The organism is Nocardioides sp. NPDC006303, from assembly GCF_040613175.1.
Lineage (GTDB): Bacteria > Actinomycetota > Actinomycetes > Propionibacteriales > Nocardioidaceae > Nocardioides.
In genome coordinates, this window is record NZ_JBEXRR010000039.1 from 1 (window position 1) to 56,337 (window position 56,337).

At 69.6% G+C, this 56,337-nt stretch carries 58 protein-coding genes; 43 read left to right on the forward strand and 15 right to left on the reverse strand.

The features are described from left to right. Positions 1-139 precede the first annotated feature (139 nt). The 9 genes from ABZY89_RS23290 (at position 140) to ABZY89_RS23330 (ending at position 11,534) form a co-directional block, all read left to right on the forward strand. A complete protein-coding gene (locus ABZY89_RS23290; RefSeq protein WP_355018007.1) occupies positions 140-1,087 on the forward strand; it encodes a bifunctional riboflavin kinase/FAD synthetase in 948 nt (315 codons plus the stop codon). Positions 1,088-1,135: 48 nt separating this feature from the next. Further along, on the forward strand, positions 1,136-2,032 hold the full coding sequence (locus ABZY89_RS23295; RefSeq protein WP_355231042.1) for a hypothetical protein: 897 nt from the start codon (positions 1,136-1,138) through the stop codon (positions 2,030-2,032). Between the two features lie 104 nt (positions 2,033-2,136). Then, entirely contained in the window at positions 2,137-2,463 is a 327-nt protein-coding gene (locus ABZY89_RS23300) for a PadR family transcriptional regulator (protein WP_045548854.1), read from the forward strand. Next, on the forward strand, positions 2,460-3,632 hold the full coding sequence (locus ABZY89_RS23305) for a hypothetical protein (RefSeq protein WP_355231043.1): 1,173 nt from the start codon (positions 2,460-2,462) through the stop codon (positions 3,630-3,632). Before ABZY89_RS23300 ends, ABZY89_RS23305 begins: the two co-directional genes overlap by 4 nt. Positions 3,633-3,939: 307 nt before the next feature. Beyond that, positions 3,940-4,215 carry a 30S ribosomal protein S15 gene (rpsO, locus tag ABZY89_RS23310; protein WP_008363208.1) on the forward strand — a complete coding sequence of 92 codons (276 nt, stop codon included), beginning with the start codon at positions 3,940-3,942 and terminating at the stop codon, positions 4,213-4,215. 128 nt (positions 4,216-4,343) lie between these two features. Then, the gene (locus ABZY89_RS23315) at positions 4,344-6,431 is read left to right on the forward strand and encodes an MMPL family transporter (RefSeq protein ID WP_355231045.1); all 2,088 of its coding nucleotides are present in this window, start codon (positions 4,344-4,346) and stop codon (positions 6,429-6,431) included. 23 nt (positions 6,432-6,454) lie between these two features. Then, entirely contained in the window at positions 6,455-7,639 is a 1,185-nt protein-coding gene (locus ABZY89_RS23320) for a molybdopterin-dependent oxidoreductase (protein WP_355231047.1), read from the forward strand. Positions 7,640-7,905: 266 nt separating this feature from the next. Next, complete coding sequence (locus ABZY89_RS23325; RefSeq protein ID WP_355231049.1) at positions 7,906-10,167, forward strand: polyribonucleotide nucleotidyltransferase; 2,262 nt, start codon at positions 7,906-7,908, stop codon at positions 10,165-10,167. 5 nt (positions 10,168-10,172) lie between these two features. Then, the gene (locus ABZY89_RS23330) at positions 10,173-11,534 is read left to right on the forward strand and encodes a pitrilysin family protein (RefSeq protein ID WP_355231051.1); all 1,362 of its coding nucleotides are present in this window, start codon (positions 10,173-10,175) and stop codon (positions 11,532-11,534) included. A gap of 101 nt (positions 11,535-11,635) precedes the next feature. On the opposite strand, the gene ABZY89_RS23335 is transcribed toward ABZY89_RS23330, so the two are convergent. Continuing rightward, complete coding sequence (locus ABZY89_RS23335; RefSeq protein ID WP_336738557.1) at positions 11,636-12,103, reverse strand: class I SAM-dependent methyltransferase; 468 nt, start codon at positions 12,101-12,103, stop codon at positions 11,636-11,638. A 179-nt stretch (positions 12,104-12,282) separates the two neighbouring features. On the opposite strand from ABZY89_RS23335, the gene dapB reads away from it, so the two are divergent. Continuing rightward, on the forward strand, positions 12,283-13,029 hold the full coding sequence (dapB, locus tag ABZY89_RS23340) for a 4-hydroxy-tetrahydrodipicolinate reductase (protein ID WP_355231053.1): 747 nt from the start codon (positions 12,283-12,285) through the stop codon (positions 13,027-13,029). Positions 13,030-13,045: 16 nt separating this feature from the next. On the opposite strand, the gene ABZY89_RS23345 is transcribed toward dapB, so the two are convergent. The 3 genes from ABZY89_RS23345 to ABZY89_RS23355 are packed head-to-tail and all read right to left on the reverse strand — an operon-like array spanning position 13,046 to position 15,815. Continuing rightward, a complete protein-coding gene (locus ABZY89_RS23345) occupies positions 13,046-13,696 on the reverse strand; it encodes a GerMN domain-containing protein (RefSeq protein ID WP_355231055.1) in 651 nt (216 codons plus the stop codon). After that, positions 13,693-15,084, reverse strand: coding sequence for a HAMP domain-containing sensor histidine kinase (locus ABZY89_RS23350; RefSeq protein WP_355231056.1), 1,392 nt, complete (start codon positions 15,082-15,084; stop codon positions 13,693-13,695). The genes ABZY89_RS23345 and ABZY89_RS23350 overlap by 4 nt, the downstream gene beginning before the upstream one ends. After that, positions 15,081-15,815, reverse strand: coding sequence for a response regulator transcription factor (locus ABZY89_RS23355; protein WP_355231058.1), 735 nt, complete (start codon positions 15,813-15,815; stop codon positions 15,081-15,083). The genes ABZY89_RS23350 and ABZY89_RS23355 overlap by 4 nt, the downstream gene beginning before the upstream one ends. A gap of 114 nt (positions 15,816-15,929) precedes the next feature. Here ABZY89_RS23355 and ABZY89_RS23360 point away from each other — a divergent pair, with 114 nt between their 5' ends. Further along, positions 15,930-16,274 (forward strand): STAS domain-containing protein, encoded by a 345-nt coding sequence (locus tag ABZY89_RS23360; protein ID WP_355231060.1) that lies wholly within the window; start codon positions 15,930-15,932, stop codon positions 16,272-16,274. Then, a complete protein-coding gene (locus ABZY89_RS23365; protein ID WP_355231062.1) occupies positions 16,274-16,666 on the forward strand; it encodes a hypothetical protein in 393 nt (130 codons plus the stop codon). Before ABZY89_RS23360 ends, ABZY89_RS23365 begins: the two co-directional genes overlap by 1 nt. Here the strand turns inward: ABZY89_RS23365 and ABZY89_RS23370 are convergent. Further along, entirely contained in the window at positions 16,657-17,241 is a 585-nt protein-coding gene (locus ABZY89_RS23370) for a DUF3043 domain-containing protein (protein ID WP_355017994.1), read from the reverse strand. The genes ABZY89_RS23365 and ABZY89_RS23370 overlap by 10 nt on opposite strands. 185 nt (positions 17,242-17,426) lie before the next feature. Here ABZY89_RS23370 and ABZY89_RS23375 point away from each other — a divergent pair, with 185 nt between their 5' ends. The 16 genes from ABZY89_RS23375 to ABZY89_RS23450 all read left to right on the forward strand — a co-directional run bounded on the left by ABZY89_RS23375 (position 17,427) and on the right by ABZY89_RS23450 (position 33,191). Beyond that, positions 17,427-18,209 (forward strand): PspA/IM30 family protein, encoded by a 783-nt coding sequence (locus tag ABZY89_RS23375; protein ID WP_355231064.1) that lies wholly within the window; start codon positions 17,427-17,429, stop codon positions 18,207-18,209. Beyond that, entirely contained in the window at positions 18,206-18,484 is a 279-nt protein-coding gene (locus ABZY89_RS23380; RefSeq protein WP_355231065.1) for a hypothetical protein, read from the forward strand. The genes ABZY89_RS23375 and ABZY89_RS23380 overlap by 4 nt, the downstream gene beginning before the upstream one ends. A gap of 6 nt (positions 18,485-18,490) precedes the next feature. Further along, on the forward strand, positions 18,491-19,399 hold the full coding sequence (htpX, locus tag ABZY89_RS23385; protein ID WP_355231067.1) for a zinc metalloprotease HtpX: 909 nt from the start codon (positions 18,491-18,493) through the stop codon (positions 19,397-19,399). 10 nt (positions 19,400-19,409) lie between these two features. Further along, positions 19,410-20,009 carry a hypothetical protein gene (locus ABZY89_RS23390; protein ID WP_355231068.1) on the forward strand — a complete coding sequence of 200 codons (600 nt, stop codon included), beginning with the start codon at positions 19,410-19,412 and terminating at the stop codon, positions 20,007-20,009. Positions 20,010-20,014: 5 nt separating this feature from the next. Continuing rightward, positions 20,015-20,794, forward strand: coding sequence for a class I SAM-dependent methyltransferase (locus ABZY89_RS23395; RefSeq protein WP_355231069.1), 780 nt, complete (start codon positions 20,015-20,017; stop codon positions 20,792-20,794). A 99-nt stretch (positions 20,795-20,893) separates the two neighbouring features. Then, entirely contained in the window at positions 20,894-22,171 is a 1,278-nt protein-coding gene (locus tag ABZY89_RS23400; protein ID WP_355231071.1) for an efflux RND transporter periplasmic adaptor subunit, read from the forward strand. Continuing rightward, entirely contained in the window at positions 22,168-22,881 is a 714-nt protein-coding gene (locus ABZY89_RS23405) for an ABC transporter ATP-binding protein (protein WP_355231073.1), read from the forward strand. The genes ABZY89_RS23400 and ABZY89_RS23405 overlap by 4 nt, the downstream gene beginning before the upstream one ends. Next, positions 22,878-24,107, forward strand: a complete 1,230-nt coding sequence (locus ABZY89_RS23410) for an ABC transporter permease (RefSeq protein WP_355231075.1) — start codon at positions 22,878-22,880, stop codon at positions 24,105-24,107. Before ABZY89_RS23405 ends, ABZY89_RS23410 begins: the two co-directional genes overlap by 4 nt. Before the next feature lie 31 nt (positions 24,108-24,138). After that, positions 24,139-24,999: a hypothetical protein gene (locus ABZY89_RS23415; protein WP_355231077.1), complete on the forward strand. Its 861-nt coding sequence runs from the start codon at positions 24,139-24,141 to the stop codon at positions 24,997-24,999. Next, positions 24,996-26,867 carry an efflux RND transporter periplasmic adaptor subunit gene (locus ABZY89_RS23420; RefSeq protein WP_355231079.1) on the forward strand — a complete coding sequence of 624 codons (1,872 nt, stop codon included), beginning with the start codon at positions 24,996-24,998 and terminating at the stop codon, positions 26,865-26,867. Before ABZY89_RS23415 ends, ABZY89_RS23420 begins: the two co-directional genes overlap by 4 nt. A 60-nt stretch (positions 26,868-26,927) precedes the next feature. Then, entirely contained in the window at positions 26,928-27,653 is a 726-nt protein-coding gene (locus tag ABZY89_RS23425; protein WP_355231081.1) for a response regulator transcription factor, read from the forward strand. Next, positions 27,650-29,077 (forward strand): ATP-binding protein, encoded by a 1,428-nt coding sequence (locus ABZY89_RS23430; RefSeq protein ID WP_355231083.1) that lies wholly within the window; start codon positions 27,650-27,652, stop codon positions 29,075-29,077. The genes ABZY89_RS23425 and ABZY89_RS23430 overlap by 4 nt, the downstream gene beginning before the upstream one ends. Positions 29,078-29,186: 109 nt before the next feature. Next, positions 29,187-29,954: an ABC transporter ATP-binding protein gene (locus ABZY89_RS23435; RefSeq protein ID WP_355231085.1), complete on the forward strand. Its 768-nt coding sequence runs from the start codon at positions 29,187-29,189 to the stop codon at positions 29,952-29,954. Further along, positions 29,954-31,303 carry an FtsX-like permease family protein gene (locus tag ABZY89_RS23440; RefSeq protein ID WP_355231087.1) on the forward strand — a complete coding sequence of 450 codons (1,350 nt, stop codon included), beginning with the start codon at positions 29,954-29,956 and terminating at the stop codon, positions 31,301-31,303. Before ABZY89_RS23435 ends, ABZY89_RS23440 begins: the two co-directional genes overlap by 1 nt. Before the next feature lie 17 nt (positions 31,304-31,320). Then, positions 31,321-32,553 (forward strand): histidine kinase, encoded by a 1,233-nt coding sequence (locus ABZY89_RS23445; RefSeq protein ID WP_355231089.1) that lies wholly within the window; start codon positions 31,321-31,323, stop codon positions 32,551-32,553. After that, a complete protein-coding gene (locus ABZY89_RS23450) occupies positions 32,550-33,191 on the forward strand; it encodes a response regulator transcription factor (protein WP_355231118.1) in 642 nt (213 codons plus the stop codon). The genes ABZY89_RS23445 and ABZY89_RS23450 overlap by 4 nt, the downstream gene beginning before the upstream one ends. A 44-nt stretch (positions 33,192-33,235) precedes the next feature. Here ABZY89_RS23450 and nadA read toward each other — a convergent pair whose 3' ends face one another. Both nadA and ABZY89_RS23460 read right to left on the reverse strand, forming a co-directional pair. Then, positions 33,236-34,408, reverse strand: coding sequence for a quinolinate synthase NadA (nadA, locus tag ABZY89_RS23455; RefSeq protein ID WP_355231091.1), 1,173 nt, complete (start codon positions 34,406-34,408; stop codon positions 33,236-33,238). A gap of 63 nt (positions 34,409-34,471) precedes the next feature. Beyond that, positions 34,472-35,521, reverse strand: coding sequence for a DUF695 domain-containing protein (locus ABZY89_RS23460; protein WP_355231092.1), 1,050 nt, complete (start codon positions 35,519-35,521; stop codon positions 34,472-34,474). A 94-nt stretch (positions 35,522-35,615) separates the two neighbouring features. Between ABZY89_RS23460 and ABZY89_RS23465 the strand changes: the two genes are divergently transcribed. After that, positions 35,616-36,701, forward strand: coding sequence for a glycerate kinase (locus ABZY89_RS23465; RefSeq protein ID WP_355231094.1), 1,086 nt, complete (start codon positions 35,616-35,618; stop codon positions 36,699-36,701). Between the two features lie 64 nt (positions 36,702-36,765). Further along, a complete protein-coding gene (erpA, locus tag ABZY89_RS23470) occupies positions 36,766-37,119 on the forward strand; it encodes an iron-sulfur cluster insertion protein ErpA (protein ID WP_350661565.1) in 354 nt (117 codons plus the stop codon). Between the two features lie 67 nt (positions 37,120-37,186). On the opposite strand, the gene ABZY89_RS23475 is transcribed toward erpA, so the two are convergent. Further along, a complete protein-coding gene (locus tag ABZY89_RS23475) occupies positions 37,187-37,402 on the reverse strand; it encodes a hypothetical protein (RefSeq protein ID WP_355231096.1) in 216 nt (71 codons plus the stop codon). A gap of 119 nt (positions 37,403-37,521) precedes the next feature. Between ABZY89_RS23475 and ABZY89_RS23480 the strand changes: the two genes are divergently transcribed. Then, positions 37,522-38,505, forward strand: a complete 984-nt coding sequence (locus ABZY89_RS23480) for a carbohydrate kinase family protein (protein ID WP_350843680.1) — start codon at positions 37,522-37,524, stop codon at positions 38,503-38,505. Between the two features lie 85 nt (positions 38,506-38,590). Here the strand turns inward: ABZY89_RS23480 and ABZY89_RS23485 are convergent, their stop codons facing one another. Together ABZY89_RS23485 and ABZY89_RS23490 are read right to left on the reverse strand one after the other, a co-directional pair. Beyond that, positions 38,591-38,827, reverse strand: coding sequence for a sulfurtransferase TusA family protein (locus ABZY89_RS23485; protein WP_350718914.1), 237 nt, complete (start codon positions 38,825-38,827; stop codon positions 38,591-38,593). Beyond that, positions 38,824-39,933, reverse strand: a complete 1,110-nt coding sequence (locus ABZY89_RS23490; protein WP_355231098.1) for an aminotransferase class V-fold PLP-dependent enzyme — start codon at positions 39,931-39,933, stop codon at positions 38,824-38,826. The genes ABZY89_RS23485 and ABZY89_RS23490 overlap by 4 nt, the downstream gene beginning before the upstream one ends. 175 nt (positions 39,934-40,108) lie before the next feature. Between ABZY89_RS23490 and ABZY89_RS23495 the strand changes: the two genes are divergently transcribed. The 10 genes from ABZY89_RS23495 (at position 40,109) to ABZY89_RS23540 (ending at position 49,732) form a co-directional block, all read left to right on the forward strand. Continuing rightward, complete coding sequence (locus ABZY89_RS23495) at positions 40,109-40,999, forward strand: cytochrome c oxidase subunit II (RefSeq protein WP_355231099.1); 891 nt, start codon at positions 40,109-40,111, stop codon at positions 40,997-40,999. Then, entirely contained in the window at positions 40,996-42,678 is a 1,683-nt protein-coding gene (gene ctaD, locus ABZY89_RS23500) for a cytochrome c oxidase subunit I (protein ID WP_355231101.1), read from the forward strand. The genes ABZY89_RS23495 and ctaD overlap by 4 nt, the downstream gene beginning before the upstream one ends. 5 nt (positions 42,679-42,683) lie before the next feature. Continuing rightward, entirely contained in the window at positions 42,684-43,100 is a 417-nt protein-coding gene (locus ABZY89_RS23505) for a cytochrome c oxidase subunit 4 (RefSeq protein WP_160024391.1), read from the forward strand. 150 nt (positions 43,101-43,250) lie between these two features. Further along, a complete protein-coding gene (locus ABZY89_RS23510; protein WP_355231102.1) occupies positions 43,251-44,459 on the forward strand; it encodes an Ig-like domain-containing protein in 1,209 nt (402 codons plus the stop codon). A gap of 149 nt (positions 44,460-44,608) precedes the next feature. Beyond that, positions 44,609-45,346 (forward strand): hypothetical protein, encoded by a 738-nt coding sequence (locus ABZY89_RS23515; RefSeq protein ID WP_355231103.1) that lies wholly within the window; start codon positions 44,609-44,611, stop codon positions 45,344-45,346. After that, positions 45,340-46,308 (forward strand): phosphate/phosphite/phosphonate ABC transporter substrate-binding protein, encoded by a 969-nt coding sequence (phnD, locus tag ABZY89_RS23520; protein WP_355231105.1) that lies wholly within the window; start codon positions 45,340-45,342, stop codon positions 46,306-46,308. The genes ABZY89_RS23515 and phnD overlap by 7 nt, the downstream gene beginning before the upstream one ends. Continuing rightward, positions 46,305-47,108: a phosphonate ABC transporter ATP-binding protein gene (phnC, locus tag ABZY89_RS23525; RefSeq protein ID WP_355231106.1), complete on the forward strand. Its 804-nt coding sequence runs from the start codon at positions 46,305-46,307 to the stop codon at positions 47,106-47,108. Before phnD ends, phnC begins: the two co-directional genes overlap by 4 nt. A 76-nt stretch (positions 47,109-47,184) precedes the next feature. Beyond that, positions 47,185-48,009, forward strand: coding sequence for a phosphonate ABC transporter, permease protein PhnE (gene phnE / locus ABZY89_RS23530; protein ID WP_355231107.1), 825 nt, complete (start codon positions 47,185-47,187; stop codon positions 48,007-48,009). Next, positions 48,006-48,884 carry a phosphonate ABC transporter, permease protein PhnE gene (gene phnE, locus ABZY89_RS23535; protein ID WP_355231109.1) on the forward strand — a complete coding sequence of 293 codons (879 nt, stop codon included), beginning with the start codon at positions 48,006-48,008 and terminating at the stop codon, positions 48,882-48,884. The genes phnE (ABZY89_RS23530) and phnE (ABZY89_RS23535) overlap by 4 nt, the downstream gene beginning before the upstream one ends. Further along, entirely contained in the window at positions 48,881-49,732 is an 852-nt protein-coding gene (locus tag ABZY89_RS23540; protein ID WP_091049949.1) for a MurR/RpiR family transcriptional regulator, read from the forward strand. Before phnE (ABZY89_RS23535) ends, ABZY89_RS23540 begins: the two co-directional genes overlap by 4 nt. On the opposite strand, the gene ABZY89_RS23545 is transcribed toward ABZY89_RS23540, so the two are convergent. The 5 genes from ABZY89_RS23545 to ABZY89_RS23565 all read right to left on the reverse strand — a co-directional run bounded on the left by ABZY89_RS23545 (position 49,729) and on the right by ABZY89_RS23565 (position 54,648). Continuing rightward, entirely contained in the window at positions 49,729-50,079 is a 351-nt protein-coding gene (locus ABZY89_RS23545; RefSeq protein WP_355231111.1) for a hypothetical protein, read from the reverse strand. The genes ABZY89_RS23540 and ABZY89_RS23545 overlap by 4 nt on opposite strands. Before the next feature lie 124 nt (positions 50,080-50,203). Next, positions 50,204-51,931, reverse strand: a complete 1,728-nt coding sequence (locus ABZY89_RS23550) for a ubiquinol-cytochrome c reductase cytochrome b subunit (RefSeq protein ID WP_355231113.1) — start codon at positions 51,929-51,931, stop codon at positions 50,204-50,206. Beyond that, complete coding sequence (locus tag ABZY89_RS23555; protein ID WP_355231114.1) at positions 51,928-53,091, reverse strand: Rieske 2Fe-2S domain-containing protein; 1,164 nt, start codon at positions 53,089-53,091, stop codon at positions 51,928-51,930. The genes ABZY89_RS23550 and ABZY89_RS23555 overlap by 4 nt, the downstream gene beginning before the upstream one ends. Further along, entirely contained in the window at positions 53,088-53,969 is an 882-nt protein-coding gene (locus ABZY89_RS23560; protein ID WP_355231115.1) for a cytochrome c, read from the reverse strand. The genes ABZY89_RS23555 and ABZY89_RS23560 overlap by 4 nt, the downstream gene beginning before the upstream one ends. A gap of 13 nt (positions 53,970-53,982) precedes the next feature. Then, positions 53,983-54,648 carry a heme-copper oxidase subunit III gene (locus ABZY89_RS23565; protein ID WP_350718892.1) on the reverse strand — a complete coding sequence of 222 codons (666 nt, stop codon included), beginning with the start codon at positions 54,646-54,648 and terminating at the stop codon, positions 53,983-53,985. 138 nt (positions 54,649-54,786) lie between these two features. On the opposite strand from ABZY89_RS23565, the gene ABZY89_RS23570 reads away from it, so the two are divergent. Together ABZY89_RS23570 and trpD are read left to right on the forward strand one after the other, a co-directional pair. Further along, positions 54,787-55,197: a hypothetical protein gene (locus tag ABZY89_RS23570; protein WP_141803871.1), complete on the forward strand. Its 411-nt coding sequence runs from the start codon at positions 54,787-54,789 to the stop codon at positions 55,195-55,197. Continuing rightward, positions 55,194-56,231, forward strand: a complete 1,038-nt coding sequence (trpD, locus tag ABZY89_RS23575) for an anthranilate phosphoribosyltransferase (protein ID WP_355231117.1) — start codon at positions 55,194-55,196, stop codon at positions 56,229-56,231. Before ABZY89_RS23570 ends, trpD begins: the two co-directional genes overlap by 4 nt. Positions 56,232-56,337: the final 106 nt, after the last annotated feature.

Genomic DNA, 56,337 nt, shown 5'->3' on the forward strand with positions numbered 1-56,337 from the left:
GGTCGAGTAGGCATAGCCGTGCCAACTCGACCGACCGGAGTGACGTCTCGGCCTGCGGGGGCGACGCCTCGGCGTGGTGGAACGCTTGCCAGGTGGCCCGGATCCCGAGAAGGGGAGCGAGGGTGGATATTCTGGCGGCGTGTTCTGGAGAAGTCTGAGCGAGGTGCCCGCCGACCTCGGCCGCACCTGTGTCGTGGTCGGCAACTTCGACGGCGTCCATCTCGGGCACCAGCATGTGCTGCGCCGGGGGCGAGAGGTGGCGGACGCCAAGGAGCTCACCTTGGTGGCGGTCACCTTCGACCCGCACCCGATGGCGGTGCTGCGGCCCGAGCACGCCCCCGGTGTGCTCACCAGGATGGAGGAGCGCGCCGAGCTCCTGCTCGCGGCCGGTGCCGATGCAGTGCTCGCGCTGCCGTTCGACATGGAGATGGCCAACTGGTCACCCGACGACTTCGCCCAGCGCGTGCTCGTCGACGCGCTGCACGCCGAGGCGTGCGTGGTCGGCGCCAACTTCCGCTACGGCTGCAAGGCCGCCGGCGACGTGGCCGACCTGGTCGCCTACGGCAAGATCCACGACTTCTCCGCCGAGGGGATCCCGCTCGACGGTGGGCCGCAGGTGTGGTCCTCGACCTATATCCGTACGTGTCTGGCGACCGGTGACGTCTCGGGCGCCGCCGAGGCGCTGGGCCGTCCCTACTCGGTGCGCGGCGTCGTCGTGAAGGGCGACCAGCGTGGCCGTGAGCTCGGCTTCCCGACGGCCAACGTGCCCACCGACTCGCTGACCGCGGTGCCGCCCGACGGCATCTACGCGGGCTGGCTGACGAGGCGCGACACCGGCGAGCGGTTCCCGGCCGCCATCTCGGTCGGCACGAACCCCACCTTCGAGGGCGTAGTCGGGCGCCGGGTCGAGTCCTACGTGCTCGACCGCGACGACCTGGAGCTCTACGGCGTCGAGGTCGAGGTCGCCTTCGTGGAGCGGCTGCGCGGCATGGTCGCCTTCGAGGGGATCGACGCACTCGTCGAGCAAATGCGCGCCGACGTGGTGCGGGCGCGACCCATCCTTCAGCAGGGTCTTACCGAGCCGTAGACCCCGCGGCCTGTTCAGCAGGGTCCAGGTGCGGTTGAATTGTTGGCTATGGATCCCCACCCAACCCCAACGTCCGCCTACGAGACCGAGGTCGAGGCCGAGCGCCCCCGCGGCGGCATCCCGGCCTTCCTCAACGCGGTCCTGGTCACCGGTGGCCTCTGGGTCCTGCAGTTCCTCTCCGGCTCCGCGCCGTTCTCGACCTGGATGGAGGAGAACGGCACCGACTCGGCCGGCTGGGTGGCCGCGCTGCTCGGCGACCGGCTCACCTACTTCGGCGACGGCTCCTTCAGCGGCCTCTTCTCCGGCGACGACCTGGTGAACTCCGCCGTCCTCACCGGCACCGTCTTCGTGCTCACCTGGCTGCTGACCTGGCTCGGCACCATCGGCATCTGGCCGCGGGCGTTCTGGCCGGTGTTCCTCGGCTGTTGGTTCGCCGCGATCGTCGCCACCGCCGCCGGACAGGTCGCCGGGAGCCTCTACTCCTACCTCGCCGGCAGCTCGGCGTCGTTCGTGGCCACGCTCGGCGAAGCGCTCGAGTCGGGTGCTGCGTACGGACTGACCTACGGGTGGGCGACCGGGTTCCTGATCGCCCTGATCTGGCTCGCGGTGCCGGGCAAGAGCGATGAGGTGGAGGAGTACACGCCGATGTCCTCGCTCATCTCCGGCGGGTCCGGCGGCCCTGGTGGTCCCGGTGGTGTCGCGGGTCCCGGTGGCCCTGGCGGCCCCGGTGGCCCTGGGGGAGCGCCGGGTGGCTACGGCCAGCAGCTGCGCGCCAGCGTCGCGGTGCCGACCGCCCAGACCCGCCTCGCGCCCGCGTCGCCGTCGGGGCGGCCCGTTCAGCCAGTCCAGGTGCGCACCTTCACCGGCCCCACCCGGGCCTCCGGGCCGGCCGGCGACACGGCCGCCTGGAAGGACTTCGTCCGCGACGTACGCGGCCGGTCCTAGCCGACCCGAATCCTGGGCCCGCTCCTCGACGCCGCTGTCTTCTTCGGCGGCGCGCGGTGCAATGTTCTGGCAAGTAGTGCGCACTGCGTAGTAGTGTGCCAAGCATGGATACCACCCAGCTGCTCAAAGGGGTGCTCGACCTGACCGTCCTGGCCGTCGTCGACGGCGAGGACGCGTACGGCTATGACATCGTCCGCAAGCTCCGCGACAGCGGGCTCACGGACGTCGGCGACGCGTCGGTCTACGGCACCCTGCGGCGGCTGTACGCCGCCGGCGCCCTGACCTCCTACGTCGTCCCGTCGGAGTCCGGTCCGCACCGCAAGTACTACGGCATCACACCTGCCGGGCAAGGCCAGCTCAAGCAGCAGAGCGAGGACTGGTCCCACTTCTCCACCACCGTCACCGAGATCCTCCGAGGGGCAAGCGCATGACGACCACAGATGCCGAGCCGAACGTCGCGCCGGAGGTGCGGCTCTTCCTGGCTCGCGTACGCCGCGAGCTCGACGACCTCGACCCGGAGGTGCTCAGCGACATCACCGACGGGCTCGAGGCCGACTTCACCGAGCTGGTCGAGGAGCGCGGTCCCGACGCGCTCGGCGACCCGGTCGAGTACGCCAAGGAGCTGCGGGCCGCCGCGGGCATCCCGGTAGGCGTGAAGCCGCCTCGGGGGTTCGCGGAGCGGGTCGACGGGTTCCTGGACGCCGGCCACGACCGCTTCGACGCGGCGGTCGCCAAGGGCGGTGAGCTGCTGCGTACGGACCTGGGGCCTGTGGTCGCCTGGCTGCGGCCGTTGTGGTGGATCGTGCGTGCCTGGGCCGCGGCCTGGCTGGTCTCGGCGATGTTCGGGTGGAGCATGTCGAGCGCCCCGGCCGTGCTGCTCCTCATCGTCGCGGTGGCGGTCAGCATGTTCATCGGCGCCGGTCGCATCTGGCCCGGAGGTGAGCGGGGGACCGCCGCACGGGTCGTGCTCCTGGGCCTGAACACGTTCGCCGCATTCGTGCTCTTCATGACCTGGGCGAGCGGGGGTGGCGGCAGCACCGCCTACGACCGTGGCTGGAGCGACGGCTTCAACGAGGCCGGCGCCGGCGGCGGGTACGCCGCGCCGATGGACGAGCAGGCCGGGATCTACTCCAACGGGAAGTGGGTCAGCAACATCTACCCGTACGACGCCTCGGGCAAGCCGCTGACCGGTGTCCAGCTCTTCGACCAGGAGGGCAAGCCGATCGATGTCGTCACCCAGCCCGACTGCACCTCGACATCCGCGGCCCCGCTCCCACCGGTCACCGGCGACGAGCTCGACATGGCCGAGGTCGTGTGCACCGACGAGATGACCGGTGAGCCGCTGCAGCCGCGGATCCTCTACCCGTGGTCCAACGGTGCGGCACAGCTCTACAATGTCTTCCCGCTGCCCAGCCGGGTCCAGCCGGACACCGCGCTCGACCCGAACGCGTTCGCTGAGGGGAACGAGGACGCACCGGCGATCCAGGAGCCGCCGCTGGCGACCGTACCGAAGGCCTCCCTTCCCGGGATCACGACCTCGCCGAGTGCGTCGCCGAGCGCATCCCCGAGCGTGTCTCCGGGTACCGCTGACAAGCCATGACCCGACCCATGCAACCGATCTCGGTTCCGCAGCGTCGTTCCATGTGGCGGAGAGACGAGGGCAAGGGTGATGAAGCGATGAAGTTCTGGTGGAGGTTGCGCCGACTGGTGGCGCGTCTCGTGCTCGTAGCGTGATCCGGCGGCGATTCGGGGCGTACGCCGGCTCGCTGTTAATCTTCTCGGGTTGTCGACCCATGGGGGTCGGCGGCTCAAGCCGTGAAATCGGCCGCGGACCAAGAGTGCCCCGGTGAACAGGCCCGGGCGCGCCGCGCAACGAGTAGGCCTACGGGCCGGAAGGGAGCCTTCGCATGGCAGTTGGAACTGACGCGGAGACCAAGAAGAAGATCATCGCCGAGTACGCCACGACCGAGGGTGACACCGGCTCGCCGGAGGTGCAGATCGCGCTGCTGTCGCACCGCATCTCCCACCTGACCGACCACCTCAAGGAGCACAAGCACGACCACCACAGCCGTCGTGGTCTGCTGCTGCTCGTCGGCCAGCGCCGCCGCCTTCTCAACTACCTTCAGAAGAAGGACATCGAGCGCTACCGCTCGATCATCGAGAAGCTCGGCCTTCGTCGTTGATCTCCTGATCTTCGCAGCAACGGGCCGCCCCCACATCGGGGGCGGCCCGTTCGCCTGTTTTAGGGAAGGTTGGGCCCGAGTGGGCATTCCTACCCGTTCTCGGCTGAATCAGGCGCAGTGTGGAGACCGTGCATCGACAGATTGCGGGCAAACTGACCGGGCCGAAGACCAAGTACGTCGTGGTGGTGTTCTGGCTGCTTGCCGTGGTCGCGCTCGGCGGGTTCGCCGGGAAGCTGACCGAGGTGCAGAACAACGAGGCCAGCTCGTGGCTGCCGGAGTCGGCGGAGTCGACCCGCGGGTTCGACAAGATGAGCCCCTTCCAGAACCCCAACGCGATCCCCACCACGCTCGTCTACACCTCGACCACCACCACCGGAGCCGACCTCGCTGCGGTCGCCTCGGGTGACATCGCCGAGCTCGGCGGTCTCGACGGGGTCGAGGGCGAGATCGAGCCGCCGCGGTTGTCCGAGGACGGCGAGGTCGCCCAGCTCACCGTGACCTTCGATCTCGGCTCCGACGGCTGGAACAAGATGCCCGACCTCGTCGACGAGGTCCGCGGGATCGCCGACCACGACGGCGTACGGCTGCACGTCACCGGCCAGGGTGGCTCTGCGGCCGACGCGGCGGAGGCGTTCGGCGGCATCGACACGACGCTCCTGCTGGCCGCGCTCGCGGTGGTCGTGGTCATCTTGCTGTTCGTCTATCGCAGCCCGGTGCTCTGGCTCTTCCCGATCGTCTCGGTGGTGGTCGGCCTGGGCGTGACGATGGGCCTGGTCTACTTCTTGGCGAAGGAGGCGGGGCTGACCGTCAACGGCCAGAGCCAGGCCATCTTGAGCATCCTGGCGATCGGTGCCGGCACCGACTACGCCCTGCTGCTGGTCTCCCGCTACCGCGAGGAGCTGCGCAACTTCGAGGACCGTCACGATGCGATGGCGCATGCCCTGCACCGTGCCGCGCCGGCGATCCTCGCCAGCGCGGTGACGGTCGCTCTGGCCATGCTCTGCCTGACCTTCGCGGAGATGAACTCGACCTCCGGGATGGGGCCGGTCGTGGCCGTCGGGATCGGCGTGACCTATCTGGTGATGGTCACCCTGCTGCCTGCCCTGCTGGTCATCTGCGGCCGCTGGGTCTTCTGGCCGAAGCGTCCGGCGTTCGGGTCGGAGGACCCGACCGACACCGGACTGTGGGCCAGAGTCGGCCGGATGGTGTCGGTCCGGCCGCGCAGGGTCTGGATGGTGACGACCGGCCTCCTGCTCCTCGCCTGTCTCGGCCTGTTCCGGCTCGACGCCAACGGACTGGCATCGGACGAGACCTACACCAAGGAGTTCGACTCGATCACCGGCCAGCAGGTGCTGGTCGACCACGAGATGGCAGACCAGTCCAACCAGATCCTCGTGGTCGCCGACGCCGCAGCGCAGGAGCAGGTGCAGCAGGCGCTCGACGGCGTCGACGGGCTGGTGCCCACCGAGACCCCGGCGGGGCAGATGGTGAGCTTCCCGCTCGGCCCGCCGCAGGACGGCGTCGTCGCGATCGCGGCGGTGGTGGACGCGGACGTGACCTCGCCCGAGGCGTACGACATCGTGGCCACCGCGCGCTCGGCGGTGCAGGACGTGGACGGCTCGGGCGCGCTGGTCACCGGGACCTCGGCGATGATGCTCGACACCCTCGATGCCAGTCAGCGCGACAATCTGGTGATCATCCCGATCGTCCTGCTGGTCGTGCTGCTGGTGCTGATGGTGCTCCTACGGGCGGTGCTCGCCCCGTTGATCCTGCTCGGCACGGTGATCCTGTCGTTCGGGGCGGCACTCGGCATCTCGGTGCTGATCTTCGAGTTCGTCTTCGGCTTCGCCGGCACGGACCCGGGGTTCCCGCTGTTCGCCTTCGTGTTCCTGGTCGCGCTGGGCATCGACTACAACATCTTCCTGATGACCAGGGTGCGTGAGGAGGCGGAGGTCCTCGGCACCCGGGCAGGGTCGCTCGTCGGCCTGACCTCGACCGGTGGCGTGATCACCTCGGCGGGCGTCGTGCTCGCCGCGACGTTCCTGGTGCTCGGCTCGCTGCCGATGGTCTTCCTGGCCGAGATCGGGGTGACCGTCGCGCTGGGGGTCATGCTCGACACGATGATCGTCCGGTCGATCCTGGTCACCGCCATCAACCTCGATGCCGGCGATCGGATCTGGTGGCCGAGCAGACTGGCGAAACTTAAACAAGAGTAAGTGGGTCATGTTAATATCCCGGCATGACGTCCCCAGGTCTGAACCGACGCACCTTCCTCACCACTGCGGCGCTCGGAGCGGCAGCGGTGGGCACCACCCAGGTCACTGACTCGGTGACGGCCGGCGCCGCCGCGGGTGCTCCGGCGATCCTCAAGCCGCTGCCCGTCGAGCGGTTCATCGACTACGGCACCAACGCCGAGACCCGCTGGGACTCGGTCGACCCGCGCCGCTACCTGACCCCGCAGGCCGACCTCTTCGTGCGCAACCACACCGCGACCCCGCAGATCGACCCGGAGACGTACGAGCTGGAGATCTTCGGTGACGGGCTGCGCGACCCCGCCGGCGTCCGGCTCACCCTCGACGATCTCAAGTCCTTCCGGCACGTCGAGACGACCTCGGTGCACGAGTGCACCGGCAACGGCCGCAGCTTCTTCACCACCCAGCAGGGCCAGGAGGTCAGTGGCACCAAGTGGACGCTCGGCGCAGTGGGTGCGGTCCGCTGGAAGGGCGTACGCCTGGCGGACGTCCTGACCGCTGCCGGCATCCGTCAGGACGCGGTCTCGGTGCAGGCGAGCGGGCTCGACGCCGGCTACGTGGACAAGGGGGTCGACTACGGCCGGGTGCGGCGCCCGTTCCCGGTCGAGAAGGCCTTCGACGACGCCCTGCTCGTCTGGGGCGCCAACGGTGAGGACCTGCTGCCCGATCACGGCTTCCCGCTACGGCTGCTGCTGCCCGGCTGGATCGGCATCGCGAGCATCAAGTGGCTCGGCTCGCTGGAGGTGTCCACGAGCGTGCTGACCTCGCCGTGGGACACGAAGTGGTACAACGTCGGCGGCCCGCTCACCGTCAACCCGGTCCGCTCCGCCCTCGAGCTCGAGTGGAACGCCGAGATCCCGGCCGGCGACCGCATCGTGCTGAGCGGCCGCTCGTGGTCGGGCGCCGCGCCGATCGCTCGCGTCGAGATCAGCACCGACGGGGGAGAGACCTGGGCGCGGGCGGTTCCGCACGCGCCGGGCCGCCCGACCGGCGGCCACGGCCTCGGCTGGGCGCAGTGGGACCACACCTGGCGCAACCCCGAGCCGGGGGCGTACGAGATCCTCGTCCGGGCCACCGACCGGGCCGGCCGCAGCCAGCCCGACGTCGCCGCCCACAATCCCGGCGGCTACCTCTTCGATGCCGTCGTACGTCACCCCGTCACCGTCGTGTGATGTCGTCGCGGAGGCACGCACGTGCCTCCGTTCCGCATTTCGGGCAGGGGACGGATAGGCTGAGCGATGAGTGCTAGCGCCAGCCGCGCGGGCACTCGAAAAATGGAACACATCACCAGGAGCGGCCCGCCCGTCCGGCTCGGTCCTCGGTAGTGATTCCCAGGTCCGTCGCGGACCTGAGGGTCTCGATCGAAGACCGGCCCCGTGCACAACGAGTGCACACGCCCGGCGCGGGGGCGCTCCGAGACCTAGACAAGGACGAATCCTTGACTGAACCAGTCATCACTGCCGTCGAGACGACCATCGACAACGGCAAGTTCGGCACCCGCACCGTCAAGTTCGAGACCGGGCTGCTCGCCCGGCAGGCCGCGGGTTCCGTGACCGCCTACCTCGACGACGAGACGATGCTTCTCTCGGCGACCACCGCCTCCAAGCAGCCGAAGGACCACTTCGACTTCTTCCCGCTCACCATCGACGTCGAGGAGCGGATGTACGCCGCGGGCAAGATCCCCGGCTCCTTCTTCCGTTCCGAGGGTCGCCCGGGCGAGGACGCGATCCTCACCTGCCGCCTGATCGACCGCCCGCTGCGCCCGACCTTCAAGAAGGGTCTGCGCAACGAGGTCCAGGTCGTCATCACCGTCATGGCGCTCGACCCCGACCAGCCCTACGACGTGCTCGCGATCAACGCCGCGTCGATGTCGACCCAGCTCTCCGGCCTGCCGTTCTCCGGCCCGGTCGGCGGCGTGCGCGTCGCCCTGATCGAGGGCCAGTGGGTCGCCTTCCCGACCCACAGCCAGCTCGAGAACGCCGTCTTCGACATGGTCGTCGCCGGCCGCGTCACCGACACCGGTGACGTCGCCATCATGATGGTCGAGGCCGAGTCCACCGAGCAGACCTGGGACCTGGTCCAGTCCGGTGCCCAGGCGCCGACCGAGCCGATCGTCGCCGGTGGTCTGGACGCCGCCAAGCCGTTCATCAAGCAACTGGTCGAGGCTCAGGCCGAGCTGGCCAAGCAGGCCGCCAAGCCGGTGCAGGACTACCCGGTCTTCCTGGACTTCCAGGACGACGTCTACGAGGCCGTCGAGGCCACCGTCGGCGCCGACGTCACCGACCTCTACAGCGTCAAGGGCTCGCGCGAGCGCGTCCTGACCAAGCTGGAGCGCGAGGAGGAGGGCGATCGGATCAAGCTCGCCCTGCTCGAGAAGATCGGCGCCCAGTTCGAGGGTCGCGAGGGCGAGATCGGTGCGGCGTACAAGGCCATCACCAAGAAGGCCATCCGCACCCAGGTCCTGCGTGACAAGGTCCGCATCGACGGTCGTGGCCTCGCCGACATCCGTCCGCTGCACTCCGAGGTCGGCGTGATCCCGCGGGTCCACGGCTCGGCGCTCTTCGAGCGCGGCGAGACCCAGATCCTGGGCGTCACCACCCTCGACATGCTCAAGATGGAGCAGCAGCTCGACACGCTCTCCCCGGAGAAGCACCGTCGCTACATGCACAAGTACATCTTCCCGCCGTTCTCCACCGGTGAGACCGGTCGCGTGGGCTCGCCCAAGCGTCGCGAGGTCGGACACGGTGCGCTCGCTCGTCGCGCGCTCCTGCCGGTGCTCCCGAGCCGCGAGGAGTTCCCCTACGCGATCCGCCAGCTCTCCGAGGCGATGGGCTCCAACGGCTCCACCTCGATGGGCTCGGTCTGCGCCTCGACGATGTCGCTGCTCAACGCCGGTGTCCCGCTGAAGGCTCCGGTCGCCGGCATCGCGATGGGCCTGATCTCCGGTGAGATCGACGGTGAGACGAAGTACGTCGCGCTGACCGACATCCTCGGTGCCGAGGACGCCTTCGGCGACATGGACTTCAAGGTCGCCGGCACCGCGGAGTTCGTGACCGCGCTGCAGCTCGACACCAAGCTCGACGGCATCCCGGCCGAGGTCCTCGCCCAGGCCCTCAACCAGGCCAAGGACGCGCGTACGACCATCCTGGACGTCATGCACGAGGCCATCGGCGGTGTCGAGGAGATGGCTCCGACCGCTCCGCGGATCATCACCGTGAAGGTCCCCGTCGACAAGATCGGCGAGCTGATCGGGCCCAAGGGCAAGGTCATCAACCAGATCCAGGACGACACCGGCGCCCAGATCTCCATCGAGGACGACGGCACGGTGCTCATCGGCGCGACCGACGGCGGTGCTGCCGAGGCCGCCCGTGCGGCGGTCAACGCGATCGCCAACCCGACCATGCCCGAGGTCGGCGAGCGCTACCTCGGCACGGTCGTGAAGACGACCAACTTCGGCGCGTTCGTCGCCCTGCTCCCGGGCAAGGACGGCCTGCTCCACATCACCAAGCTGCGCGCCCTCAACGGCGGCAAGCGGGTCGAGTCGGTGGAGGACGTCGTCGAGGTCGGCCAGAAGATCCAGGTCGAGATCGCCGAGATCGACGACCGCGGCAAGCTCTCGCTGGCCCCGGTGCTCGAGGAGGAGGCTTCTTCCGAGGAGACTCCTGCGGAGACCGCCACCGAGGCCGCAGACGAGGAGTGACCTTGGTGTCACGCACCACCCGGGGGACCGGTCGACACGCAGGTGTCGGCCGGTCCTCCGGCTATAACCAGGAGCCCGGCACCACCGTCACGCTCGAGCAGACCGAGGTCAACGGCGCGGTGACGTCGCTGGTACGCCGCACGGTCCATCCCTCGGGCCTGCGGATCGTGACCGAGCAGATGGCCGGGGTCCGCTCGGCCGCCATCGGCGTCTTCATCGGCGTCGGGTCCCGCGACGAGACCGCGCGTCAGCACGGCTGCTCCCACTTCCTCGAGCACCTGCTGTTCAAGGGCACCCCGTCGCGTACGGCCTTGGAGATCTCCTCCTCGTTGGACCGCGTCGGCGGGGAGTTCAATGCCTACACCGCCAAGGAGTACACGTGCTTCCACGCACGGGTGCTCGACGTCGACCTCCCGCTGGCGATCGACGTCGTGGGCGACATGCTGACCTCCTCGCTGATCACGGGGGAGGACGTGGAGGCCGAGCGTGACGTGATCCTCGACGAGATCGCGATGCACGACGACGACCCCGACGACGTGATCCACAACCTCGTCTCCGCGCAGGCGTGGGGTGTCGAGACACCGCTCGGGCGGGGCATCGCCGGCACGGAGGCCTCGATCGCCGCGCTGACCCGCGAGGAGATCAACGACTTCTACCGGGCCCACTACGTGGCGCCCAGGATGGTCGTCTCGGTCGCTGGCAACGTCGACCACGACGAGGTCGTGGCGATGGTGGAGAAGGCGTTCTCCGGCTCGGGCTTCCTGCGGGGATCGGCCGCGCCGGTGCCTCCGCGTGAGGGGTCGCCGCTCGAGGTCGCTCCCGGCGAGATCAGCGCCCAGCGGCCGCTGGAGCAGGTCAACGTCATCCTGGCCCGTGAGGGGCTGCAGCGCGGCGACGACCGCCGCTTCGCCTTCGAGGTGGTCAACACCGCCGTCGGCGGCGCCACCTCCTCACGGCTCTTCCAGGAGGTCCGCGAGCACCGGGGCCTGGCCTACTCGGTCTTCTCCTACGCCTACAGCCACGCCGAGACGGGTCTCTTCGGGGTCCAGGTCGGCTGTCTGCCGGCCAAGCTCGACGAGGTCCTCGAGGTCGTACGCTCCGAGCTGGCCGCCGTCGCCCGCGACGGCATCACCGCCGAGGAGCTCGAGCTCGGCAAGGGCCAGCTGCGTGGCGGCCTCGTGCTGGGCTTGGAGGACTCTGCATCGCGGATGTCCCGCATCGGCCGCGCCGAGCTGGTCCACCGCGAGCTCTACTCGATCGACGAGGTGCTGGCGCGGATCGACGCGGTCACTCTGGAGGAGTGCCGTGAGGTGGCCGCCGAGATCCTGTCCCGCCCCGAGATCTTGGCCGTGGTGGGCCCCGCCTGACCCAAGCCCGCCGAGACGTCGATTCTTGAGCCCGAGACGTCGACTTCTGACGCCGAATGGACCATTCGGCGTCAGAAAGTGACGTCTCGGCGGGCTTGGGGTCAGCGCTTGCCGATGATCCCGACGGCGGCGGGAACCTTGGAGTCGACGATGGAGACGCGGAACCCGGCGTCGGCCAGGGCCTTGCTCGACTTCTCGATGATCTCGGGGACCTGCTCGCGCTGGGTGGCCTCGTAGAAGAGGTTGACCGTGCCGCCGGGGAGCACGCGCTCGTGGAGCAGCGCTATCTCGGCGGATGCGTCACGCACCCAGAACAGGTTGACGTTGAACGCGAATACCTTCGTCAGCCGCTTGACCGGCACCCGCAGTGTCGCGAGGTCGATCTGGCGGACCGTGAGGCGTCCTGCCTCCAGGTACTTCGCGCAGCGTCGCTTCGTACGATCGACACCCGACTCCGAGCGGTCGATCGCAAACAGCTTTCCGGTCTCCAGCCGGCTACAGATCAGCTCGGCACCAGCCCCCGGGCCACAGCCGATCTCAAGGACATGATCGTTCGGTTGAATGTCCATGAAATCAACGGCCCAACGGATCCGAGCAGGGATCGTCTGCACCACCATGGGTCCAAGACTGCCAGATCCTCGTACCGTTCCGCGCACAGCCCCTTCGACAAGCTCTGAACAAGCCTCGCAATTTGTTCACCGGATGGTGGTCGATCGTTGCTGGAGCGTGATCTATAAGGTGTGGCCTCATGACTAAGGTGGCTGTTCTTGGTGCACGTGGAAAGCTCGGTTCGGCGGTCTGCGAGGCCGTCGAGTCCGCCGATGACCTGGAGCTCGTCGCCAGGATCGGTCGCGACGACGAGCTCTCGGCGATCACCGACGCCGGTGCCGAGGTGGCCGTCGACGTCACCACGCTCGAGGCGGTGATGGGCAACGCGGAGTTCTGCCTGTCCCACGGGGTGCACACGGTGATCGGCACCTCGGGCTTCGGGCCCGACCGGGTCGAGCAGCTCGAGTCCTGGCTGGCGAAGAACCCGGGGGTCGGCGCGATGGTGGTGCCCAACTTCTCGGTCGGCGCGGTGCTGATGATGCGGTTCGCCGAGCTCGCCGCCGCCCACTTCCCGTCGGTGGAGATCGTCGAGACCCACCACGAGCGGAAGGCCGACGCTCCTTCGGGCACGGCACGCAGGACCGCCGAGCTCGTCGCTGCGGCGCGCCGCGAGGCCGGGGTGGACCCGGCGCCCGACGCGACCACCTCGGCCCTCGACGGGGCCCGTGGGGCCGCTGTGGACGGCATCCCGGTCCACTCCCTGCGGATGTCCGGATCGGTTGCCCACCAGGAGGTCATCCTCGGCGGTGTCGGCGAGCTCCTGACGATCCGTCACGACTCGCTCTCGCACGCCTCCTTCGCCCACGGCGTACTCGCCGCGATCCGCGGCATCGGCTCGCGGCCGGGGCTCACGATCGGCCTGGAGGAAGTCCTCGGTCTCGCCTGAACCGGCGGGGGTCAGGTCAGCCCGGGCAGAGGTCGCCGGGTTCGAGCGACTCGTCCTTGGGCTGCTCGTCGGGGTCGGCGAGCAGGCTGCGGTAGTCGTCGTGCCGCAGCGGTCCGTCGGCGAGCTCACCGGAGGACCGCGGTACCTGCAGCGGCCCGGCGTCGTACTCCATCTCCACCTGGTCCACGCCGGGGATCGAGGTCAGCGACAGCACCGTCTGCGCCGTCGCGAGCACGACCCGGTTGGTGGCGATCGTGTCGTCGATGGAGACGCGGAGGTGGGCGGTGCGGTGGGTGATCGCCACGAGCTTCAGCCATCTGTCCGGCGGCAGGGCCGTGCCGAGGCCGGAGCCCAGATCGCGCGCCGAGGGCCCGTCGCCGAGCTGGTCGAGGATGTCCTTGGCGACCCCCCTCAGGGTCTTCGCGCAGAAGCTCGCCGCGGGCCGGCCGACGAGCCGGTCCTCGGCGTCGACCCAGTAGAGCCTGGGACCGGCGAGACCGCTCGCTGCGCCCGAGGGGACCTCCTCCACGTCCTCGAGCAGGTGGTACGGCACTTCCGAAGGGTCGACGGTGCGTACCTCGTCGTCGTCGGGAACTCCGCACGACGCCACCGCGAGCAGGAGCAGGCCGGCGGCGCCCGCCGCCCAGGACGTACGCAGCGCCCTCATGTCGCCTCTCGAGCCGAGGTGGTCCTCGCCGTGGGCGCCAGCGGGAAGGAGAGCACGAAGTCGGCGCCGCCGGAGTCGGCCTCGCGACACCAGACCGAGCCGTCGTGGAGCTGCGCGGTCTGCTCGACGATGCTCAGCCCCAGCCCGCTCCCGGTGGTCGCGCCGCGGGCGCCCATCCGGGCGAACCTGTCGAAGATGCGTTCTCGTTCGGCGGCGGGGACGCCGGGACCGGAGTCGGTGACATGGATCTCGGCGTAACCACGGCGTGCGATCGCGCGCACCTCGGTCAGGCCGCCGCCGTGGGTCTCCGCGTTGCGCACCAGGTTGGCCAGTGCCCGGTGCACCTGGAGCCGGTCGGCATAGATCGCGAGGTCCGCGGGTACGTCGACGGTGGCCCTGTCGCCGATCTCGGCGTCGGCGAGGGTCGCGGCGACCAGGTCCGCGACGCTCAGCACCTCCCACTCCGACTCGCGCACGCCCGCGTCGAGTCGTCCCAGGGTGATCAGGTCCTCGAGTGCACCGCGGAACCGGTCCAGCTCGCCGGCCATCAGCCCGACGGCGGTCGCCGAGCTCGGCGAGAGCGTGCTGTCGCCCTGCAGGACACCGAGACTGGTGGTGAGGGTGGCCACCGGCGTACGAAGCTCGTGGCTGACGTCGGCCGCGAAGCGGGCGTCGTGGTCGAGGCGCTCGACGACGGTGTCGACCATCGTGTTGAACGACCCGGTGAGGGTGGCCAGGTCGGGGTCGTCGGTCGCCTCGACCCGGGTGTCGAGCTCTCCGGCGGAGATCCGGGCGGCGGCCAGCGCGACCTGCCGCAGCGGCCGCAGCACCCGCCGGGCCGCGTACCACCCCAGGATTCCGCCGGCGAGGGTCGTGAGGGCCGCTGAGATCGCGAGCGAGTAACCCATCGTGTCGAGGGTCTCGCTGAGCTCCTTGGCGTGGGTGACCTCGTAGTAGTCGGCGTCGACCCCAGCGAGCGGGACGCCGACCACGATGTTGGGCCGGTCGCCGGTATCGGTCCAGGTCAACGCGACCTCTCCGGCCTCGACGCTGGTCGCGACGTTGCTGGTGGCGTCGTGGACCCGCGTGGTGAGATCGGAGGAGTACCACTGGCCGTCCTGGTGGACGAACACCGTGGTGCGCCTCGGCGGGGCGATCTCGGAGAGGACCTCGGCGACGTTCACGCCGTTCGTACGCAGCCGCTCCTTGACCAGGGCAGCGTCGATGTAGGCCTGCTGCAGTGCATTCCGCTCGCGCTGGACGATCAGGTAGTGCCGCGCGGAGAAGTAGGTGCTGAAGGCGAGGATCAGGCTGATCAGCAGGGCGCCGGCAGCGAACGCCGCCACGACGTTGGCGCGCAGCCCGCGCCTGGCCGGCCACCGGATCATCGCGGATCCAGCCGGTAGCCCAGCCCACGGACCGTCGATATGACGCCACCGGCCGCGGGGTCGCTGTCCACCTTGTTGCGCAACCGGCTGACGTGCACGTCGACGACCCGGACGTCGCCGTGGTGGCCCTCGGGCCACATCTGGCTGACCAGGTTCTCGCGGGTCATCACCCGGCCGGGGCTGGCTGTCAGCGCGAGCAGGAGCTTGAACTCCGTGCTGGTCAGGTGCAGGTCCTCGGCGCCGCGGCGCAGGGTGGCGGCGGCCGGGTCGAAGACCAGCGGTCCGTCGGTCGAGTCGAGCACGATGCCCCCGACCGGCGTGTAGCCACTCGAGGACGACACGAGCGGGTAGTCCGGGCGCCGCAGCGCGGCCTTGATCCGGGCCCTGACCTCGGCCACGTCGAACGGTTTGCGTACGTAGTCGTCCGCTCCTGCCTCGAGCGCCGTGACCACGTCCTTGGACCCGTCGCGGGCGCTGATCACGATGATCGGAGCGGTCGTCCGCGGGCGAACGCTGCGGATGAAGGTGAATCCGTCGATGCCGCCGAGCATCAGGTCGACGAGCATCACGTCGAACGGCTCGACGGCGTCCAGATCGAGGGCGATCTCGGCATCGTCGGCCTCACCGACCACGTATCCCTCCTGCTCGAGGAAGAGCCGGAGAGAGGTACGCAGCCCGTAGTCGTCCTCCAGGATGAGCACTCGCTTGGCTGCCTCTTGCACGTCTCGCATCGTCTCATCCGAGCGGTCAGGAGGCCGACCCATGGGGCCTACCCGCCGCAAGTGACACGAAACTGACACGAAACTGCGAAGGGCCCTCCATACAGCGTCGGCAGTGTGGACGGCATGAGCGAAGGGGACTTCTACCCGATCGACGAGACCGTCGTCGTCCCGTTCTCCGACGCCACCTGCCTGCGGGCGATCCACAACCTGCGCTGGCGGCTGGCCGAGATGCTCGCGGGCGGTCCCGAGGCGGTCGTGGTCGACCTGGCAGGTCTGACCGGGTTCTCCTCGACGACCGTCGCGGCGCTGCTGTGGGCCAAGCGTCGCTGCGGGACGCGGGGTGTACCCCTTCGCCTCCGCAACGCGGATCCGGCGCTCGCCGGACGGCTCCGACGAGCGGGCCTCGACACCATCTGGGACATCCGGACGGCTCCGGCCGCACCAGCCCCCACCCGAAAGGTCAATTGATGAGCAACCACGTCGACGAGACGGACCGCGAGGATGCGACCGGTCTGCTGACGCCGGATCAGGCGATGAGCCAGGTACGGGCGTGGACCGACTCACGGGTCGTCGGCGACCGCGCCGCCAACCGGCTCGAGGTGCTCGCCGCCTTCGGCGTCCATGTGGCCATCTCGAACCTGCCCGGCGAGATCTTGGTCAAGCTGGCATGGCGTACGCCGACCCGTGTCGAGCTCTCCACGGTCTGGACGCTCACCTCGATGCCCGCGGCGGCACCGGAGGCCTTCATCGCCGACAAGCTCACCGATCTGACCAGCGCATGGAGCTTCCAGAACCGCATGGGCGGCGCCAGCCTGATCTGCGAGGTCGAGGACCCTCCCGGGTCCGAGACTCAGCGGTAGTCGTCGGGGAGCTGCGTGCCGATCTTGACCTGCGGCTTCGGCAGGCGCAGGGGGCGGATCTGGATCGAGCGCATGATCGCGTAGTAGGTGGTGCCCTTGAGGTCGTTGTCGGGGAAGCGGCGCTTGAGCTCTTTGCGGAGCAGGAAGCGCAGCGCGATCAGGTTGATGATCACGGTGGCCATCACGACGAGGGTGAAGAGCTGGGAGTACATCGCCAGCTCGAGGCTGATGTAGGGCACCACGAGCGCGATGATCAGCACCGGGAGCACGATCTCGGCGAAGGTGAACCGGGCGTCGATCCAGTCGCGGATGAAGCGCTTGACCGGGCCCTTGTCGCGCAGCGGAAGGTAGCGCTCGTCGCCGGTCTTCATCGCCTGGCGCATCTTGTCGCCCTGCTCGGAGCGCTGGGCACGGTTGGCAGCGTTGATCTCCTTGCGGGAGCGCGGCTGCTTGAGGCGCGCCTTGCGGGCCGCCTCCGCTTCCTTGCGCGAAGGAGTCGGACGACCCTTACCGGTCTCCTTGACCGGGTTCTCGGGCTCGACGACCTGCGGGGCGGGGGACTTGCGACCGAACAACGGGGTGACCTCTTACTGTTGGCTGGGACACATACAGGATATCCCGAAGGACCCTGACAGCGAGTTTTGTGGACCCGGCCTAAGGTGAGAGGCAACACTTGTCCTAGGACGACGAGAGTCCAGCGGCAAGCGACGACGCGGGGCGGCCGGCGGTCGGCCGCATATGAGAGGCGTAAAGGGAACCGATGAGTGTGATGAAGCGGCTGAGCCTGGTCTTCAAGGCGAAGGCAAACAAGGCGCTCGACAAGGCCGAGGACCCACGGGAGGTGCTCGACTACAGCTACCAGAAGCAGCTTCAGATGCTGCAGCAGGTGCGCCGCGGTGTCGCGGACGTCGCGACCAGCCGCAAGCGCGTCGAGCTGCAGATCAACGGGCTCAAGCAGCAGTCCGACAAGCTCACCCAGCAGGCCCAGAAGGCCATCGAGATGAACCGTGAGGATCTTGCCCGCGAGGCCCTCACGCGCAAGAGCGGTCTCACCCAGCAGATGAACGACCTCAACACCCAGCTCGCGACCCTCCAGGGCGAGGAGGAGAAGCTCACCCTCGCCCAGCAGCGCCTGCAGGCCAAGGTGGAGTCCTTCCGCACCAAGAAGGAGACCATCAAGGCGACCTACACCGCCGCCGAGGCGCAGACCCGGATCAACGAGGCGATCTCCGGCATCGGCGAGGAGATGGGCGACGTCGGCATGGCCATGCAGCGTGCCGAGGACAAGACCCTGGAGATGCAGGCTCGCGCCGGCGCCGTCGACGAGCTGCTCGCCTCCGGTGCCCTCGACGACCTCACCGCCGGTCCCTCCGACGACATCACCCGCCAGCTCGACGCGCTCAGCTCGACCAGCGACGTCGAGGCCGAGCTCGCCGCGCTCAAGGGCCTCAACGCCCCGCAGCAGACGCAGGCGCTGCCCGGTGCCGACGCCAACGCGCCGGTCATCGACGTGGAGTCGACCGAGAAGAAGGCCGAGCAGTGATCGTACGCATCCTGGGCGAGGGGCAGTACGACCTCGACGATGCCGCCGTCGACAAGCTCAACGAGCTGGATGCCGCGGTCGAGGCCGCATGCAAGGGCACCGACGAGGCCGTCTTCGACGCCGCCCTGGCGGCCCTGCTCGATGGCGTACGTTCGATGGGCACCGCCCACCCGGTCGACGCGATCGACTCCTCCGACCTGATCCTTCCCGGACCCGGCTCCACGCTCGCCGAGGTCTCCGAGATGCTCGGCGACGAGGGCCTCATCCCCGGCTGACCAGCAATGTCACGCTTCCAGGGTGATGCCGGGCTGACCGTCCGGATGACCACGGTGATGTTCCTGCTCGGCGCGCTGTTCGTCGGGCTCATCGTGGCGCTGATGTTCGTCATGCCCGCGCAGTGGGCGCCGATCATCGGCATCGTCGGGCTCGGCATCGCCTGGTGGCAGTGGTACGCCTCCGACACCCTCGCCATGCGCGCCATGGGCGCGCGCGAGGTGTCGCCCCAGGAGGCGCCCGAGCTGCACGCGATGATCGACCGGCTGTGCACCCTGGCCGACATGCCGAAGCCGCGGGTCGGGATCGCGCACACCGACATGCCCAACGCCTTCGCCACCGGCCGCTCGCCGAAGCGGTCCGCGGTCGTGGTGACCACCGGCATCATGCAGCGCCTGACCGCCGAGGAGCTGGAGGGCGTGCTCGCCCACGAGCTCTCCCATGTCGCCCACCGCGACGTGCTGGTGATGACGGTCGCCTCCTCGGCCGGCATCGTGGCCGGGATGCTGAGCCGCGGCTCCCAGTACGGTGCGTACGCAGGTGGCGGCCGCCGCGACAACAACAACGGTCTCCCGGTGTGGCTGGTGGTGCTGCTGGTCTCGCTGGCCGTCTACGCCGTCTCCTGGCTGCTGCTGCGGATGCTGTCGCGCTACCGCGAGCTGGCCGCCGACCGGGCCGGCGCGCAGCTGACCATGAAGCCGGGCGCGCTGGCCAGCGCGCTGCAGAAGATCACCGGTGAGATCTCCGCGATCCCGAGCCGCGACCTGCGGTCGTCGCAGGCGATGAACGCGTTCTTCATCGCCCCGGCGATCAGCGGCCAGTCGCTGCGTACGCTCACCTCGACGCACCCCTCGCTGGAGCAACGCCTGGAGCAGCTCGCCAGGATCGAGGCCGAGCTCGGCCGCCCGACGCAGTAGGGTCGGCGACGTGGGCTTCTGGGACGTCATCACGGGTCGTACGCGACCGAAGCAGGCCAACCTCGACGCACTGTTCGCGGTGCCGACCGCCGCACTCACCATGCAGACCTCGCTCGGGCTGGTCCCGACCGGCGACGGAGCGGTCTGCTACCGGGCCGCGGCCGGGGCCGGGTTCGCCGGCACGCAGAACGACATCGTGGAGCTGCTCGGCGCCTCCGAGGGCGCGCCGACGGTGACCACCAGCGTCGACGAGTTCGGCTTCACCTGGCTCAGCGTCGACCACGAGCCGCTGGATCCGGACAACCCCGACATCACCGGCCTGGTCACCGACCTCCACGCGGTCAACACCACCTTGGAGATGAACGGCTTCGGCCCGGGGCTGCTGTGCTCGCTGATCGCCTTTCACGACAACAGCGCGGGCGCCGACGGGCGCAGCGTCGGCCTGATCTACCTCTACAAGCAGGGCACCTTCTACCCCTTCGTCCCGACCGGCCCGCAACAGCGCGACAACCTGCTCGAGATCAACGTCCGCAGCGCGATCGAGGGCGATCTACCGGTCGAGAAGGACCTCTCCCGCTGGCTCGCCGTCTGGGGCGCCCCCGGGCTCTGAGACCTATGGAACGTGCACGGAGCTTCGGAGCGGTCGCGGAGGACTACGAGCGTTTCCGTCCCGGCTACCCCGACGACCTGGTCGCGCTGGTGAGCGAGGTCGCCGACCGTCCGGTGCGACGGGCGATCGAGATCGGCGCCGGCACCGGGAAGGCGACGCGGACGTTCGCGGCCGCCGGGATCGAGGTGGTCGCCACCGACCCCGACGCCGACATGCTCGCCGTGCTCCGGCGCGAGTGCGCGGGCTTGCCGGTGACCACCGTGCACGCTGCTCTGGAGGAGCTCGACCCGGCGGCGTACGAGCCCTTCGACCTGCTCTACGCTGCCGCCGCCTGGCACTGGACGGCGCCGGCGACGCGGTGGGACCTCGCCACCGCCCTGGTCCGCGACGGGGGAGCGGTGGCCTTCTTCGGCGGCCCGTTCGTGCTGGCCGACGACGAGGTCGCGGCCATCGAGGACGAGATGATCGCGGCGTACGCCCCGGAGGGCCGCCACCTGCCGCCGCCGTCTGCGGCTGACGCGCCGATGCTGTTCCCCGGGGACGAGATGCTGGCCGACGACCGGCTGTGTGACGTACGCCAGCGGGAGGTGCCGCGCCGGTTCACCCTCGCTCGTGCGGACTACGTGCGCCACCTCGACACCATCTCCGCGATCCGGATCCTCTCGGCCGCCGACCGGTCCGCGCTCTTCGCCGACCTGGCCGCGGTCCTTCCCGAGCAGGTGGAGGTGCGCGCGGACCTGATGGTCCACACCGCCCACCGGGCCGTCGACGCGCCTGATTCATAGGCTCCACACAGCCGGAGCCGACCTCCCGCATAGCCACGCACACGACAGTCCTCTCGTCAGCCCGCCGGCGCCGCCGGGGCGTAGGAGAGAGGCAGTGTGGTGCGCAAGAGACTCACGGAGCGGTGGCGGAGGCTGGGGCGTACAGCCCGGATCCTGCTCGCCGCCGGGGTGGCGGCAGCGGTGGTCGGTGGTGGAGCGGGCGCGTGGGCGCTCACCCGCGAGGACACCGCCCAGGCGCAGGCGATGCAGGTCCAGGCGACGTCCGGGACCGTGAAGGAGACCGTGTCGGCCAGCGGCACCGTGGAGGCGGCCGAGACCGCCGAGCTGTCGTTCGAGGTCTCCGGCACGGTGACGAAGATCTACGCCGCCGAGGGCGACACCGTGAAGAAGGGCGACCCGCTGGCCCGGGTGGACGACACCACCCTGGTCGCCACCCGAACCGCCGCCGAGTCGGCCCGCACCGCCGCCCAGGAGCAGCTCGACACCGACGAGTCCGCGGGGGCCTCCGACGTACAGATCGCTTCGGACGAGGCCGCCGTCGCGGCCGCCGAGGCCGACCTCGACTCCGCCCGCCAGGCCGTTGACGATGCCGTGCTGCGCGCCACGATCGGCGGCACCGTGACCGCCTTCGACCTCGCCGTCGGCGACGTCGTGGGCTCATCGTCCGGCTCCTCGGGCTCGTCCTCCGGCGGATCCGGTGGATCTGACTCGCCGATGGGCGAGGACTCGGGCGGCGCGAGCTCTGGCAGCTCCACGGACTCGACGAGCACTGGCACCGTCTCGATCGTCTCGGCGGGAGACCACGTCGTCGAGGCGACGGTCAGCGCGGACGATGCGGACTCCCTGAAGAAGGGTCTGCAGGCGACTGTCACCGTCAACGGGGTCGACGAGGAGGTCTTCGGCACCGTCGCGACGGTCGGCAAGGTCGCCGAGACGAGCTCCTCGGGCGCCGCGGTCTTCCCGGTGAGCATCACGGTCACCGGCGAGCGCGACGACCTCTACCCGGGCACCTCGGCCACGGCCGAGATCACCGTGAAGCAGCGCGAGGACGTGCTCACCGTGACCAGCGCCGCGATCACGACCGACGGCGACCAGGCGTACGTCCAGAAGGTCGTCGACGGCAAGACGGTCAAGACGAAGGTGACGATCGGCGAGGTCTACGGCGCCACGACCGAGATCACCGACGGGCTCGCCGAGGGCGACACTGTCGAGATCGAGGCATTCACCCGTCCCGGCGGCTCGAGGTCCGGGAGCCAGGAAGGCGGCCCGGAGGGCGGCTTCGGTGGGTTCGGCGGTGACGGGCAGATGGGGGAGATGCCCGGCGGCGGTCAGTTCCCCGGTGGCGGGATGCCCGGCCAGATGGGTGGCGGTCGGTGAGCGCGAGCGCCCCGGTCGTCTCCGTGGACGGCGTGCGGAAGACGTACCGCTCCGGCTCGATCGAGTTCGAGGCGCTGCGCGGAGTCGACATGGAGATCGACGCGGGGGAGTACGTCGCCGTGATCGGACCCTCCGGCTCCGGCAAGTCGACCCTGATGAACATCCTCGGCTGCCTCGACGTGCCGACCGAGGGCAGCTACCACCTCGGCGGGGAGGACGTCTCGACAATGTCGGAGGCATCACTCGCCCACGTACGCAACCGGCGGATCGGCTTTGTCTTCCAGCAGTTCAACCTGCTGCCGAGCCTGCCGGCCTGGCGCAACGTCGAGCTCCCGCTGATGTACGCCGGTGTGCCCAGGTCTCAGCGGCGCGAGCGCGCTGCCCGGGCCCTGGAGCGGGTCGGGCTCGGAGACCGGCTCGAGAACCGTCCTGGTGAGCTCTCCGGCGGTCAGCAGCAGCGGGTCGCGGTGGCCCGGGCGCTGGTCACCGAGCCGGACATCATCCTGGCCGACGAGCCGACCGGGAACCTCGACTCCGGATCGACCGAGGCCGTGCTCGCGCTGCTCGACGAGCTGCACGCGAGCGGGCGGACCATCGTGCTGATCACCCACGAGCACGACGTCGCCGCGCGCGCCGGCCGCAGGCTGACCATCCGCGACGGCCTGATCACGGCTGACGAGCCGGTGCTCGCTTCGGAGGCGATCCGATGAGCTGGGCGGAGACGCTTGCAACCGCCTGGGACGCGGTCCGCTCGCACCGACTGCGGTCGCTGCTGACCATGCTCGGCATCGTCATCGGCATCGCCTCGGTGATCCTCACCGTCGGCCTCGGCCAGGGTGCGCAGGACCAGGTCAAGAGCCAGATCAGCGCGCTGGGGAGCAACCTGCTGATCGTCTCACCGGGCTCCTCCACCGACTCCTCGGGCGTACGCGGCGGCTTCGGGTCGGCCTCCACGCTGACCCTCTCCGACGCCGAGGCGCTCGATGACGACGCGGCCGCGCCGGACGTGAAGGCGGTCGCCCCGGTGACCACCTCGAACGCACAGCTCGACACCGCCTCGACCAACTGGACGACCTCGCTGGTCGGTGCCACGACCACGTGGCCGCAGGTGCGCAAGCGCGTCGTCGCCACCGGCCGGTTCTTCACCTCCGAGGAGGTCGCCTCGGGTGCGAAGGTCGTCGTGCTCGGCGCGGACACCGCCGCCGAGCTCTTCACCGGTCCGGCCAGCCCCGTCGGGGAGACGGTCTCGGTCGGCGGCACCGCGCTGACCGTGATCGGGGTGCTGGAGTCGACCGGGTCGAGCTCGTCGGGCTCCACCGAGGACGACACCGCGGTCACCCCGATGGGCACCGCGAAGTCGCTCACCGGCTCGACCAGCAGCTCGGTCTCGACGGTCTACGTCGAGGCGGTCTCCAACGAGGCTCTGCCGGCGGCCTATCAGGAGATCAACGCGCTGCTGCTCAACCTGCACGGCGTGAGCGCCGACGAGGCCGACTTCTCGATCTCCTCGCAGGACTCGCTGGTCGAGACCGCCAACGCCACCAACAAGACCCTGACGGTGCTGCTCGGCGGCATCGCGGCGATCTCGCTGCTCGTGGGCGGCATCGGCGTCATGAACATCATGCTCGTCTCCGTCACCGAGCGGGTCCGGGAGATCGGTCTGCGCAAGGCGCTCGGCGCGACCCCGTCGGTGATCCGGCGGCAGTTCCTGGCCGAGGCATCCCTGCTCGGCCTGGCCGGTGGTGTCGTCGGCATCGTGATCGCCGCCGTCGGCGCCTGGGGCCTTCCCGGCCTGATCGACCAGCCCGTCTCCCTGTCCCTCCTGGCCACTGCCGCCGCGCTGGTCACCTCCTTGGCGCTCGGCGTCGGCTTCGGGGTCTACCCCGCCAGCCGGGCCGCTCGCCTGACCCCGATCGACGCGCTCCGCAGCGAGTGACACCACCATCTCGACGTACGAAGGAATCCCGATGACCAACACATTCACACCCGGCGCGCACCGCGCCCGCACGCTGTCTCTCGTCGCCCTCGCCACGGTCGGGCTCGTCGCACTGGGCGGCTGTGGCGCCGATGGCGACGCGGCCGCGGATCAGCAGGGGCAGGGGTACGGCCAGGGTCAGCGGCAGGACCAGGGGATGGGCGGCATGCCGGGTGCCTCCGGCGAGATCGCCGCCATCGACGGCAGCACGCTGCAGGTCCAGAGCAGCGACGCCCAGACCGCGGTCACCTACACCGACGAGACGACGATCAGCCAGCAGGTCAGCGCGGCGCTGGCCGACGTCACGGTCGGCAGCTGCGTCATGGTCACGACCGCCGACGGCTCCGAGTCGAGCGAGACCGCCGTGACCGCGGGCACCGTCCGGATCACCGAGAAGACCGACGGGTCCTGCGCCGGCGGCTTCGGAGGTGGTCCGCGGCCCGAGGGGATGCCCACCGACATGCCCACCGATCTGCCCAGCGACATGCCTGAGGGCATGCCGTCGGGCGGTCCCGGGGGCATGGGCGGCGGCATGGGAACCTCGGGTGAGGTGACCGCGGTCAGCGACTCGGGCTTCACCGTGGCGGCGACCTCGCGCGATTCCGAGGAGACGACTTCGGTGAGCGTGACGGTCGGCTCCGAGACCACCTACACGACCACCGGGTCGGCGGCGAAGAGCGTTCTAGTCGTTGGCGCCTGCGTCACCGCCACCGGCGAGGCCGACGAGACCGGGGCGGTCACGGCCGAGCGGATCTCGGTCTCCGACCCGGTCGAGGGCGAGTGCACCACCGGCATCAGAGGCGGCGGCGGGATGCCGGGCGGCGCGCCGGGCCAGGACGGGGCGTCCTCGTGAGGCGCGTCTCGCGCACCTGGGTCAAGGCGGCCTCCGGCGCCGCGGCGTTGATCGTGGTCGCGGGCGGTGGCTACACGGCGTACGCAGCGACCGCCTCGTCCTCGGCCGGCTACCGCAGCGCGGCGGTCACCACCGGCGACGTCGAGCAGACCCTCTCGCTCGCCGGCACCGTCGCGCCCAACGGCCGCGCGGACCTCGCCTTCGCCACCGATGGGACCGTGGAGAGCGTCGTCACCGAGGGCGACACCGTGAAGAAGGGCCAGGTGGTGGCCCGGTTGGACCGTACGTCACTGAAGAAGTCGCTCACCTCAGCCAGGGCCAGGCTGGCCGCGGCCCGGGCGCAGCTGGAGAGCGACAAGGAGGCCCAGGTCTCCGGTGTCACCTCCTCGGCGTCCTCCTCCGGGACGACCGCTTCACCTAGCTCGGTGGCCGGCTCCTCGGGTGGGACCGTCGTCGCGGTCTGGACAGGGTCGACGTCGCAGGCTGTGCCCGCCGCCTCTACCGACGCGACCGCCGAGCTGGTCGCCAAGGTCAAGGAGCTGCAGGACGCGGTCGTCTCGGCCCAGAAGGCGCTCGACAAGGCCGACACCGAGCTCGGCGCCGCGCAGACCGATCTCGCCTCGGCCCTGGAGAAGCTGACCGCGCTGGTCGCCTCCGGCGGCACCCTCGACGAGGACGGCGAGCTCGCCGGTGCGCTGAAGTCGGCCCAGGAGTCGTGCGCCGACGACGCGTCCACCTCCTGCGACGAGGACCTTCAGACCGCGCTCGGCGCTCAGGGCTCGGCCGGCGGGACCGTCACCGAGGCGGCCGCGCTGCTCGGGTCGGCCCAGTCGGCTCTGAGCGACGCCAAGGCGGCGGTGAAGTCCGCGAAGGCCGACCTGGTGGACTACAGCGCGCAGCTGGACGAGACCCTGGCGACCGCCGGTTCGTCCGGCGCTCAGAACCCGGACCAGTCCGGCGGCGCCCAGCCCCAGCAGGGGGCCGAGCAGCCCTCCGGTGGTGCGGGCGGTGCCGGCGGGGAGTCCGGTGCCGGACGCGAGTCCGGCGAGATGCCCAGCACCGGTGGCTCCCAGGAGCAGAGCGGCAGGGAGGACCAGAGCGGGGCGAACGCCTCCGGCGCGGGCGAGAGCGTGACTGCCGCGACTCTGGCCAAGGACCAGGCCGAGATCGACCGGGCGAAGGCGGAGGTCGCCGAGGCCAAGGCGGCACTCACGGGCTCGGTGCTGAAGGCACCGGCAGCGGGCACGGTGGCCTCCGTCGCCGTGAAGAAGGGCGACAGCGCCTCGGCCGGCACCGAGGCGGTGACCCTCATCGCCGAGGGCCTGACCAGCGTCGAGCTGACCGTCAGCGCCACCCAGGTCGAGCAGCTCCAGGCCGGGCAGGTCGCCAACGTCACCCCGGCGGGCGCCGAGAAGCCTCTCCCGGGCAAGGTCACCCTGGTCGGCCAGGTGCCTGACACCTCCTCGGGGAGCAGCACGTTCCCGGTGACGGTCACCCTGGACGAGACGGGCCTCGACCTCCTCGCCGGCAACATGGCCACGGTCGAGGTCGTGGTCGGCTCCGTGGAGGATGTCGTAACCATCCCGGCCTCGGCACTCTCCAACGGCTCGGTGCTGGTCGTCGACGGCGACACGACCCAGCGCCAGCAGGTCACCACCGGCCTCGTCGGCTCCACCCGGATCGAGGTCACCGACGGCCTCGACGCCGGTCAGCAGGTCGTCCTGGCCGACCTCTCCCAGGACCTGCCCAGCGGTGACACCTCCGAGGAGCAGAGCTTCGGGCGTACGGGCGGTGGTGGTGGGGTTCAGATGCCCGCCGGTGGCCCTGGAGGGCAGGGTGGCGGCATGCCGGGCGGTGGTCAGCGATGACATCGACACGCCACAGTGATCTCACAGGCACCACACAGCAAACGGACGCATGATGGAGTCATGACTGCTGGAGGAAAGGACCTGACCCGCGCTGACGGCTCGCCCCTGCGGGTGCTGGTCGTGGACGACGAGGTGAACATCGCCGAGCTGATCGCGATGGCGCTGCGGTTCGAGGGCTGGGACATCACCATGGCCCACTCCGGCTCCAAGGCCGTCACGGCAGCGAAGGAGACCGCTCCCGACGCGATCGTGCTCGACTGGATGCTGCCCGACTTCGACGGGCTCGAGGTCCTGCGCCGGGTGCGGTCGACCAACCCGGCCGTACCCGTCCTCTTCCTCACCGCCAAGGACGCGGTCGAGGACCGGGTCGCCGGGCTCACCGCGGGTGGTGATGACTACGTGATCAAGCCGTTCTCGCTCGAGGAGCTCGTCGCCCGGCTGCGTGGGCTGATGCGGAGAGCCGGGGCGACCCGGGTCGAGGAGCACTCGGTGATCCGCGTCGGCGACCTGACGATGGACGAGGACTCGCGCGAGGTGCACCGTGACGGGGAGGAGATCACGCTCACCGCGACCGAGTTCGAGCTGCTCCGTTTCCTGATGCGCAACCCCCGCCGGGTGCTGTCCAAGGCCCAGATCCTCGACCGGGTCTGGTCCTACGACTTCGGCGGCCAGGCCAACGTCGTCGAGCTCTACATCTCCTACCTGCGCAAGAAGATCGACGCCGGCCGCGACCCGATGATCCACACAATGCGTGGCGCGGGCTATGTGCTGAAGGCCGCTGAGTGAGTATTCGGCTCAAGCGACTGGTCGCGCCGCTGAGCTCGCGCCTGGTCATCACCGCGGTCTCCCTGGTGCTGGTCGTCTCGCTCCTGATCGCCACCTTCGCCACGATCGCGCTGCGCGAGACGTTGATGGACCGCCTCGACCGGGACGTACACGACATGGCCCGCGGTGTGGCCGGCGGCCCCGGCTCGCGCGGCGACTTCAACATCGGACCGGACTCGGTCTTCGCGGCGTTCCCCGAGAACGGTGAGCCGCAGGGCAATCTCGGCGACTTCGACCCCAACCAGATGGAGTCGCTCAGCGCCGCTGACTTGGAGCTGATGGCGGACGTACGCGTCGACGCGCGCCCCCACGACGTCGAGCTGCCCGACCGTGGCACCTACCGAGTGATCGCCCAGTCCGTCTTCAACCCCGCCCTCGGTCAGATGGTCGTCGTCACCGGTCGTTCGACCGAGGAGGTCGACAACACGATCGAGAGCCTGATCTTCTGGGAGGCTCTGCTGACCCTGCTGGGTGTCCTGGCCGCTGCGGGCGTCGGCTATGTCGTCGTACGCCGCCAGCTCAGCCCGCTGCGCGAGGTCGCCGCCACCGCGCACACCGTCGCCGCGCTGCCGCTCTCCTCCGGCGAGGTCTCGGTGACCGAGCGGGTGCCCGAGCGGCTCACCGACGAGGACACCGAGGTCGGCCAGGTGGGCGCCGCGCTCAACTCGCTGCTCGACCATGTCGAGACCTCGCTGGCCGAGCGTCACCGCAGCGAGCAGCAGGTACGCCAGTTCGTCGCCGACGCCTCCCACGAGCTGCGCACCCCGCTGACCACCATCCGCGGCTACACCGAGCTGGCCCAGCAGCGGCCCGAAGCGGTCCCGACGGCGCTCGGCAAGGTCGAGGAGGAGTCGCTGCGGATGACCGCGTTGGTCGAGGACCTGCTCCTGCTCGCGCGCCTCGACCAGGGCCGGCCGCTCGCCCGCGACTCGGTCGACCTGACCCGGCTGCTCCTGGAGGCCGTCGACGACGCCCGCGTCGTCGACCCCTCGCACACCTGGCGGCTCGAGCTGCCGGACGCCGCCGACTCCGGTGACGCCGAGGTGATCGTCACCGGCGACGAGCAGCGACTCCACCAGGTGATCAGCAACCTGCTCACCAACGAGCGCCGGCACACGCCAGCCGGCACCACGGTCACCGTCCGCGTACGTCCTGACGGCTTCGAGGTCCACGACGACGGCCCCGGCTTCCCCCCGGCCCTGGTTCCGCACGCCTTCGAGCGCTTCACCCGTGCTGACGAGGCCCGTCAGCGCGACGGCGGCGCCGGCCTCGGCCTCGCACTCGTGCACGCCATCGTCACCGCCCACGGCGGCACCGTGTCCCTCGCCAGCGTGCCGGGCGACACCACGATCGCCGTACGCCTCCCGCGCTCGTCGCAGGGTTGAGGTGGGGTTTTCCCTACCCGGTTCGGCTCCTTGAGCCCATCGTGGGGAAGCGGCGGGTTCCTTAGCGTCGAAGGGTGACATCAGCCACCCGAAACCCAGGAGCCACCCCATGACCACACCCGCCCTCGAGGTCACCGGCCTCACCAGGACCTACGGCACCGGCGCGGCCGCCGTGACCGCGCTCAACGGGCTCGACCTGGCCTGCGCGCCGGGCACGTTCACCGCCGTGATGGGGCCCTCCGGCTCCGGCAAGTCCACCTTTCTGACCTGCGCCGGAGCGCTGGAGCAGCCGACGGGCGGCCGGGTCGTCATCGCCGGGCAGGACGTCACCGAGCTGACCGAGGCACGCCGGACCAGGCTGCGCCGCGAGCGGATCGGCTTCGTCTTCCAGGGCTTCCACCTGCTGCCCTACCTCACCGCCGAGCAGAACGTCGCGCTGCCGCTGCGGCTGGCCGGTGGCCGGATCGACGCGGCTGCCCGCCGCCGGATCCGCGAGCTGCTCGACCGCGTCGGCCTGGGCGATCGCACCGGCCACCTGCCGGCACAGCTCTCCGGCGGCCAGCAGCAGCGGGTCGCGATCGCCCGGGCGCTGGTGACCGGTCCCGACATCGTCCTCGCCGATGAGCCCACCGGAGCCCTCGACTCCCACACGGCGGCCTCGGTGCTCGCCCTGCTCCGGAGCCTCGTCCGCGAGCTCGGCGCGACCGTCGTGATGGTGACCCACGACCCCGTCGCGGCTGCGTACGCGGACAGCGTGGTCTTCCTCGTCGACGGCCGTGCCGTGGGGCGGATGGACAACCCCGCCGCCGAGGCCGTCGCCGGCCAGATGGCACATCTCGACGAGCTCACCGCCCGGGCCGAGCGGGAGATGGTGTGATGTTGACCCTGGCACTGCGCTCGCTGCGCCATCGCGCCACCGCCATGACCGCCACCTTCGTCGCGATCCTGCTGGGCACGGCGGTTATGGGTTCGTTCACGCCGTTGATCCAGGTCGCCCTCGAACCCGGTACGCCGAGCGCCGAGCGGGAGACCCTGCTCGTTCTCGGGGGAGTGGTCGGAGCCTGGGGCACCGTGATCGCGCTCTTCTCTATCGTCTCCACCGTCGGGATCACCGTCCGGCAGCGCGAGGTCGAGATCGGCCTGCTGCGCACCGTCGGCGCCGAGCCCCGTCAGGTACGCACCCTGGTGCGGGCGGAGACGCTCGTGGTCGCGCTCGTCGCCGCCGTCCTCGGCGCCGTGGTGGCGAGCCTGACCAGCCGAGCCCTCCTCGACCTGCTGCAGTCCGGTGGCGTCGTCAGCGAGCAGGTCGCCCACTCGGGCGGCTGGGTCGCGCTCGCCGCGACCGTCGTCCTGCTCCTGCTCGTGTCCCTGGCAGCCTCCGGCCTGGCCGGATCACGTGCCTCCCGCGGGCCGGCGACCGTCGCCCTCTCCGAGGCCAGGACGGGCACGGGACGCATCGCCTGGTGGCGCTGGCTGGTGGCCCTGGTCGCCGTCGGTCACGCCACGACCATGGTCGTGATGACCATGGCCACGGGCAAGGACGCCGCCGACCCGTACGACGCGATGGCGATGACCGGCTCCCTCGGGCTCCTGGTCGCGGTGGGTCTCGCCGCCCTGGCACCGCTGCTGCTGAGGGCCGGGAGCTGGGTGCTGCGGCCGCTGCTGGGCGGCACGAGCGGGCACCTGGCGGCGTACAACACCTCGCGGAGGTCCCACCTGCTCGCCGGTGTGCTCGCGCCGGTGATGGTGCTCTCCGCAGCCGCGGTCAGCATCCTGATGCTGGTCGGGATCGACGAGCGTACGCTGCCCACCGGTCTGCCCGCGGAGGTCACCGAGGGCTACGAGACGATCAACCTGCTCAACAACGTGGTCACCGCGATGATCTGCGCGTTCGCCGCGATCATGGTCGTCAACGCCTTCGCCGCCCTCCTCGCCGACCGGCGCCTGGAGCTGCACCGGCTGCGGTTGCTCGGCGCCACCCCCGGTCAGGTACGCGGCTCCATCCTCGCCGAGGCCGGCGTGGTCGCCGCGGTCGGCACCGTCATCGGCCTGCTCGCCGCCCAGGCGACGATCGTCCCGTTCGCCTACGTCCGGGGTGAGGGTCTGGTCCCCGACGCACAGCTCTGGCTGCCGCCTCTGCTGATCGCCGGTGCCGTGGCGCTCACGCTGGCCTCTGCGGCCGGTGCGACGAGCCGGGCATTACGCACGACGTCCGGCGCCCGCTGATGTCACACTCACTCCTGATGACCGAGTGGGATGCACCGATCCGGACCGTGCGGCCGGAGCCGTTCAGCGGGCAGGCGCTCGTCGAGCGGCTCCGGCTGACCGGACTGTCGCTGGGCTATGCGCTGATGATGGCGCCCGCCCTGGCGCTCGCGATCGTGACCGTGCTCTCGATCCCGCTCGGGCTGGTGTTCGGGGTCGGCATCGGGATCGCACTGGGCGCGGTGCCGGCCACCCAGGCCGTCGCCGGAGTGCATCGCCGGGTGAGCGGGATGCTCCTCGGGGAGACCATCCCGGAGACGTACGCGGACCTGAGTGCGCTGCCGGTCCTCACCCGGCCCTTCCGGTGGCTCCGGGAGAAGGCGCGCTGGCGCGACTTCGCCTTCTGCTGCTTCTCGGCGACCGGGGGCTTCGTGCTCTCCCTGCTGCCCACGGCGTTCCTGACCGTGCCGCTGACCTGGCTGATCCTGAGTTTCGCCGGCATCACCTGGGTGGTCTGGCTGCTGCTCCTGCTCACCGGCCCGCTGCTGCTGGTGTGGTGGGTGGCGACCCCGGGCCTGGTCCGGGCGCGGGCGCTGGCCGAGCGCGGAATCTTCGGTCAGGGGGAGGTCGCCGCGCTGGCTGCCAGGGTGGAGAAGGTCGAGTCGACCCGTGCCGAGACGCTCGACCACTCGGCGGCCGAGCTGCGTCGCATCGAGCGTGACCTCCACGACGGTGCCCAGGCCAGGATCGCCGCCGTCGGGATGAGCGTCGGGCTGGCCGAGAAGCTGATGGCGACCGACCCCGACGCGGCCGCCGCGCTGCTGCGCGAGGCCCGCGAGACCACGGTGTCCGCGCTCGAGGACCTACGTGGAGTCGTACGCGGCATCCTGCCGCCCGTGCTCGCCGACCGTGGCCTCGTGGGAGCGGTTCAGGCCCTCACCGCCGGGCTGCCGCTGCCGGTCACCGTCGCCATCGAGCTGCCCGGGCGGCTGCCCGACCCGGTCGAGTCGGCGGCCTACTTCGCGGTGGCCGAGTGCCTGGCCAACGCGGTGAAGCACTCCGGCGCCGACCGGGCGTTCGTACGCGGCAGCCACAACGGGCAGCGGCTGCGGATCGTCGTGGGCGACAGCGGCCGCGGCGGCGCCGATCCGACCGGACACGGTCTCGCCGGGGTCGCGACCAGGCTGGCCGCGTTCGACGGCACCGTCGAGGTCGCGAGCCCATCCGGCGGCCCGACCCTGATCACCCTGGAGGTGCCTTGCCGGATCTGAGGGTGGTCCTGGGCGAGGACCAGGCGCTGCTGCGCGTCGGCCTCACCCGGATCCTCGAAGCGGGCGGGATCGAGGTCGTCGAGGCCGTCGACAACGCGCCCGCCCTGGCTCGGGCCCTGGTCCGGCCGGACGTGGACGCGGCGGTGGTCGACGTACGTCTCCCGCCGTCCTTCACCACCGAGGGCATCACCGCCGCGATCGAGGTCAGACAGGCGCGGTCAGGGTTTCCGGTGCTGGTGCTGAGCCAGTACGTCGAGCCGCTCTACGCGCGCGACCTGCTCGCCGGGGGAGAGGGCGCGGTCGGCTACCTGCTCAAGGACCGCGTCGCCGATGTCGACGCCTTCCTCGGGGCGGTGCGCCAGGTCGCCGGCGGCGGGACCGTCCTCGACCCGGAGGTCGTCGCGGCCCTCCTCACCCGCCGGGAACGCCCGCTCGACCGGCTCACCGAGCGGGAGCGCGAGGTGATGACGCTGATCGCCGAGGGGCGCTCCAACGCCGCCATCGCCGCCCGGCTCTTCGTCACCGAGAAGGCGGTCGGCAAGCACATCAGCTCGATCTTCACCAAGCTCGACCTGCCCCAGGCCAGCGACGACAACCGTCGCGTGCTCGCCGTCCTGGCCTGGCTCAACGACACCTGACCCGACCCCTGACCCGGCGCCATCTCGGCGCCGGGCGGGCAGGGTCAGTCGTCCTGAGTCTTGCCGGGGAGGTCGAGCATGCGCTGCAGGGCGAGCTTGGCGTAGCGCTCGGTGTCGGGGTCGACCTCGATGCGGTTGACGACCTGGCCCTCGACGAGGGACTCGAGCGCCCAGACGAGGTGGGGGAGGTCGATGCGGTTCATCGTCGAGCAGTAGCAGACGGTGCGGTCGAGGAAGACGATCCGCTTGTCCGGGTGGGCGTTGGCGAGGCGCTTGACCAGGTTGAGCTCGGTGCCGATCGCCCAGGCCGACCCAGCAGGAGCGGCCTCGATGGTCGAGATGATGAACTCGGTCGAGCCGACCAGGTCGGCCTTGAGGACGACCTCGTGCTGGCACTCGGGGTGGACCAGGATCTGCACACCCGGGATCTCGGCGCGTAGGTCGTCGATGGTGTCGGGGGAGAAGCGGCCGTGGACCGAGCAGTGACCCTTCCACAGGATCACCTTCGCCGCCCGCAGCTCCTCGGCGCTGAGGCCGCCACCGGGCTTGAGCGGGTCCCAGACCACGCAGTCGCCCAGCGACATGCCGAGCTTGAGCACGGCGGTGTTGCGGCCGAGGTGCTGGTCGGGGAAGAAGAGGACCTTGGCGTCCTCCTTCTGGTCGAAGGCCCACTCCAGCACGGCCTGCGCGTTGGAGGAGGTGCACACGACGCCGTCGTGGCGCCCGCAGAACGCCTTGATGTCGGCGGAGGAGTTCATGTACGTCACCGGCACGACCTGGTCGGCCACACCGGCCTCGGAGAGCGCCTCCCAGGCCTTCTCGACCTGGCCCAGCCGCGCCATGTCGGCCATCGAGCATCCGGCCGCGAGGTCGGGGAGGATGACCGCCTGCGACGGCGAGGTGAGGATGTCGGCCGACTCGGCCATGAAGTGCACGCCGCAGAAGACGATGTACTCGGCGTCCGGCCGGGCGGCGGCGTCGCGCGCGAGCTTGAAGGAGTCCCCGGTCACGTCAGCGAACTGGATGACCTCGTCGCGCTGGTAGTGGTGTCCGAGGACGAACACCTTCTCGCCGAGCTTCTCCTTGGCGGCGAGCGCGCGCTTGACCAGGTCGGGGTCGGAGGCGGCCGGCAGATCGCCGGGACACTCGACGCCACGCTCGGAGTTCAGGTCGGTGCCACGCCCCAGGGGGAGCAGCGGGAGGTCGACAGTCGTCATGATGACGATAATACATGTCGAGGGCTCGGTGCCCTCGTGGCATGGGTCACATGGTGGTACGGATCAAGCCCGCAGGGGGCGTACGGCATCCCAGGCCGGGTCGGTGTCGACCCGGGTGACGACGTCACCGTGGACCCAGCCGTCGACCGTCTCCTCGAGCCGTTGCGGGGCCGAGGTGGTGGGGTCGACGTAGGCGTGGAGAAGGCGTACGCCGTTGGTGGTCTCGTGCGCCACGACGCGGCCGTCGGGGCCGAGGGTCGAGGCGAGCCGGTCCTCGAGCTGGCCGAGCTCGCGAAGGGCGTCGGCCGAGGGGAGACCCCGCTCGCCGAAGCCGACGTAGGGGACCATCACGCCGACGTGATGGGTCAGGTTCGGGGCGGTGACCGGGTGCAGGGGCACGACCGCGCTCGCGATCACCGGCCCCTGCGGGCTCTCCCCGTGGAGCAACACCCAGGCCGGGTTGCCGTCGGGGTCGACGTACTCCTTGCGGAGGTTGCGTACGGCGACGCGCAGGCCGTCGAGGCCGAAGCCGTCGCGGGGTCGGGCGGTGGTCGTGTCGACCTCGCCGATCCACAGCTCGGTGCTGGACTCGCCCAGCGTGGTGTCGAGGGCGTGGAAGGCGACCTGGAGACGGGCGTCGTCGGCGAGGTCGGGGAACGCCGGGTGGAAGAGGGTGACGTCGAAGTGAGCGCCGTTCTGCCGGGCGGCGACGAGCACGTCGGCCAGCCGGATCGCGGCGCCGCCAGGGGTGGTGAGCACGGCCTCGACCGGATCGTCGACGGGCGGGCGCTGGTCGCTGAACTCCCAGGGCGAGACGCCGTCGGGCTCAGGGGCGGCGAGCAGCCAGCGGCGTGCCAGCGCACGATGGTCCGGGTTGCCGCCCGCCGAGACGACCAGCAGCCGGCCGCCCAACGGCCCCGGGCCGACCTCCCAGCTCAGACCGGCCTCGATCGCGTCGATCCGTCTGGCCAGCAGCGCGACGAGAGCGTCCTGGTCGTCGGCGTCGAGCGCCGCACCGCAGGCCAGAGCTCCCTTCTGGGCCCACCAGGTCCAGAAGCCATTGATCCGCCTGGTCTCTGAGTCGCTGGCCCCGCGCCGCCCGAAGATCCGCACGAAACGACCTTAACGCGACGCATGCGGAATGGTTACGACACTCAAATCGTCAGGTGGAACACCTGGTGCTTCCGTGCGCGGGTAGGTTTCGGCCATGCGAGTGCTGATCGCCCCCGACAAGTACGCAGGCACGCTCACCGCCGCCCAGGCGGCCGCCGCGATCGCGGAGGGCTGGCGGCGTACGGCGCCCCGCGACGAGCTCTCGCTCGCGCCGATGGCGGACGGCGGACCGGGTTTCCTCGAGCTGCTGCGCGAGGTCCTCGGTGGCGACCTCCACGAGGTCGAGGTCAGGGGCCCGCACGGTGAGCCGGTGACCGCGCACGTGCTGGTCGACGGCGAGACCGCCTACGTCGAGTCGGCCCAGGCCGCCGGCCTGCACCTGACCGGCGGGAAGGGAGCCGAGCAGGCGAGCTCGTACGGAGTGGGCCAGCTGCTCCTCGCCGCCCGTGACGCCGGCGCGAGCACGGTCGTGGTCGGCCTCGGCGGATCGGGCACCAGCGACGGGGGAGCGGGGCTGCTCGCCGCGCTCGGCGCCACCGCGGACCGGCCGCTCGATGCTGGCGTCGCCGGGCTCGAGGGCATCTCCGAGGTCACGCTCCCCGAGCCGCTTGGCCTCGAGATCGTGATCGCCAGCGACGTGGACAACCCGCTGACCGGGCTCTTCGGCGCGATCAAGGTCTACGGCGAGCAGAAGGGGCTGGCCGAGGAGACCATGCCCCGCTGGGACGGTGTGCTCCAGGACCTGGCCGCCGCCACATCGCGTAAGACCGCGACCGAGAAGGGTGCGGGGGCTGCCGGCGGGATCGGGTTCGCGCTGCTGCTCCTCGGCGCCACCCGACGGCCGGGGTTCGACGTCGTCGCCGACCTGCTCGGGCTGCCCGAGCTGGCCGCCCGGACCGACCTGGTGATCACCGGCGAGGGCTCCTTCGACCCGCAGAGCGCGGCCGGGAAGGTGCCGGCCGGGGTCGCCAAACTGGCCGAGCAGGCGCTGCGGCCCTGCATCGTGCTGGCGGGCAAGGTCAGCATGAGCGGGCGGGAGATGCGTACGCTCGGCATCGACGCCGCCTATTCGCTCGTGGACATCGTCGGCGAGGAGCGGGCGCTCGGCCAGGCGTACGACTCCCTGGTCCAGGTCGCCGCCAGGGTGGCCCGGACGTGGTCCGCCGACCAGCGGGAATAACCGATGATGTGCGACGATTGAGCCTTAAGACACACCCGCACCCACGCACAGGGAGCCCAGCTACATGACCGAGCAGACGACCGAACGCCGCGAAGACTCCATCAACGTGAGCGACGTTGCCGCTTCGAAGGTGAAGAGCCTCCTGGAGCAGGAAGGCCGAGACGACCTCAGCCTGCGCATCTCGGTGCAGCCCGGTGGCTGCTCCGGCCTGCGCTACCAGCTCTTCTTCGACGAGCGCACCCTCGACGGTGACGTCGTCACCGACTTCGACGGGGTCTCCGTCGTCGTCGACCGGATGAGCGTTCCCTACCTCAACGGCGCCATGATCGACTTCGTGGACAGCATCGAGAAGCAGGGGTTCACCATCGACAACCCCAACGCCACGGGCTCCTGCGCCTGTGGTGACTCCTTCCACTGAGTCCAACCTGGTCCAGTACGTCAGCAGCCCCTGCCGAAAGGCAGGGGCTGCTGGTGTCTGGTGCCCCTCAGGTCAGGGCGAGGCCGTCGGCGACGTGTCCGCAGGCCTCGAGCATGGCAGTGTCGCCCGGCTCGCGGGCCTGCATCCGCATGGCGGGTGCTGGGCGGGCCGCTTCGCGCACCCGTGGCGCGGGCAGGCGCAGCGCGCTGTCGGCGGCGGCGCAGTCGGCGCAGAGCTGCGCGGGGCTGTCGAGGTCGTCGTACGGAACGCGCATGTCTGTCATGCAAACGACGGTAAGCACTACCAACGGGTAGCAGAAGGCGGACTCAGCGGTAATATTTCATCTGCTGTCTACGGTCGAGCCTTAACGTCGCCCGAGGTCTCGCCGGTAGGGTTCCGCGCATGTCCGGTTCACTCCTGATCGCAGGCTCCATCGCCACCGACCACCTGATGAGCTTCGGTGGAAAGTTCGCCGATTCGCTGGTCGCCGACCAGCTCGACAAGCTCTCGGTGAGCTTCCTGGTCAACGACCTCGAGATCCGCCGCGGCGGCGTCGGCGCCAACATCTCCTTCGGCCTGGCCAACCTCGGCCTGGCGCCGGTGCTCGTCGGCGCGGTCGGCGAGGACTTCGCCGACTACCGCTCCTGGCTCGAGCGTCACGGCGTCAACTGCGACCACCTGCACGTCTCCGAGACGCTGCACACTGCCCGGTTCGTGTGCACCACCGACACCGCGATGGCGCAGTTCGCCAGCTTCTACCCGGGCGCGATGGCCGAGGCGCGCGAGATCGAGCTCGGCCCGATCGCCGACAAGGTCGGCGAGCCGTCGTTCGTGCTGATCGCGCCCGACGACCCCGACGCGATGAAGCGCCACACCCAGGAGGCTCGCCAGCGCGGCTACACCTTCATCTCCGACCCGAGCCAGCAGCTCGCCTTCGGCGACGGTGAGCTCATCCGCGAGCTGGTCGACGGCGCCGCGTACCTGTTCACCAACGAGTACGAGTCGCACGTCCTCCAGCAGAAGACCGGCTGGTCCGCCGACGAGGTCCTGGCGCGCGTCGGCACCCAGGTCACCACGCTCGGCAAGGACGGCGTACGCATCCAGCGCAAGGGCGAGGACGCGATCGAGCTGCCCGCCGCGAAGAACGTCAACGCCGTCGAGCCCACCGGGGTCGGCGATGCCTTCCGGGCCGGCTTCCTGGCCGCTCTGGCCTGGGACTGCGAGCTCGAGCAGGCCGCCGAGGTCGGCTGCGTCCTGGCCGCCTACTGCGTCGAGACCGTCGGCCCGCAGGAGTACTCCTTCACCGCCGAGGAGTTCGTCGCCCGGGTCCGCGAGTCCTACGGCGACACCGCCGCGGACCAGATCGCCCCGCACATCAAGGCTTGAACTTCTCAGGTGTTTCCTGCACTTCTCTGGCAATGCAACGCCTGAGAAGTGCAGGAATACCCGGTTAACCGGGTATTCCTACCGCTCAGCTCAGCCGGCGTATCCGATAGACGGGTACGCCGTCTTCGGCTTCCACCTCACCGACGAACTCCTGGCCGCGCATGCGGGCCCAGGCGGGTACGTCGTGGTGGGCGGCCACGTCGTCGGCGGCGACGGCGATGACCTCGCCGACCTCGACGTCGCCGAGGTGGCGGCCGAGCTCGATGATCGGTCGCGGGCAGGCCTGGCCGCGGCAGTCGAGGGTGACGGTCGGCGCGCTCACAGCCCGGCCTCGGCGCGTAGGTCCTTGACGATCCCGGGCAGTGCGTCGAGCACGCGCTCCACATCCTCTCGCGTCGTGTCGCGGGTCAGCGATAGCCGAACGTTACCGTGTGTCAGCGCTCCCATGGCAGCAAGCACCCGAGAGGGTTCGCGGGTGTCGGAGGTGCAGGCCGAGCCGCTGGCGACACCGGCGCCGATCCGGTCCAGCGCGGTCACCAGCGCCTCGCCGTCGACGTACAGCGCCGAGAAGGTCACCAGGTGGGGGAGTCGCCCCTCGGCCGGGCCGGCGACGTCCACGTCGTGGATCTCCGTCCTGACCCGTTCCCTGACCAGCGCGACCAGGTCGTGCTGGCGGGCGTTGACCTCCTCGCGCTCGGCGACGACCGCTTGGAGCGCCGCCGCGGCCGCCAGCGCCCCGGGGATGTTCGTGAACCCCTGATCCGTACGCGACCACTCATCGCCCGGGAACGGCCAGCGCCACCGGGCGGACCGGCGCACGACCAGCACTCCCACACCACCGGGGCCACCCCACTTGCGCGCGGAGCCGGCGATCGCGTCTCCGACCGACGGCAGCGGCAGCCGGCCCATGGCGGCGCCGGCGTCGACGAAGAGGGACGCCGGGCCGGCGGCGGAGGCGACCTCGTCGAGGGGCTGGAGCGTGCCGACCTCGTGGTTGGCCTGCTGGACGGCGATCACATCGACGTCTCCGGTCTGCACCGCGTCCCGGACGGCGGCGACCCCGACCCGGGCCTCGCCGTCGACGGCCAGCTCGGTGACGGGGGAGCGCTGCGACCATCGCGCGGCATCGATGACGGCCTGGTGCTCGACGGCACTGTGACCTATGCCACGTGATCCGAGTCCCAGCAGGCCCGCGTGCACGGCGGCGGTCCCCGAGGATGTGAAAAGCACCTCATCTCGACGCACTCCCAGCGCCTCGGCGACGACCTCGCGGGCGTTCGCGAGCAGCAGCCCGGCGTTCCGGGCCGGCCGGTGGAGGCGGCGGGGGTCGGCGTACCCCTGATCCGCCGCGGCGAGCAGCACTTCCCGCGCGGCGGGATGAAGCGGTTCGGCCGATGCGGCGTCGAGGTAGGTGAAGCGGTCGGTCACAGAACCCAACGGTAGCCATATGCGACATGAGGAACCCCTGAAGATGAATCCGGAGGCGCTCGCGGTAGTCTGCCGACATCTGAGTGTTCGCATGAGAGAGAGGCTCGTAGTGGGTCTGCACTTGCCAGGGGCCGGATCGACTCCGTCCCACGCCCGCGCCCGACGTGGTGCGCTGGTGGCGACGCTGACGGCCGGCGCCCTCCTGCTGAGTGGCTGTTCGGACGAGGCGGCGCGTTTCGGCTTCCCCGAGCCACGTTCTGAGCAGGGGGAGCACAACCTCGCCCTGTGGCAGGGCGCATGGATCGCCGCGTTGATCACGGGTGTCCTGACCTGGGGGCTCATCTTCTGGGCGATCTGGCGCTACCGGCGCCGCAGCGACGCCGACGTCCCGGTCCAGACGCGTTACAACCTGCCGTTGGAGATCTTCTACACGATCGCCCCGGTCCTGATGGTGATCGTGTTCTTCGACCACACCGTCAAGGTTCAGAACGAGATGCTGGACGACGGCAACCCGACCAACGTGATCGAGGTGACCGGCCAGCAGTGGCAGTGGACCTTCAATCACGGCATCGGTGAGCCCGACCTGAGCGCGGACGAGAACCTCGTCGACGACGAGTTCGCCTACGACAGCTACGGCTACGTCGTGGGCACCGGCTCGCACATCCCGACGCTGGTCCTCCCGGAGAAGACCACGACGCGGTTCAACCTGCGCTCGGCCGACGTCATCCACAACTTCGGTGTCCCGGAGTTCGGCATGAAGATGGACGTCGTCCCGGGTCGGGTGAACCACTACTCGATCACCACGAAGGAGGCCACGGCCACCTTCGACCCGAGCGCGGAGGACCTCATCGAGGGCACCACCTTCCGCGGCGCCTGCTACGAGCTCTGCGGCGTCTACCACGCCCGGATGATCTTCAAGGTCGCGATCCTCTCCGAGAGCGACTACAAGTCCTACGTCGACACGCTGGCGCAGAACGGCTTCGAGGCCGAGCGCCCGCTGCTCGGTGGTGGCAAGTCCACCCGCCCCGCCGACGACATCCCCACTCACGAGGAGGAGGGCGAGTGACCGCCACCGCTGCGCGCCCGGTCACCGAGGGCCGCAAGCCGCTCGGAACGCAGATCTACCAGCTGCTGACCACCACCGATCACAAGCTGATCGGCAAGATGTACCTGGTCACGTCCTTCGTCTGGTTCCTGATCGGCGGCCTGATGGCGCTGCTGATGCGCTCGGAGCTGGCCTTCCCCGGACAGCAGGTCGTCAACGACGAGCTGTTCAACCAGCTGTTCACGATGCACGGCACGATCATGCTGCTGCTCTTCGCGACGCCGCTGTTCTTCGGCTTCTCCAACGTGATCATGCCGCTGCAGATCGGCGCGCCTGACGTCGCCTTCCCGCGGCTCAACATGTTCAGCTACTGGCTCTACCTCTTCGGTGGTCTGATCGCGGCCAGCGGTTTCTTCACCCCGACCGGCGCGGCCGACTTCGGCTGGTTCGCCTACACGCCGCTCTCCAGCGCGCAGTACTCGCCGGGTGTCGGTGGAGACCTGTGGATCATGGGCCTCTACATGGCCGGTCTGGGCACCATCCTCGGTGCGGTCAACTTCATCACCACGATCATCTGCATGCGGGCGCCGGGCATGACCATGTTCCGGATGCCGATCTTCACCTGGAACACCCTGATCACCGCGCTGCTCGTGCTGATCGCGTTCCCGATCCTCGCGGCCGCGCTGCTGATGCTCGAGTCCGACCGCCAGTTCGGCTCCCACGTCTTCGACGCCGCCCATGGCGGCCCGATCCTGTGGCAGCACCTGTTCTGGTTCTTCGGTCACCCCGAGGTCTACATCATCGCGCTGCCGTTCTTCGGGATCATCTCCGAGATCCTCCCGGTCTTCAGCCGCAAGCCGATCTTCGGCTACGTCGGTCTGGTCGCCGCGACCCTCGGCATCGCGATCCTCTCGGTGGCGGTGTGGGCGCACCATATGTTCGTCACCGGCGCGGTCAACCTGCCGTTCTTCTCCGGCATGACCTTCCTGATCGCGGTGCCCACAGGCGTGAAGTTCTTCAACTGGATCGGCACGATGTGGGGCGGATCGGTCAGCTTCGACACCCCGATGCTGTGGTCGATCGGCTTCCTGACGACCTTCCTCTTCGGTGGTCTGACCGGCATCATCCTGGCGAGCCCGCCGCTCGACTTCCAGGTCTCCGACTCCTACTTCGTGGTCGCGCACTTCCACTACGTGGTCTTCGGAACCGTCGTGTTCGCGATGTTCGCCGGCTTCTACTTCTGGTGGCCGAAGATGACCGGCCGGATGCTCGACGAGCGCCTCGGCAAGGTCCACTTCTGGCTGCTGTTCGTCGGCTTCCACGCGACCTTCCTGGTCCAGCACTGGCTCGGTGTCGAGGGCATGCAGCGACGTATCGCCGACTACCTGCCCAGCGACGGGTTCACCTTCCTGAACCAGTTCTCGACGGTGGGCGCGTTCCTGCTGAGCCTGTCGATGCTGCCCTTCTTCTACAACCTCTACGTCTCCCGCAACGCACCCAAGGTCGAGGTGGATGACCCCTGGGGTTGGGGTCGCTCGCTGGAGTGGGCCACCGCCTGCCCGGCGCCGCGCCACAACTTCACCTCCATCCCGAAGATCCGTTCGGAGTCCCCGGCCTTCGACCTCCACCACCCGGAGATCGCCGCGCTGGAGAACGATGAGGACGATCTCGCCTCCACCAGCTCCAACAAGGAAGGCTGAGCCCGATGAAGTCTGAAGCCTGGATCTTCGTGGTGTGCACCGTCTTCATGGTGCTGGTCACGCCGGCCTACTGGTTCGTCACCGCGGCCTCCGAGGAGGGCGGCGACTGGACCGGCACCTCGGCGCTGGTGATGTGCACGCTGCTGTTCGCGATGATCACCGTCTACCTCGGCTTCCACGCCATCAAGATGGACCCGCGTCCCGAGGACCGTGAGGACGGCGAGATCGCCGAGGGCGCTGGGGAGTACGGCTTCTTCCCGCCGTTCTCCTGGTGGCCGCTGTGGGCCGGCCTCACCTTCGGTCTGGTGGTCCTCGCCGTTGCGATGGCCGCCTGGTGGCTCCTCATCATCGCCGCCGTGCTCGGCCTGCTGGCCCTCGCCGGCTGGAATTTTGAGTACTACCGAGGCGAGTTCAAGCACTGAGCAGTTGAACGTACGCGGGGCCCGATCCGAGACGGATCGGGCCCCGCTTCCCTTCTTGGGAAGCTCTTGGTGATGCCCGGTAGGGTTATCGCGCCCACGTCCCGGTTCAGGGCGTCGGGGTAAATGAATCAGGTCTGGAGCAGTCTCACCGTGTCAACGCAGTCACCGTTTCGCCGCCCGTCCGTGTTCGCCCGCCGCCGGGTGCTGTTGACCACTGCAGCGGCGGCCCTCGCGCCGGTGCTCGCCGCGTGCGGGGCGGACCCGGCCTCGAAGGAGCCCAAGAAGCCCGCCGAGCCGACGGTGCAGATCACGCCCAACATCGAGAACAACGCCACCGGCGTCGCGGTCGACAAGGTCGTGAAGGTCGATGTGGGCAAGGGGCGTCTCGACGAGGTCATGCTGACCGGCGCCAAGGGCACCAAGGTGCGGGGCACGATCACCGAGGACGGGCTCAGCTGGAGCGCGGGTGAGGTGCTCGAGCCGACCGCCTCCTACATCCTCGCGGTCACCGCGACGGGCGACGACGGTCTGGAGCAGACGAGCGAGATCAAGTTCTCCACCGAGGACCTCGGCCTGGACCGCCAGACCTACCCGTCGATCGCGCCGCTCGACGGCGAGACGGTCGGCGTCGGGATGCCGATCATCGTGACGTACGACCTGCCGGTGAAGAACAAGGCCGCCTTCGAGAAGAAGATGATCGTCGAGTCGACCCCGAAGCAGGAGGGGTCGTGGTACTGGGTGAGCGACAAGGAAGCGCACTACCGCCCGCGCACCTACTGGCAGGCCAACTCCACGATCAACGTGAAGCTCAACATCAACTCGGTCCCCGCCGGTGGCGGCATCTTCGGCCAGAAGGACCGCGAGATCACGTTCAAGACCGGTGACGCGCACATCTACCGGGCCAACGCGCAGACCCACCAGATGGAAGTCTTCAAGAACGGGCAGAAGATCAAGACGATCCCGATCACGACCGGCAAGGAAGGGTTCATCACCCGCAGCGGCGTGAAGGTGATCATCGAGAAGTTCAAGCGCAAGACCATGAACTCCGAGACCATCGGGATCAACCAGGGCGACCGGGAGTACTACAACATGGAGGGCGTGAAGTGGGCCATGCGGCTGACGTTCTCCGGTGAGTTCATCCACGGCGCGCCGTGGTCGGTCGCGCAGCAGGGCAATGCCAACGTGTCCCACGGGTGCACCGGGATGAGCGACGAGAACGCCAAGTTCCTCTACGACATGACCCGCCGCGGTGACGTCGTCGAGACCGTCGGCACCAACCGCCAGATGACCTTCAGCAACGGCTGGGGCGACTGGAACACCTCCTACGGCGAATACCAGGCGGGGTCTGCACTCGCCTGAGTCGATATTGTGCATTGCAGCAATTAGCGTGCGACATCATGCAGTTGATGCTTGCGTCCGTCAGCGCCTTTACTTACTTTCCACCTAACACGTAATCGCGTTGCGCAGGGCTGACCCGACGGCCCGCGCCGCCTTGGAAGGTGGACTCGTTGCCTCGGCCTGTGCTGGTGCTCGACCTGGACGGCACGGTGTGTCTCGGAGACACACCGGCACTTCTCTACGCCGCCCGCGTGGCGGACCTCACCGACGCCCCTGAGGCGCTCCTGGAGACCGCAGCGGCCTTCCTCGGGCAGAGACTGCCAGAGGCTGCCCCGAAGACGCTGACGGGCGCTCAGGACGGCTATGAGGCGGTCAAGATCCTGGGCCTGGCGGCCGGTGTCTCCGAAGAGCAGCTCAGCGCTGCGTACGTCGCGAGCCGGGAGGCGATCAGCGAGCAGCCGGGTGACATCCGCACGCCCGACGGACTGGTCGACCTGCTCGGCGGGATCGACGCGCACCGGGTGATCCTGACCAACTCGCCCGGCGGCAGCGGGCTCGACGCGATCCTGGAGCACCTCGGCGTACGCGACGTGGTCGACCAGGTGTGCACCGACGCGCTCAAGCCGACCCGGATGAAGGGGCACCTGGACGCCTTCCTCGACCACGTCGGCGCGGCCGACACGCCGGAGTGGTTGATGTCGGTCGGCGACATCTGGCGCAATGACCTTGCCCCCGCCGTCGAGCGTGGTTGTGTTGCTGCATACGTTGACGCCTTCGACCGCCGGCAGGGGCCGGCCCATGTTCGTGCAGGATCGTTCGTGGAGCTGTACCCCGCAGTCTCGGACTGGTCGAGTGACCCGTCATCCTTCATAGCAGCTCACCCCCTCAAGGAGTCTGTCCAATGTTGAGAACCCCCCGGTTGCTGGCGGTCGGTGCCGCCGCATCGCTCGCCCTCTCGCTCGCCGCCTGCGGTGGGGAGGAGAGCACCGCGCCCGCGGAGGATCCCGAGGAGATCGTGCTGTCGTTGGTGCCCTCGGGCGACGTCGACTCGATCACCCAGAGCGCGAAGGGCCTGGAGTCGTTCCTCAGCGACAAGATCGGGATCCCCGTACGTGCCGAGGTGACCGAGAGCTATGCCGCCGCGATCGTGGCGATGAAGGCCGACCAGGCGCAGGTCGCGATGCTCGGTCCGATCGGCATGGTCCAGGCCGAGGACCAGGCGGGTGCGGTGCCGGTCCTGCAGTCGGTGCGCTTCGGCTCGGGGACCTACCACACCCAGTGGTTCACCAACGACCCCGAGACCTACTGCGCCGATGAGGTCAAGGTGGTCGAGGGCTTCAAGTACTGCAACGGCACCGACGCCGCCAAGACCGGTCCCGCCGGCGAGGAGGCGCTCGCCAAGATCAAGCCCGGCACCTCGATCGCCTTCGTCGACCAGGGCTCCGCGTCGGGCTACTACTACCCGGCCACCCAGTGGGGTCAGGTCACCGGCGGCGATGCCCTGGTCGACCTCGACGCGCAGTTCGCCGGCGACCACGACGCCGCGGTCCTGGCCGTGGCGCGCGGTGACTACCCGATCGGGGTGAGCTTCGACGACGCCCGCGAGGAGGTCGCGGCAGACGAGCCGAAGGTCGCCTCCGAGGTCGTGGTCTTCGCCTACTCCACCGAGATCCCCAACGACGGCATCGTCGTCGCCGCCGGTCTCTCCAAGGAGCTGCGTACGAAGGTGACCAACGCCTTCACCGCGATGGCCAAGGATCCCAAGGGGCTCAAGACGCTGGAGGCGGTCTACGAGATCGAGGGTCTGGAGAAGGTCGACACGGCCGCGCTGAAGAAGGCGAAGTCCGTGGAGGAGAACTTCGGCGAATGAGCGGCTCGGATCCCGGGGGTGCGACCCGTGGTGGGCACAGCATCGTCTTCGACGACGTCTCGGTGGTCTACCCGAACGGCACCCGCGGCCTGGACAAGGTCTCTCTGACCATCCCGGCGGGGGAGTTCGTCGTGGTCGTCGGGCTCTCCGGGGCCGGCAAGTCGACCCTCGTCCGCACGATCAACGGCCTGGTGCCGGTCACCTCGGGATCGCTGTCGGTGGGCGGGACCGAGGTGGCCACCGCGCGCGGGCGCCGGCTGGGGCGGCTGCGCGCCGAGATCGGGATGATCTTCCAGGGGTTCAACCTGGTGACCCGCCGCTCGGTGATGGGCAACGTGCTCACCGGGCGGCTGCACGCCCAGTCGTGGATGCGGTCGGCCCTCGGGCTGCACACCAGGGCCGACAAGGAGATCGCCTTCGAGGCGCTGGAGCGTGTCGGGATCGTCGAGAAGGCGTGGGTACGCGCCTCCCAGCTCTCCGGCGGGCAGCAGCAGCGGGTCGCGATCGCCCGCGCGCTGGCGCAGCAGCCGTCGGTGGTGCTCGCCGACGAGCCGGTCGCCTCCCTGGACCCGCCGACGGCCAACCTGGTGATGCGTGACCTGCAACGGATCAACCGCGATCTCGGTATCACCACTGTGGTCAACCTGCACTTCCTCGATCTCGCCCGGCGCTACGCCGACCGGATCATCGGCATGCGTGCGGGTGAAGTGGTCTTCGACGGCCCCGCGGCCGAGGCCGACGATGCCGTCTTCGAGAAGATCTACGGCCGCTCGCTGACCGCCGAGGACGTTCTGGCATGAGCGAGCGCAAGCGAGCGACCATAAGCCTCAGGCCGCCGGGTCCGTATTCTCCGCCCTTTCGCACGGAGGCGGCGGCATGAGTCAGGCCACCCTCGAGCGCCCGGGCGGCTCGCCGAAGCAGGTACGTCCGGCGCAGCCGCCGCCGAGCCCGTTGCTCATCGGGGGCATCCTCGGCGCTGTCGCCGTGACCGTGGTGGCGGGTTGGGCGATCGACTTCTCGCTCGCGCCGGTCATCGAGCAGTGGCCGATGCTGACAATGATCCTCGAGGAGGTCGTGCACCCCGAGTGGGCGGAGATCACCGACCCGTCCTCGCGCCTGTGGACCGCGCTGAAGGAGACCGCGGCGATCGCGATCATCGCGACCTTCGTGGGCTCCCTGATCGCCCTCGGCGTGGCTCTGCTGGGCTCCAAGGTGAGCGCGCCTCCCGCGGTCTACCGGGTCACCAAGCCGGTGATGTCGGTGATCCGGTCGCTGCCCGACATGGCCTACGCGCTGGTCTTCGTCGCCGTCGTCACCGGCCCGCTCCCGGGGATCCTGGCGCTGACCATCTTCAACATCGGCATCGTCGCCAAGCTGACCGCGGAGAGCATCGACGCCGTCGATCCCGGCCCGCTGGAGGCGCTCGACGCCGCCGGGGCGACCCGCTGGCAGCGGGCCCGCGTCGCGATCGTGCCTGCCGTGCTGCCCAACTACGCCTCGTACGTCCTCTATGTCTTCGAGCTCAACATCCGCGCCTCCGTGGTGCTGGGGGCGGTCGGGGCCGGCGGGATCGGGCAGCTGATCATGCTCTACTTCAACCGGGCCGACTATGCCCGGCTGGCAGCGGTCGTGATCGTGATCTTCGCGGTGGTCATCGCGATCGACCTGCTCTCCCAGCTCCTGCGCCGGAGGCTGGTATGACCTCGGCGACAGCGACGACGCGGCCGAAGCCGCCGCCGAAGTGGCCCTACACCGCGGTCGGCCTCGCGCTGATCGGCGTCGTGCTGGTGGCCGGATGGTCGCTGGACGACGCCAAGTGGGAGCGGCTGCCGCAGTTCCCCGGAGAGATCCTGCAGTACGCCGGCCAGATGCTCGACGGCGTGCTCACCTGGCCGGGAGCGCATCCCGAGGGCCAGGCCGACCCGGAGCTCACCTACGGGGACTGGTGGCTGCAGTCGCTGAAGCTGATGGGGGAGTCGGTGGCGCTCGCCTGGATCGGCACCTGCGTGGGGGCGCTGTTCTCGTTCCCGCTGGCCTTCCTGGCCGCCTCCACCACCGCGCCGCTGGTCGTACGCCTCCCGGTGCGGCTCTTCTTCAACGCCATCCGCGCCGTGCCGGAGATCCTGCTCGCGGTGATCGTGATGCTGCCGCTGTTCGGGCTCAACCCGATGGCCGGAGCGATGGCGATCGGCATCCACTCGATCGGCTCGCTCGGCAAGCTGACGCTGGAGAACATCGAGTCGGTCGACCCGCGCCCCGTCGAGGCGGTCACCGCGGCCGGAGCGACGTGGTGGCAGCGGATCCGCACGGCGGTCATCCCGCAGATGATGCCGGAGACCGTGGCGTTCTGGCTCTACCGCTTCGAGGTGAACATCAGGGCAAGCGCGATCCTCGGCGTCGTGAGCGCTGGTGGAATTGGTGCGTTATTAAACCGTGTCCTTCGGGGCCGTGAGTGGGAGTGGGGTGGAATCATGCTAGCTGTGATCATCATCGTGACGATCCTGGTCGACCAGCTGTCAGCAACGCTGCGTCACCGGATCCTGCACGGCGCCGAAGCCACCGCGGTGGCGGCATGACGAGTGCGCCGGTCCTTCCCGCCATCAGGGCCGCAATGCCGCGGCTCAACCCTTCCGAGCGCGCTGTCGCCGAGGTCGTGCTGACCCGTTCGGAGTGGGCCATCGAGGCGACCACCGCCGAGATCGCCGCCGAGGCTTCCGTCTCGACCGCGACCGTGGTCAGAGCCGCGCAGAGACTCGGGTTCCGCGGTTTCCCGCACCTCAAGGTGCTGCTGGCGCGCGACCTGGGCACGGCCAAGACCGAGACAACCGAGGGAGGCAGCCCGCTGACGGTGGTGCGCTCCTTCTTCGCCGACATCGCCGACTCCGCCTCCGACATGGTCGGGCTCCTTTCCGAGGAGCAGGTCACCCGGGCCGTGGAGCTGCTTGCTGAGGCGCGCTCGATCCTGGTCGCCGGCACGGGCGTCTCCTCGCCCGTCGCCCAGGACATCGCGATGAGACTCGGCTCCCAGGGGCTGAGCACCGTCGCGCCCAGCGACCACCTCGACCAGCTCATCCGGGCCCGTCTGCTCCAGCCGGGCGACGTCTGCGTCGTCGTCAGCGGCACCGGCGCCACCGCGCCCACCATCCAGGTCGCCCAGGCGGCCGTCGCCGGGGGAGCGGCCGTCATCGCGCTGACCTCCTTCACCGGCACCCAGCTGACCAAGCTCGCTGAGGTCGAGCTGGTCACCCCGCAGGGCGGACGCGCCGGGTTCCGCCAAGAGCTCGACTCGATCATCCGGATCCCGCAGCTCATCCTCGGCAACGCGCTCGTCGCCGCTGTGGCGGCCCGCGACCCCGAGGCTGCGGCCAACGTACGCGCCCGAGTGCTCGAGGTCGTCGGCGGCGAGCTCGACCCGCAGGGCTAGAGATACGCAGCGAGCAGCTCCGCCTCGGCGCGGAGCTGCTCTGCTTTTTCGCCCGCGCCGCGGGACTCCAGGTCCGTCGCTGCGCTCAGACGCTCGGTCTGCTCGTCGGAGATAATGCCTCGGACGTCGTCATCGGTGAGGTCGCGCCTGGCGGCCTCGGTGGCACCCACGCCGCTCGCGGCGCCGGCGATCGGGCCGTCGCCTGACAGTGCCGCCTCCGCCACCGGCAGCGCCTCGGCGTTGGCGATGGCGGACAGGGTCGAGCGGAGCACGGCTGTCGCCGCGGTGTCGCGAGCCTTGCGGGCGGTGAGGAGGTCGGCTCGGAGTCGAGCCTGGAGGCCGGTCATGTGCTGGACCCTAGGGTCCGCGTCCAGTCGTGGGCAACCGGGTTTCGGCCGGTAGAACGCTCAGAAACGCACGTGGCGCCGTCCCCCGGAGGGAACGGCGCCACGTGGCGTACGAGCGTCAGCCTCAGTGGCTGAGCGGCTCCTCGATCGCCGAGTGACGGTGATCGTCGAAGTCGTGACCATCGACCTGGTGACCCTCGTGGGCGGCCAGCTCGTGGGCCTCGTGCTCGGCGTGGTGGTGCGCCTCGCTGAGCTCCTCGGGGGTCGGCTTGTCCACGTCGTGGTCGTAGTAGAAGGCCCGGAGCTTCGCGCGGAGCGTCGGCTTGCCGTTCTTCTTCAGCTCCGGCTCCTCGCCCGCCCGGCCGCGGTCGCGGACGGTCATGGCGTAGGCCTCGCCCTCGGGAAGCGGGAGGTGCTTCTCGTGGTAAGCGCCCTCCGGCGTACGGATGACCGTGCCGGTCTCGTAGCCGTGCAGCAGCTTCTCGTTGTCGTGACGCTGCAGCGAGATGCACCAACGACGCGTGATGATGAACGCCGCGATCGGACCCAGGAACACGAACGCCCGCAGGAAGTAGGTGATCTGGTTGATCGAGAGGTCGAACTTGATCGCGATGATGTCGTTGCCGCCCGCGGCCCAGAAGCCCGCGTAGAACGTCATCAGGGCGACGAACGTGGCGGTGCGGGTCGGAGCGTTGCGCGGGCGCTGGAGCAGGTGGTGCTCGCGCTTGTCGCCGGTGATCCAGGCCTCGATGAACGGGAGCATCAGCACGACCATCCAGGCCGCCATCGGCAGCACGATGACCGGGAAGAAGATGTTCCACGACCAGGTCGAGCCCCAGAAGTGCGACTCCCAGCCCGGCATGATCCGCAGCGCGCCGTCGGGCCAACCCATGTACCAGTCAGGCTGCGAGCCGGCGGTGACCTTGGTCGGGTCGTAGGGGCCGAACTTCCACACCGGGTTGAGCGAGAAGAAGGCGCCGAGCAGGGCGGTCACACCGAAGGTGATGAAGAAGAAGCCGGTCATCTTGGAGATGTAGTTCGGCACCATCGGGTAGCCGACGACGTTCTTCTCGGTGCGTCCGGGTCCAGGCCACTGGGTGTGCTTGTGGTAGATCAGCAGGATCAGGTGGGCACCGATCAGCGCCAGCAGCAGCGCCGGGATCAGCAGCACGTGGATCGTGAACAGGCGTGGAATGATGTCGTCGCCCGGGAACTCGCCTCCGAACAGGAAGAACGAGATGTACGTCCCCACGATGGGGATCGCCATCATGAACCCGTCCGCGGCCCGGATGCCGGTGCCGGAGAGCAGGTCGTCGGGGAGCGAGTAGCCGGTGAAGCCCTCGAGCGTGCCGAGGAGCAGCAGCGTCGCGCCGATGACCCAGTTGATCTCACGCGGCTTGCGGTGCGCGCCGGTGAAGAACACGCGCATCATGTGGATCATCATCGAGGCGATGAACAGCATCGCCGCCCAGTGGTGGACCTGGCGCAGCAGCAGGCCGCCGCGTACGTCGAAGGAGATGCGCAACGTCGAGGCCATCGCCTCGGACATGTCGATGCCGCGCAGTGGCGCGTACGACCCCTGGTAGGTGATCTCAGCCATCGAGGGCGTGAACCACAGGGTCAGGAAGACGCCGGTGACGAGCAGGACCACGAAGCTCCACAGCGCGATCTCACCCAGCATGAACGACCAGTGGTCGGGGAAGATCTTGCGGGAGAGGAACTTGCTCAGGCCACCGATGCCGAGGCGCTCGTCGGCCCAATTGGCGGCCGCGCCAGCCTTGGTCGGCTTGCCCGCCGGGGCAGCGGCTTCGGTGCCGTTGCTGGCGGCAACCTTGGACGTGTCGGTGCTCACTGTCCGCCCTCCTTGTAGCCGTACTGCTCAGCATCGGCGGCGTGGTCCTTGGACCAGTCGTCGAAGATCTCGTCGATGTCGTAGGTGTTGCGCTCCCAGAAGCTGACGCCCACAGGCTCAGGGTAGTCCGAGAGGGCAACCAGGAAGCCGTCCGCGTCGACGCCCAGGGGCAGCTGCGGGAGGTGGCGGCCGGCCGGGCCGAAGATGACCTTGCCGTGGTCGGCGAGGTCGAAGGTCGACTGGTGGCACGGGCACAGCAGGTGGTGCGTGGTGCGCTCGTTCAGCGAGATCGGGCAACCGACGTGGGTGCAGATCTTGGAGTAGGCCACGATGCCGTTGACCGACCAGTTGCGGGTCACGTCGTTGTCGATGTCGTTGGGGTCCATCCGCAGCAGGATGGTGGCCGCCTTCGACTTGGCGATCTGCAGCGGCGCGCCGTGCAGGCTGCCGTCGAAGATCGTCGCCGGCTCGGCGTTGACCAGGTCACCGATCTCCAGGTCGCCCGGACGGATCGGGGTGCCGACCACGTCGCGTACGACGCGCACGCCGGCATCCCAGACGGTGTGCTCGAGACCGGCGCCGGGGTAGGGCTGCGCCTCGGTGATCTGGGCGTTGGTCTCGCCCAGGTCCCTCAGCATCACGATCGCGGGCAGACCGAGCAGAGCCGCCGAGCCGATCATCGCGTTGCGGATGAAGGGACGGCGAGCCATACCGGACTCGTGGAGCGCGGCCTTGAGCTCGGTGAGGGCGGCCTCGCGGGTGGCGGGGGAGGAGGCTGCCGGGTGGCGGTCCTCGGAGTGCTCGATGTCGACGACGAGCTTGCGGGCCCACTGGATGACGCCGATGCCGAGGAAGAGGAGCGCGAAACCGAGGCTCGCACCCAGGGCCAGGTTGGAGGCGCCGAAGCCCAACCACACGTCACCGTCGTAGCCCGGCTCGATGGCGAAGTAGGCCACCACGAACAGCACCGAGCAGATCGCGGAGAGACCGAAGAAGGCGCTCACCTGGCGCTCGGCACGCTTCTCCGCCTTGGGGTCGACGTCGGTGGGACGCCAGTGATGCTCGTGCATGCCCGGGTCGGGCAGCAGCGCGTCGGTGTGCGCGTTGAGCTCGGGGTGCGAGTCGTCGTGCTTCTCGATCTCGCTGAGGTCGCTGCTCACTTGGCAGATCCCTTCTTGGTCTGGTTGGTGCGCGTGGTGTGCGCGGCGATCCAGGTGGCGAAGGCCACCAGGACGCCGAGCCCGACGACCCAGGCGACGATGCCCTCGGTCACCGGACCGAGCGAACCGTTGTTGAAGCCGCCGTAGTCGGGCTGCTCCTTCATCGACTCGATGTAGGCGATGACGGCCTTCTTCTCCTCCGGGCTGATGTTGCCGTCGGAGAAGGTGTCCATCGACTGCGGACCGGTCAGCATCGCCTGGTAGATGTGCTTCGGGTCGGTGTTGAGGATGCTCGGAGCCTCGCCGCCGCGCGGCATCGCGCCGCCGGCGCCGGTGAAGTTGTGGCAGGCGGTGCAGTTGGTCAGGAAGATCTGGCCACCGAGGGCGACCGCGGCCTCCCTCTCTTCCTCGGACTCGAAGGTGTCCGGGTCGTACTGCTCCGGCTCCGGGACGGCCGGGCCGGGGCCGAGGCTGGCGACGTACGCGGCCAAGGCGTCGATCTCGTCCTGGTTGAAGCTGGGGTCCTTGACCTCGACCTGGGCGCCGGGCTGGGCCATCGGCATCCGGCCGGTGCCGACCTGGAAGTCGACGGAGGCGGCACCGACACCGATCAGGGAGGGTCCGTAGAGCTTCCCGTTCTGGGTGGTGATGCCCTCACCGTTGGAGCCGTGGCAGGTGGAGCAGTTGATCATGAAGAGCTCTTTGCCCTCGGCGACGAGAGCAGCGTTGTCCTTCTCCTGCTCGGCCTGGGAGGCCGGGGCGAGCGCGGCGTACGCGCCGCCGGTGCTCAACAGGGCGACCAGGAGCACGGCGGCACCGGCCAACGGGCGGCGACGGTGCCGCGACAGTCGACCGACGGAGCGGTTCAGTAGACGCACATTCAGTCCTTGGTCACTTGAGGAGGTAGATGGTCGCGAACAGGCCGATCCACACCACGTCGACGAAGTGCCAGTAGTAGGACACGACGATCGCGGAGACGGCCTGCTCGTGGGTGAAGCGCTTGGCGACGTACGTCCGGCCGAGCACGAACAGGAAGGCGATCAGGCCGCCGGTGACGTGCAGACCGTGGAAGCCCGTCGTCAGGTAGAAGACCGAGCCGTAGGGGTCGTCGGGACCGGTGATGCCGCGGTTGAGGGCGATGCCCTCCTGCACCAGGGCTGCGTACTCGGTCGCCTGACCGGCGATGAAGACCGCGCCCATGAGGTAGGTGAGGATGAACCACTCACGCAGGCCCCACAGGCGGATCGCGAGCAGGGAGCCCTTACGTCCGACCTGGCCGCGCTCGGCGGCGAAGACGCCGAACTGGCAGGTGAACGACGACAGCACGAGGATGGTCGTGTTGACCGCCGCGAACGGGATGTTGAGTCCAGAGGTGTTGGCTTCCCACACCTCGGGGCTGACCGCGCGGATCGTGAAGTAGGCCGCGAACAGCGCCGCGAAGAACATCAGCTCGCTTGCGAGCCAGATGATCGTCCCCACGCTGACCATGCTCGGACGGTCGTGATGCCCGTGCAGGCGGGCTGTTGGAAGAGTCGATACTGTCGCCACGCCCGCCATTATGTCCTGCCCCCTTTCCAGAGTCTTCTTGGGACCCTGTGTGTCGTGTTTCAGGGTGCTGCTACACCCTTAGACACCGCTCAGGTTCTGTGTGTGACATGTGGCCTCAGGGCATGCTGTTGGCGCTAGCATCAGGGTGTGACCGACACCACCTCGAATTCACTGAAGATCCTCGTCTACAGCGACGACGTCGACGTACGCAAGCAGGTGATCCTCGCTCTGGGGCGCCGCCCGCACCCGTCTCTGCCGGAGGTGGAGTACGTCGAGGTGGCCACCGAGCCGGCCGTGCGCGCCCAGCTCGACGCCGGTGGCCTGGCGCTGGCCGTGCTCGACGGGGAGGCCGCGCCGGCCGGCGGGCTGGGGATCGCGAAGGCGGTCAAGGACGAGGTGAAGGACGCTCCGCCCATCGTGGTCCTCATCGGTCGTCCTCAGGACGCGTGGCTCGGCACCTGGTCGCGTGCGGAAGCCACCGTGCCGCACCCGCTCGACCCGTTCGAGCTGGCCCGGACGGTCGTGGGACTGCTGCGGCCCGTTAACGTTGGCGCATGACGTCCGCGCCCCATTCCTGGCCCGAGGTCCTCACCACGCTGGTCGCGAGACAGTCCCTGTCCGCGCACCAGGCGGCGTGGGCGATGGGGGAGATCCTCTCGGGAGAGGCGACGCCCGCGCAGATCGCCGCCTTTGCGGTGGCACTGCGTGCCAAGGGCGAGACCGTGGACGAGCTCGCCGGGGTCGCCGACGGGATGCTGGCCAAGGCCAACCCGATCTTCGTGCCCGGGCGCGTGCTCGACATCGTCGGCACCGGTGGTGACCGGTCCTTCTCGGTCAACATCTCCACGATGTCGGCGATCGTCGCGGCCGGTGCCGGGGCCAAGATCGTCAAGCACGGCAACCGGTCCGCCTCCTCCAAGTCGGGATCGGCCGACGTGCTCGAGGCGCTCGGCATCCGGCTCGACCTCGACATCTCCCGGGTGGGCGAGGTGGCCGAGGAGGCCGGGATCACCTTCCTGTTCGCCGCGGCGTTCCACCCCGCGTTCCGGCACACCGCTGTGGCCCGTCGGGAGATCGGCATCGCCACCGTCTTCAACCTGCTCGGCCCGTTGACCAACCCGGCTCGCCCCGCGTCCTCCGCGATCGGCTGCGCCGACGCCTCCGCCGCGCCGATCATGGCCGGCGTCTTCGCCCGCCGTGGCGTCGACGCCTGGGTCTTCCGCGGCGACGACGGCCTCGACGAGCTCACCACCACCACGACCTCACACGTGTGGATGGTCTCGCAGGGGGTCGTGACCGAGGCGACCGTCGAGCCGCTCGACCATGGCATCGGCCGGGCCACCGCCGAGGATCTGCGCGGTGACGACGCGGCCTACAACGCCGCCGTCGTCCGCCGTCTGCTCGCCGGGGAGAAGGGCGCCGTACGCGACGCCGTCGTGCTCAACGCCGGTGCTGCTCTCGCCGTCCACGACGCCGGGTCCGGCAGCGTCGACGAGCGTCTCGCGGGCGGCATCGCTCGCGCGGCCGACGCGATCGACTCCGGGGCTGCTCAGGCGGTGCTCGACCGGTGGGTGGCCGCTACTTCTCGCTGAGGTAGATGATTACGCGGGCAGCCCGAACTCAGCCAGTTCATCTATCGGCACGCGGCCGCAGATCTGGGACGTCCGACGCAGCTGTACTCGCACGACTGACGATCTT

Excerpts from the sequence above, each read along its gene's own strand:
- ABZY89_RS23305 (WP_355231043.1), top strand. The coding sequence starts at position 2,460 with ATGACGACCACAGATGCCGAGCCGAACGTCGCGCCGGAGGTGCGGCTC.
- ABZY89_RS23425 (WP_355231081.1), top strand. The coding sequence starts at position 26,928 with ATGACTGCTGGAGGAAAGGACCTGACCCGCGCTGACGGCTCGCCCCTG.
- phnE (WP_355231109.1), top strand. The coding sequence starts at position 48,006 with ATGACCTCGGCGACAGCGACGACGCGGCCGAAGCCGCCGCCGAAGTGG.
- ABZY89_RS23435 (WP_355231085.1), top strand. The coding sequence starts at position 29,187 with ATGACCACACCCGCCCTCGAGGTCACCGGCCTCACCAGGACCTACGGC.
- ABZY89_RS23410 (WP_355231075.1), top strand. The coding sequence starts at position 22,878 with ATGAGCTGGGCGGAGACGCTTGCAACCGCCTGGGACGCGGTCCGCTCG.
- ABZY89_RS23365 (WP_355231062.1), top strand. The coding sequence starts at position 16,274 with ATGAGCAACCACGTCGACGAGACGGACCGCGAGGATGCGACCGGTCTG.
- ABZY89_RS23345 (WP_355231055.1), bottom strand. The coding sequence starts at position 13,696 with ATGAGGGCGCTGCGTACGTCCTGGGCGGCGGGCGCCGCCGGCCTGCTC.
- ABZY89_RS23350 (WP_355231056.1), bottom strand. The coding sequence starts at position 15,084 with ATGATCCGGTGGCCGGCCAGGCGCGGGCTGCGCGCCAACGTCGTGGCG.
- ABZY89_RS23355 (WP_355231058.1), bottom strand. The coding sequence starts at position 15,815 with ATGCGAGACGTGCAAGAGGCAGCCAAGCGAGTGCTCATCCTGGAGGAC.
- ABZY89_RS23375 (WP_355231064.1), top strand. The coding sequence starts at position 17,427 with ATGAGTGTGATGAAGCGGCTGAGCCTGGTCTTCAAGGCGAAGGCAAAC.
- ABZY89_RS23300 (WP_045548854.1), top strand. The coding sequence starts at position 2,137 with ATGGATACCACCCAGCTGCTCAAAGGGGTGCTCGACCTGACCGTCCTG.
- ABZY89_RS23505 (WP_160024391.1), top strand. The coding sequence starts at position 42,684 with ATGAAGTCTGAAGCCTGGATCTTCGTGGTGTGCACCGTCTTCATGGTG.
- ABZY89_RS23360 (WP_355231060.1), top strand. The coding sequence starts at position 15,930 with ATGAGCGAAGGGGACTTCTACCCGATCGACGAGACCGTCGTCGTCCCG.
- ABZY89_RS23320 (WP_355231047.1), top strand. The coding sequence starts at position 6,455 with ATGACGTCCCCAGGTCTGAACCGACGCACCTTCCTCACCACTGCGGCG.
- dapB (WP_355231053.1), top strand. The coding sequence starts at position 12,283 with ATGACTAAGGTGGCTGTTCTTGGTGCACGTGGAAAGCTCGGTTCGGCG.
- phnE (WP_355231107.1), top strand. The coding sequence starts at position 47,185 with ATGAGTCAGGCCACCCTCGAGCGCCCGGGCGGCTCGCCGAAGCAGGTA.
- ABZY89_RS23540 (WP_091049949.1), top strand. The coding sequence starts at position 48,881 with ATGACGAGTGCGCCGGTCCTTCCCGCCATCAGGGCCGCAATGCCGCGG.
- ABZY89_RS23465 (WP_355231094.1), top strand. The coding sequence starts at position 35,616 with ATGCGAGTGCTGATCGCCCCCGACAAGTACGCAGGCACGCTCACCGCC.
- trpD (WP_355231117.1), top strand. The coding sequence starts at position 55,194 with ATGACGTCCGCGCCCCATTCCTGGCCCGAGGTCCTCACCACGCTGGTC.
- ABZY89_RS23545 (WP_355231111.1), bottom strand. The coding sequence starts at position 50,079 with ATGACCGGCCTCCAGGCTCGACTCCGAGCCGACCTCCTCACCGCCCGC.
- ABZY89_RS23445 (WP_355231089.1), top strand. The coding sequence starts at position 31,321 with ATGACCGAGTGGGATGCACCGATCCGGACCGTGCGGCCGGAGCCGTTC.
- htpX (WP_355231067.1), top strand. The coding sequence starts at position 18,491 with ATGTCACGCTTCCAGGGTGATGCCGGGCTGACCGTCCGGATGACCACG.
- phnC (WP_355231106.1), top strand. The coding sequence starts at position 46,305 with ATGAGCGGCTCGGATCCCGGGGGTGCGACCCGTGGTGGGCACAGCATC.
- phnD (WP_355231105.1), top strand. The coding sequence starts at position 45,340 with ATGTTGAGAACCCCCCGGTTGCTGGCGGTCGGTGCCGCCGCATCGCTC.
- ABZY89_RS23565 (WP_350718892.1), bottom strand. The coding sequence starts at position 54,648 with ATGGCGGGCGTGGCGACAGTATCGACTCTTCCAACAGCCCGCCTGCAC.
- ABZY89_RS23295 (WP_355231042.1), top strand. The coding sequence starts at position 1,136 with ATGGATCCCCACCCAACCCCAACGTCCGCCTACGAGACCGAGGTCGAG.
- ABZY89_RS23395 (WP_355231069.1), top strand. The coding sequence starts at position 20,015 with ATGGAACGTGCACGGAGCTTCGGAGCGGTCGCGGAGGACTACGAGCGT.
- ABZY89_RS23475 (WP_355231096.1), bottom strand. The coding sequence starts at position 37,402 with ATGACAGACATGCGCGTTCCGTACGACGACCTCGACAGCCCCGCGCAG.
- ABZY89_RS23480 (WP_350843680.1), top strand. The coding sequence starts at position 37,522 with ATGTCCGGTTCACTCCTGATCGCAGGCTCCATCGCCACCGACCACCTG.
- nadA (WP_355231091.1), bottom strand. The coding sequence starts at position 34,408 with ATGACGACTGTCGACCTCCCGCTGCTCCCCCTGGGGCGTGGCACCGAC.
- ABZY89_RS23415 (WP_355231077.1), top strand. The coding sequence starts at position 24,139 with ATGACCAACACATTCACACCCGGCGCGCACCGCGCCCGCACGCTGTCT.
- ABZY89_RS23440 (WP_355231087.1), top strand. The coding sequence starts at position 29,954 with ATGTTGACCCTGGCACTGCGCTCGCTGCGCCATCGCGCCACCGCCATG.
- ABZY89_RS23335 (WP_336738557.1), bottom strand. The coding sequence starts at position 12,103 with ATGGACATTCAACCGAACGATCATGTCCTTGAGATCGGCTGTGGCCCG.
- rpsO (WP_008363208.1), top strand. The coding sequence starts at position 3,940 with ATGGCAGTTGGAACTGACGCGGAGACCAAGAAGAAGATCATCGCCGAG.
- erpA (WP_350661565.1), top strand. The coding sequence starts at position 36,766 with ATGACCGAGCAGACGACCGAACGCCGCGAAGACTCCATCAACGTGAGC.